Annotated in this window: 63 protein-coding genes (2 of these 63 cut by a window edge); 50 read left to right on the top strand and 13 right to left on the bottom strand. The window is 40.0% G+C overall.

Annotated features, from left to right (window positions below):
* The 13 genes from ECA01S_RS02010 to ECA01S_RS01950 all read left to right on the top strand — a co-directional run.
* Window positions 1-1,106, top strand: the 3' portion of a protein-coding gene (locus ECA01S_RS02010) for a PTS sugar transporter subunit IIC (protein ID WP_067390290.1). It extends 229 nt beyond the left edge of the window; 1,106 of the gene's 1,335 nt are visible here — the last part of the coding sequence; its start codon lies off the left edge, out of view; the stop codon is at window positions 1,104-1,106.
* 64 nt (window positions 1,107-1,170) lie between these two features.
* The gene (locus ECA01S_RS02005) at window positions 1,171-1,428 is read left to right on the top strand and encodes a hypothetical protein (RefSeq protein ID WP_067391094.1); all 258 of its coding nucleotides are present in this window, start codon (window positions 1,171-1,173) and stop codon (window positions 1,426-1,428) included.
* Window positions 1,429-2,517: a DUF871 domain-containing protein gene (locus ECA01S_RS02000; RefSeq protein ID WP_067390287.1), complete on the top strand. Its 1,089-nt coding sequence runs from the start codon at window positions 1,429-1,431 to the stop codon at window positions 2,515-2,517. It begins immediately after the preceding gene.
* Window positions 2,518-2,538: 21 nt separating this feature from the next.
* Window positions 2,539-3,666 carry an amidohydrolase/deacetylase family metallohydrolase gene (locus tag ECA01S_RS01995; protein WP_067390284.1) on the top strand — a complete coding sequence of 376 codons (1,128 nt, stop codon included), beginning with the start codon at window positions 2,539-2,541 and terminating at the stop codon, window positions 3,664-3,666.
* A 13-nt stretch (window positions 3,667-3,679) separates the two neighbouring features.
* Window positions 3,680-4,687, top strand: a complete 1,008-nt coding sequence (locus ECA01S_RS01990; RefSeq protein ID WP_067390281.1) for a sugar kinase — start codon at window positions 3,680-3,682, stop codon at window positions 4,685-4,687.
* A 168-nt stretch (window positions 4,688-4,855) separates the two neighbouring features.
* Window positions 4,856-5,716, top strand: a complete 861-nt coding sequence (locus tag ECA01S_RS01985) for a hypothetical protein (RefSeq protein ID WP_067390278.1) — start codon at window positions 4,856-4,858, stop codon at window positions 5,714-5,716.
* Between the two features lie 10 nt (window positions 5,717-5,726).
* Window positions 5,727-6,191 (top strand): GNAT family N-acetyltransferase, encoded by a 465-nt coding sequence (locus ECA01S_RS01980; protein ID WP_067390276.1) that lies wholly within the window; start codon window positions 5,727-5,729, stop codon window positions 6,189-6,191.
* A 62-nt stretch (window positions 6,192-6,253) separates the two neighbouring features.
* Window positions 6,254-6,775, top strand: coding sequence for a ribosome maturation factor RimM (rimM, locus tag ECA01S_RS01975; RefSeq protein WP_067390273.1), 522 nt, complete (start codon window positions 6,254-6,256; stop codon window positions 6,773-6,775).
* Entirely contained in the window at window positions 6,765-7,499 is a 735-nt protein-coding gene (gene trmD, locus ECA01S_RS01970; RefSeq protein ID WP_067390270.1) for a tRNA (guanosine(37)-N1)-methyltransferase TrmD, read from the top strand. The genes rimM and trmD overlap by 11 nt, the downstream gene beginning before the upstream one ends.
* A gap of 70 nt (window positions 7,500-7,569) precedes the next feature.
* Entirely contained in the window at window positions 7,570-8,502 is a 933-nt protein-coding gene (locus tag ECA01S_RS01965) for a cation diffusion facilitator family transporter (RefSeq protein WP_067390268.1), read from the top strand.
* Window positions 8,503-8,636: 134 nt separating this feature from the next.
* The gene (rplS, locus tag ECA01S_RS01960) at window positions 8,637-8,984 is read left to right on the top strand and encodes a 50S ribosomal protein L19 (protein ID WP_067390265.1); all 348 of its coding nucleotides are present in this window, start codon (window positions 8,637-8,639) and stop codon (window positions 8,982-8,984) included.
* A 326-nt stretch (window positions 8,985-9,310) separates the two neighbouring features.
* Window positions 9,311-10,249 (top strand): 2-dehydropantoate 2-reductase, encoded by a 939-nt coding sequence (locus tag ECA01S_RS01955; RefSeq protein ID WP_067390262.1) that lies wholly within the window; start codon window positions 9,311-9,313, stop codon window positions 10,247-10,249.
* 25 nt (window positions 10,250-10,274) lie between these two features.
* The gene (locus tag ECA01S_RS01950; RefSeq protein WP_067390259.1) at window positions 10,275-11,312 is read left to right on the top strand and encodes a PTS sugar transporter subunit IIC; all 1,038 of its coding nucleotides are present in this window, start codon (window positions 10,275-10,277) and stop codon (window positions 11,310-11,312) included.
* Window positions 11,313-11,652: 340 nt separating this feature from the next.
* On the opposite strand, the gene ECA01S_RS01945 is transcribed toward ECA01S_RS01950, so the two are convergent.
* Both ECA01S_RS01945 and ECA01S_RS01940 read right to left on the bottom strand, forming a co-directional pair.
* The gene (locus ECA01S_RS01945; RefSeq protein WP_067390256.1) at window positions 11,653-13,005 is read right to left on the bottom strand and encodes an MFS transporter; all 1,353 of its coding nucleotides are present in this window, start codon (window positions 13,003-13,005) and stop codon (window positions 11,653-11,655) included.
* 26 nt (window positions 13,006-13,031) lie between these two features.
* Window positions 13,032-13,454, bottom strand: a complete 423-nt coding sequence (locus ECA01S_RS01940; RefSeq protein ID WP_067390253.1) for a MarR family winged helix-turn-helix transcriptional regulator — start codon at window positions 13,452-13,454, stop codon at window positions 13,032-13,034.
* A gap of 190 nt (window positions 13,455-13,644) precedes the next feature.
* Between ECA01S_RS01940 and ECA01S_RS14290 the strand changes: the two genes are divergently transcribed.
* From ECA01S_RS14290 to ECA01S_RS01915, 5 genes are all read left to right on the top strand, one after another.
* Complete coding sequence (locus tag ECA01S_RS14290; RefSeq protein WP_169792743.1) at window positions 13,645-13,821, top strand: hypothetical protein; 177 nt, start codon at window positions 13,645-13,647, stop codon at window positions 13,819-13,821.
* Window positions 13,822-14,061: 240 nt separating this feature from the next.
* The gene (locus ECA01S_RS01935) at window positions 14,062-14,541 is read left to right on the top strand and encodes a hypothetical protein (protein ID WP_067390250.1); all 480 of its coding nucleotides are present in this window, start codon (window positions 14,062-14,064) and stop codon (window positions 14,539-14,541) included.
* Between the two features lie 367 nt (window positions 14,542-14,908).
* The gene (locus tag ECA01S_RS01925) at window positions 14,909-17,785 is read left to right on the top strand and encodes a sigma-70 family RNA polymerase sigma factor (protein ID WP_211271997.1); all 2,877 of its coding nucleotides are present in this window, start codon (window positions 14,909-14,911) and stop codon (window positions 17,783-17,785) included.
* Between the two features lie 162 nt (window positions 17,786-17,947).
* Window positions 17,948-18,304: a DUF7006 family protein gene (locus tag ECA01S_RS01920; RefSeq protein WP_067390247.1), complete on the top strand. Its 357-nt coding sequence runs from the start codon at window positions 17,948-17,950 to the stop codon at window positions 18,302-18,304.
* Window positions 18,305-18,659: 355 nt separating this feature from the next.
* Window positions 18,660-19,271, top strand: a complete 612-nt coding sequence (locus ECA01S_RS01915; RefSeq protein WP_143139564.1) for an AP2/ERF family transcription factor — start codon at window positions 18,660-18,662, stop codon at window positions 19,269-19,271.
* 76 nt (window positions 19,272-19,347) lie between these two features.
* Here ECA01S_RS01915 and ECA01S_RS01910 read toward each other — a convergent pair whose 3' ends face one another.
* Window positions 19,348-20,856: a helix-turn-helix domain-containing protein gene (locus tag ECA01S_RS01910; protein WP_067390241.1), complete on the bottom strand. Its 1,509-nt coding sequence runs from the start codon at window positions 20,854-20,856 to the stop codon at window positions 19,348-19,350.
* A 362-nt stretch (window positions 20,857-21,218) separates the two neighbouring features.
* Between ECA01S_RS01910 and ECA01S_RS01905 the strand changes: the two genes are divergently transcribed.
* On the top strand, window positions 21,219-21,914 hold the full coding sequence (locus ECA01S_RS01905) for a hypothetical protein (protein WP_067390238.1): 696 nt from the start codon (window positions 21,219-21,221) through the stop codon (window positions 21,912-21,914).
* A 133-nt stretch (window positions 21,915-22,047) separates the two neighbouring features.
* Here the strand turns inward: ECA01S_RS01905 and ECA01S_RS01900 are convergent, their stop codons facing one another.
* From ECA01S_RS01900 to ECA01S_RS01890, 3 genes are all read right to left on the bottom strand, one after another.
* On the bottom strand, window positions 22,048-22,533 hold the full coding sequence (locus tag ECA01S_RS01900; protein WP_067390235.1) for a GNAT family N-acetyltransferase: 486 nt from the start codon (window positions 22,531-22,533) through the stop codon (window positions 22,048-22,050).
* A 115-nt stretch (window positions 22,534-22,648) separates the two neighbouring features.
* Window positions 22,649-24,118 (bottom strand): amino acid permease, encoded by a 1,470-nt coding sequence (locus ECA01S_RS01895; RefSeq protein ID WP_067390232.1) that lies wholly within the window; start codon window positions 24,116-24,118, stop codon window positions 22,649-22,651.
* 29 nt (window positions 24,119-24,147) lie between these two features.
* Complete coding sequence (locus tag ECA01S_RS01890) at window positions 24,148-25,578, bottom strand: C69 family dipeptidase (RefSeq protein WP_067390229.1); 1,431 nt, start codon at window positions 25,576-25,578, stop codon at window positions 24,148-24,150.
* A gap of 208 nt (window positions 25,579-25,786) precedes the next feature.
* Between ECA01S_RS01890 and ECA01S_RS01885 the strand changes: the two genes are divergently transcribed.
* The 3 genes from ECA01S_RS01885 to ECA01S_RS01875 all read left to right on the top strand — a co-directional run bounded on the left by ECA01S_RS01885 (window position 25,787) and on the right by ECA01S_RS01875 (window position 27,965).
* Complete coding sequence (locus ECA01S_RS01885; RefSeq protein ID WP_067390226.1) at window positions 25,787-26,311, top strand: nitroreductase family protein; 525 nt, start codon at window positions 25,787-25,789, stop codon at window positions 26,309-26,311.
* A gap of 18 nt (window positions 26,312-26,329) precedes the next feature.
* On the top strand, window positions 26,330-26,713 hold the full coding sequence (locus tag ECA01S_RS01880; protein WP_067391091.1) for a GNAT family N-acetyltransferase: 384 nt from the start codon (window positions 26,330-26,332) through the stop codon (window positions 26,711-26,713).
* A 430-nt stretch (window positions 26,714-27,143) separates the two neighbouring features.
* On the top strand, window positions 27,144-27,965 hold the full coding sequence (locus tag ECA01S_RS01875; protein WP_067390224.1) for a class I SAM-dependent DNA methyltransferase: 822 nt from the start codon (window positions 27,144-27,146) through the stop codon (window positions 27,963-27,965).
* Between the two features lie 106 nt (window positions 27,966-28,071).
* Here ECA01S_RS01875 and ECA01S_RS01870 read toward each other — a convergent pair whose 3' ends face one another.
* A complete protein-coding gene (locus tag ECA01S_RS01870; RefSeq protein ID WP_067390222.1) occupies window positions 28,072-28,974 on the bottom strand; it encodes a LysR family transcriptional regulator in 903 nt (300 codons plus the stop codon).
* Window positions 28,975-29,171: 197 nt separating this feature from the next.
* Here ECA01S_RS01870 and ECA01S_RS01865 point away from each other — a divergent pair, with 197 nt between their 5' ends.
* The 5 genes from ECA01S_RS01865 to ECA01S_RS01845 all read left to right on the top strand — a co-directional run bounded on the left by ECA01S_RS01865 (window position 29,172) and on the right by ECA01S_RS01845 (window position 33,838).
* Window positions 29,172-30,371 carry an acetyl-CoA C-acetyltransferase gene (locus tag ECA01S_RS01865; RefSeq protein WP_067390218.1) on the top strand — a complete coding sequence of 400 codons (1,200 nt, stop codon included), beginning with the start codon at window positions 29,172-29,174 and terminating at the stop codon, window positions 30,369-30,371.
* Window positions 30,368-31,030: a CoA transferase subunit A gene (locus ECA01S_RS01860; RefSeq protein WP_071858927.1), complete on the top strand. Its 663-nt coding sequence runs from the start codon at window positions 30,368-30,370 to the stop codon at window positions 31,028-31,030. Before ECA01S_RS01865 ends, ECA01S_RS01860 begins: the two co-directional genes overlap by 4 nt.
* The gene (locus ECA01S_RS01855) at window positions 31,024-31,671 is read left to right on the top strand and encodes a 3-oxoacid CoA-transferase subunit B (RefSeq protein WP_067390215.1); all 648 of its coding nucleotides are present in this window, start codon (window positions 31,024-31,026) and stop codon (window positions 31,669-31,671) included. Before ECA01S_RS01860 ends, ECA01S_RS01855 begins: the two co-directional genes overlap by 7 nt.
* Window positions 31,668-32,441 (top strand): 3-hydroxybutyrate dehydrogenase, encoded by a 774-nt coding sequence (locus tag ECA01S_RS01850; protein WP_067390212.1) that lies wholly within the window; start codon window positions 31,668-31,670, stop codon window positions 32,439-32,441. The genes ECA01S_RS01855 and ECA01S_RS01850 overlap by 4 nt, the downstream gene beginning before the upstream one ends.
* A 62-nt stretch (window positions 32,442-32,503) precedes the next feature.
* The gene (locus ECA01S_RS01845; RefSeq protein WP_067390209.1) at window positions 32,504-33,838 is read left to right on the top strand and encodes a GntP family permease; all 1,335 of its coding nucleotides are present in this window, start codon (window positions 32,504-32,506) and stop codon (window positions 33,836-33,838) included.
* A gap of 287 nt (window positions 33,839-34,125) precedes the next feature.
* On the opposite strand, the gene ECA01S_RS01840 is transcribed toward ECA01S_RS01845, so the two are convergent.
* Window positions 34,126-34,908: an SDR family oxidoreductase gene (locus ECA01S_RS01840; protein WP_067390206.1), complete on the bottom strand. Its 783-nt coding sequence runs from the start codon at window positions 34,906-34,908 to the stop codon at window positions 34,126-34,128.
* Here ECA01S_RS01840 and ECA01S_RS01835 point away from each other — a divergent pair.
* From ECA01S_RS01835 to ECA01S_RS01825, 3 genes are all read left to right on the top strand, one after another.
* The gene (locus tag ECA01S_RS01835) at window positions 34,859-35,554 is read left to right on the top strand and encodes a TetR/AcrR family transcriptional regulator (RefSeq protein ID WP_067390203.1); all 696 of its coding nucleotides are present in this window, start codon (window positions 34,859-34,861) and stop codon (window positions 35,552-35,554) included. The genes ECA01S_RS01840 and ECA01S_RS01835 overlap by 50 nt on opposite strands.
* Window positions 35,555-35,764: 210 nt before the next feature.
* Window positions 35,765-36,190, top strand: coding sequence for a hypothetical protein (locus ECA01S_RS01830; protein WP_067390200.1), 426 nt, complete (start codon window positions 35,765-35,767; stop codon window positions 36,188-36,190).
* Window positions 36,191-36,334: 144 nt separating this feature from the next.
* A complete protein-coding gene (locus ECA01S_RS01825; protein WP_245631185.1) occupies window positions 36,335-37,177 on the top strand; it encodes a hypothetical protein in 843 nt (280 codons plus the stop codon).
* Window positions 37,178-37,367: 190 nt separating this feature from the next.
* Here the strand turns inward: ECA01S_RS01825 and ECA01S_RS01820 are convergent, their stop codons facing one another.
* The 5 genes from ECA01S_RS01820 to ECA01S_RS01800 are packed head-to-tail and all read right to left on the bottom strand — an operon-like array spanning window position 37,368 to window position 40,099.
* A complete protein-coding gene (locus tag ECA01S_RS01820; RefSeq protein WP_067390194.1) occupies window positions 37,368-37,700 on the bottom strand; it encodes a DUF1048 domain-containing protein in 333 nt (110 codons plus the stop codon).
* Window position 37,701: 1 nt separating this feature from the next.
* Complete coding sequence (locus tag ECA01S_RS01815) at window positions 37,702-38,055, bottom strand: DUF1048 domain-containing protein (RefSeq protein WP_067390190.1); 354 nt, start codon at window positions 38,053-38,055, stop codon at window positions 37,702-37,704.
* A 13-nt stretch (window positions 38,056-38,068) separates the two neighbouring features.
* Window positions 38,069-38,851: an ABC transporter permease gene (locus tag ECA01S_RS01810; RefSeq protein WP_067390187.1), complete on the bottom strand. Its 783-nt coding sequence runs from the start codon at window positions 38,849-38,851 to the stop codon at window positions 38,069-38,071.
* Window positions 38,851-39,756: an ABC transporter ATP-binding protein gene (locus ECA01S_RS01805; protein WP_067390183.1), complete on the bottom strand. Its 906-nt coding sequence runs from the start codon at window positions 39,754-39,756 to the stop codon at window positions 38,851-38,853. Before ECA01S_RS01805 ends, ECA01S_RS01810 begins: the two co-directional genes overlap by 1 nt.
* A gap of 19 nt (window positions 39,757-39,775) precedes the next feature.
* The gene (locus ECA01S_RS01800) at window positions 39,776-40,099 is read right to left on the bottom strand and encodes a PadR family transcriptional regulator (RefSeq protein ID WP_067391085.1); all 324 of its coding nucleotides are present in this window, start codon (window positions 40,097-40,099) and stop codon (window positions 39,776-39,778) included.
* A gap of 184 nt (window positions 40,100-40,283) precedes the next feature.
* On the opposite strand from ECA01S_RS01800, the gene ECA01S_RS14285 reads away from it, so the two are divergent.
* The 20 genes from ECA01S_RS14285 to ECA01S_RS01705 all read left to right on the top strand — a co-directional run.
* Window positions 40,284-40,448, top strand: coding sequence for a hypothetical protein (locus tag ECA01S_RS14285; RefSeq protein WP_169792741.1), 165 nt, complete (start codon window positions 40,284-40,286; stop codon window positions 40,446-40,448).
* A 109-nt stretch (window positions 40,449-40,557) separates the two neighbouring features.
* Window positions 40,558-40,878 (top strand): hypothetical protein, encoded by a 321-nt coding sequence (locus ECA01S_RS01795; protein ID WP_245631184.1) that lies wholly within the window; start codon window positions 40,558-40,560, stop codon window positions 40,876-40,878.
* 438 nt (window positions 40,879-41,316) lie between these two features.
* Window positions 41,317-42,168, top strand: coding sequence for a PRD domain-containing protein (locus ECA01S_RS01790; protein ID WP_067390180.1), 852 nt, complete (start codon window positions 41,317-41,319; stop codon window positions 42,166-42,168).
* Window positions 42,169-42,281: 113 nt separating this feature from the next.
* Window positions 42,282-44,144 carry a beta-glucoside-specific PTS transporter subunit IIABC gene (locus tag ECA01S_RS01785; protein WP_067390177.1) on the top strand — a complete coding sequence of 621 codons (1,863 nt, stop codon included), beginning with the start codon at window positions 42,282-42,284 and terminating at the stop codon, window positions 44,142-44,144.
* Between the two features lie 69 nt (window positions 44,145-44,213).
* The gene (locus ECA01S_RS01780; protein WP_067390175.1) at window positions 44,214-45,671 is read left to right on the top strand and encodes a glycoside hydrolase family 1 protein; all 1,458 of its coding nucleotides are present in this window, start codon (window positions 44,214-44,216) and stop codon (window positions 45,669-45,671) included.
* Window positions 45,672-45,853: 182 nt separating this feature from the next.
* Complete coding sequence (locus tag ECA01S_RS01775; protein WP_217994733.1) at window positions 45,854-46,522, top strand: C39 family peptidase; 669 nt, start codon at window positions 45,854-45,856, stop codon at window positions 46,520-46,522.
* Window positions 46,523-46,573: 51 nt separating this feature from the next.
* On the top strand, window positions 46,574-47,260 hold the full coding sequence (gene vanR / locus ECA01S_RS01770) for a VanR-ABDEGLN family response regulator transcription factor (protein ID WP_067390169.1): 687 nt from the start codon (window positions 46,574-46,576) through the stop codon (window positions 47,258-47,260).
* Window positions 47,250-48,344, top strand: a complete 1,095-nt coding sequence (locus tag ECA01S_RS01765; protein ID WP_067390166.1) for a sensor histidine kinase — start codon at window positions 47,250-47,252, stop codon at window positions 48,342-48,344. Before vanR ends, ECA01S_RS01765 begins: the two co-directional genes overlap by 11 nt.
* Entirely contained in the window at window positions 48,341-48,880 is a 540-nt protein-coding gene (locus tag ECA01S_RS01760) for a VanZ family protein (protein ID WP_067390163.1), read from the top strand. Before ECA01S_RS01765 ends, ECA01S_RS01760 begins: the two co-directional genes overlap by 4 nt.
* A gap of 90 nt (window positions 48,881-48,970) precedes the next feature.
* The gene (locus tag ECA01S_RS01755) at window positions 48,971-49,378 is read left to right on the top strand and encodes a MarR family winged helix-turn-helix transcriptional regulator (protein WP_067390160.1); all 408 of its coding nucleotides are present in this window, start codon (window positions 48,971-48,973) and stop codon (window positions 49,376-49,378) included.
* Between the two features lie 2 nt (window positions 49,379-49,380).
* The gene (locus ECA01S_RS01750) at window positions 49,381-50,244 is read left to right on the top strand and encodes an SDR family oxidoreductase (protein WP_067390157.1); all 864 of its coding nucleotides are present in this window, start codon (window positions 49,381-49,383) and stop codon (window positions 50,242-50,244) included.
* 236 nt (window positions 50,245-50,480) lie between these two features.
* The gene (locus ECA01S_RS01745) at window positions 50,481-51,956 is read left to right on the top strand and encodes a BglG family transcription antiterminator (protein ID WP_067390154.1); all 1,476 of its coding nucleotides are present in this window, start codon (window positions 50,481-50,483) and stop codon (window positions 51,954-51,956) included.
* Window positions 51,946-52,383, top strand: coding sequence for a PTS sugar transporter subunit IIA (locus tag ECA01S_RS01740; RefSeq protein WP_067390151.1), 438 nt, complete (start codon window positions 51,946-51,948; stop codon window positions 52,381-52,383). Before ECA01S_RS01745 ends, ECA01S_RS01740 begins: the two co-directional genes overlap by 11 nt.
* A 5-nt stretch (window positions 52,384-52,388) precedes the next feature.
* Window positions 52,389-52,841, top strand: a complete 453-nt coding sequence (locus ECA01S_RS14110; RefSeq protein ID WP_067390148.1) for a PTS sugar transporter subunit IIA — start codon at window positions 52,389-52,391, stop codon at window positions 52,839-52,841.
* 30 nt (window positions 52,842-52,871) lie between these two features.
* Window positions 52,872-53,189, top strand: coding sequence for a PTS fructose transporter subunit IIB (locus ECA01S_RS14105; protein ID WP_067390145.1), 318 nt, complete (start codon window positions 52,872-52,874; stop codon window positions 53,187-53,189).
* Window positions 53,190-53,214: 25 nt separating this feature from the next.
* Window positions 53,215-54,315, top strand: a complete 1,101-nt coding sequence (locus ECA01S_RS01725) for a PTS fructose transporter subunit IIC (RefSeq protein ID WP_067390142.1) — start codon at window positions 53,215-53,217, stop codon at window positions 54,313-54,315.
* 21 nt (window positions 54,316-54,336) lie between these two features.
* On the top strand, window positions 54,337-55,029 hold the full coding sequence (gene alsE / locus ECA01S_RS01720; protein ID WP_067390139.1) for a D-allulose 6-phosphate 3-epimerase: 693 nt from the start codon (window positions 54,337-54,339) through the stop codon (window positions 55,027-55,029).
* 193 nt (window positions 55,030-55,222) lie between these two features.
* On the top strand, window positions 55,223-55,810 hold the full coding sequence (locus ECA01S_RS01715) for a TMEM175 family protein (protein ID WP_067390136.1): 588 nt from the start codon (window positions 55,223-55,225) through the stop codon (window positions 55,808-55,810).
* A gap of 8 nt (window positions 55,811-55,818) precedes the next feature.
* Window positions 55,819-56,046, top strand: a complete 228-nt coding sequence (locus tag ECA01S_RS01710; RefSeq protein WP_067390134.1) for a (4Fe-4S)-binding protein — start codon at window positions 55,819-55,821, stop codon at window positions 56,044-56,046.
* A gap of 28 nt (window positions 56,047-56,074) precedes the next feature.
* Window positions 56,075-56,722, top strand: the 5' portion of a protein-coding gene (locus ECA01S_RS01705) for a DUF975 family protein (protein WP_082703217.1). 111 nt of this gene lie beyond the right edge of the window; only the first 648 of its 759 coding nucleotides appear in the window; it begins with the start codon at window positions 56,075-56,077; the stop codon falls past the right edge of the window.

The raw sequence follows: 56,722 nt of genomic DNA, 5'->3' as shown, positions 1-56,722 counted from the left end.
TTTTGGCTTTGTATGCTACTTTTGGGATCGCATCCTCTTTAGCACGCTCTTATAAATTAGATAGTTTAACAGCGGGGATTTTAGCGACCATGGCCTTTTTAGTGACAGCAGCACCTCCTTTACGTGTGATGGAGAGCGTAGAAGGTGTGATTGATGCTGGTCGTTATATGAATATTGCGAACCTTGGCTCTGGGTCTTTATTTGGTTCTATTGTGACTGCAATTGTTTCTGTTGAAATCTATCGTTTCTTTATCGTCAAAAATATCACCATTAAAATGCCAGACGGTGTGCCGCCAGAAGTTTCCAATTCTTTTATCGCCTTGATTCCAGGAGCGGCTATTTTGATTTTGTTCTGGGTCATCCGTCATATGCTTGGTTTTGATTTGAATGGCTTCTTAAGTAATTTATTAATGCCATTAAAAGGTATTTTAGCTGGGAATAGCTTGTTTGGTGGACTTTTAACAGTCTTCCTGATTTGTTTCTTCTGGGTCTTAGGGATTCACGGACCTGCTATCATGGGACCAGTAATTCGTCCTTTCTGGGATATGTCGATTGCTGAAAATATGGAAGCTTTCCAAGCAAGTGGTAATGCTCATAACTTGCCAAACATCTTCACTGAGCAATTTTTACAATGGTTCATCTGGATTGGTGGGGCAGGGACTACTTTAGCGCTGGTTGTCTTGTTCTTATTCTCTAAATCAAAATATCTGAAAAAATTAGGACAACTTTCTATTTTACCAGGTCTTTTCAATATTAATGAGCCCGTTATTTTTGGTGCACCAATCGTGATGAATCCTATTCTGGCGATTCCGTTTATCGGCGCACCATTGATCACTACTACCATTTCTTATTTTGCAACTGTCTCTGGCTTAGTGCCACGGATGGCGGCACGCCTAGGCTTTGCGATGCCTTCACCGATTGCAGCTTGGATGAGTACTGACTGGAGTATCATGGCTGCTATCTTAGTAATCTTCAACTTTGTGTTGACGTTGGCGATTTACTATCCATTCTTTAAAGTCTTTGAAAAACAACAATTACAAAAAGAAGCGGACGAACTTGCCCGTGAAGAAGCAGCTAAAACAGCTGTCGTAGCAGAAGCAAAATAATGAAAGGAAGGTTAGGACATGCTTGGTATTATTCAATGCTGTCCTAACCTTTTTGGTGATTAGCATGTCTATTATCTTATTGCCTTTATTAATAGGAACACAAATCTATTTGGAACGTTGCGGCTTACCTACCCAAATCGCAAACTTACGCCTGCTTTACTTTTTATTAGGCGGCGTTGCAGTAATTGCTTTGGCAATGATTTTAGGCACGTTGCTTCATGTAGCGGTACCATTGACTGCCGGCGTGACTGTCGTCATCAGCGTAGGTATCGCCTATAAATTTCGACATATCCATGATGATTTAGAAAAGGGGAAAATTTAAATGAAACGTAAATTAGGAATCTCACTTTACCCGGATCATAGTGATCCAAAAGCGGATCGTGACTATCTAAAACTGGCACAACAACACGGTTTTAGCCGTATTTTCATGAGCATGCTAGAGGTTACTGAAGGAAAAGAAGCCGTAGCTGAAAAATTTAAAGCCTTGATTTTTTACGCAAAAGAGTTGGGTTTTGAAACAATTCTTGATGTGGCACCGGCGATTTTTGACGAGCTAGGAATCAGCTATGACGACATGAGCTTTTTCCATGAATTAGGAGCCGATGCAATCCGTTTAGATGTTGGCTTTGATGGGAATAAAGAAGCAATGCTAACCTTTAATCCGTATGGGGTAGCAATCGAGTTGAACATGAGTAATGATGTAGCATATTTGGATAACATTCTGACTTATCAAGCGAATAAACCATTCTTATACGGCTGTCACAATTTTTATCCGCAAGAAGGCACCGCTCTTCCTTATGACTTTTTTGAAAAATGCAGTCAGCGGTTCAAAGCGCAAGGAATTCGTACCGCAGCCTTTGTAACATCCCAAACTGGCGAAATCGGTCCTTGGGATATCAATGATGGCTTACCAACTTTAGAAATGCATCGTCATTTAACCCCTGCAGTTGCAGCTAAGCATTTGTTCGCAACAGGCTTGATTGATGATGTCATTATCGGGAATGCCTATGCTTCTGAAGAAGAATTGGCTGAAATGGGACAGATTGACCGTTATCAAACTTGTTTTGAAGTGAATTTTGTAGCCAATGCCTCTGATGTGGAAAAAGAAATCGTCCTAAAAGAACAACACTTCCGCCGGGGAGATATTACTGAGATGATGATTCGCTCGACTGAAGTACGGAAAAAATATAAGCAAGCCGCCAATCCAGCTCATGACAATGAAATAGAGTTCCAACCAGGGGATATCGTAGTTGGCAATGACGGCTTTGGAAAATATAAAAATGAATTACAAGTGGTTTTATTGCCACATAAAGATAGCCGGAAAAATAAAGTGGCCGAAATCAGTGCTGCTGAAAAGATTTTATTACCATTTATCCAACCATGGTCTAAAATTCGCTTTACCGAGAAGTAAAGATTCAAAAGGAGCAGAAGTATGTTTGATTTAAAGATTCAAAATGCTAAAACCATCACAGGAGAACGACTTTCGCTGGCCGTCAAAGATGGTAAAATCGTAAAAATCAGTGAACAGATCGAGGAACCTGCCAAGGAAATCCTCACATTGGCAACGGATGAGTATCTATCTGCAGGTTGGATTGATGATCATGTTCATTGTTTTGAAGAAATGAATCTATACTATGATTATCCCGATGCAATCGGCGTAGAAAAGGGAGTCACCACGGTCATCGATGCGGGTACAACTGGCTCCGAGAATATTGGTCGTTTTTACGAGTTGGCTCAAGCCGCTAAAACGAATGTTTATGCGCTGGTCAATATTTCAAAATTTGGAATCGTAGAGCAGGACGAACTTGCTGATTTGACCAAGGTCCAATCTGATTTAGTGCGTCAAGCTTTAACCGAATTTCCGGAGTTTATTGTTGGGATCAAGGCGCGCATGAGTAAAACCGTTATTGGAGAAAATGGGATTCACCCGTTGTTGATGGCGAAAACCATCCAAAAGGAAAATGACAATCTGCCGCTGATGGTGCATATCGGTTCGAATCCACCAGAGCTTTCGGACATTCTAAAAACCATGACAGCTAAAGACGTCTTGACACATTGCTTTAACGGAAAACCCAACGGTATTTTGGATCAACAAACGGACAAAATCAAAGACTTCGTTTGGGAGGCTTACCACAAGGGCGTTATCTTTGATATTGGACATGGGACAGACAGCTTCAATTTCCACGTAGCAGAGACGGCGCGTCAAGAAGGGCTGATTTGTCATAGTATCAGTACAGACATCTACATTCGCAACCGCCAAAATGGCCCGGTTTACGATATGGCTACAACTTTGGAGAAACTGCATCTAGTGGGCTATTCATGGACTGAAATTTTGGATAAAATTACGCGAGTTCCAGCCGAAAACTTTGGCTTAAGTAATAAAGGACACCTGTCAGTAGGTTATGATACCGACTTGACTATTTTTAAGCTTAAACAAGGTGAAAAAACATTGACTGATTCTAACGGTAATCAACGAATCGCAACGGAACTTATTGAACCAACCCAGACGATTATTGGTGGAAAAGTCTATCAAGTACCCGCAACAGTTGGCACTCACTAGCAGGAGGGAAAACATGAAAATTGGTGCATTTGGTGAAGTCATGTTAAGACTAACACCACCAGAATATTTTTTATTAGAACAAACAGATCAGCTGCGCATGGCCTTTACCGGAACCGGAGTCAACTTACTAAGTAACCTTGACCGCTTTGGCCAAACAACCCAGTTGATGACGAAGCTTCCTGACAATCGACTGGGAGAGGCTGCTGCCGCCAACTTGCGAAAATTAGGAATCGCCCTGAACTATACAGGCTTTTCTGGCGACCACTTAGGCAGCTATTTTGCTGAGCTAGGCTATGGGGCCAGACCAACACAGGTTACGTACCAGAATCGACGCAACAGTGCTTTTAGCTTGAGCCAAGCAGCTGACTATTCATTGGAGGAGTTTGTTACGGAGATGGATTTGATTCATATCTGTGGTATTTCCTTGAGTCTGACGGAAACGACGGCTGAAACAGCCCAAAAATTAGCAGAAATTGCCCATACTGCGGGGAAAGCAGTTTGCTTCGATTTTAATTTTCGCCCTAGCTTGAATGACGCACCTGGTCAACGAGAAATAATGAAAGAGCGTTATTTGGCGATTCTGCCCTATGCAGATATCGTCTTTGGGACTGTTCGTGATTTGGTAGAACTCCTAGACTATGATACAAAGCCTACAGATAAGACAAGTGAAACATTGCTGATTCAACGCTTTATTAAGGAATATCAACTCACTTGGTTTGTCGGAACGGAACGTCAGTATGACGGACAGCAACACCATTTACGGGGAAAACTATATACAGCAGAGGTATTTATCACTTCTGAAAGCTACCCATTACAGATTTTGGATCGCATTGGGGCGGGGGATGCCTATGCGGCGGGTATTTTACTAGGCTTTGCCGAAGACTGGTCGCTTGAATACACTGTCAAATTTGCAACGGCGAATGCAGTATTGGCGCATACTATTGCAGGTGATGTCCCGCTTACTACGAAAAAAACAGTCGAACATTTCTTAACCGCACCACATGTTGATCTCTTACGTTAAGTGTAAATAGAACCGTCTGATAATCGAATCAGACGGTTCTTTTGTCAAAATGAGCTTTTCAGGCAATCTCTGTTGAAGTTTGCGTCTTGTTTAAGAAATCGCTAACACAGTTATGGGAAAGGTCTTTTTTTACTGATAATGGTACACTATCAATAGGAGGGGATTATCATGAAAAAAATCCTATTAAGTGCCGCTATCCCACTTGTTTTATTGGCAGGGTGTGGCGGAGGAACCGAGAGCAGTGAGTCTAGTGCAACCTCGACAACAGCGGTTTCTCAGAGTGAAAGCAGCAATTCCAGTACTTCAGAATCTAGTCGTCCGTCTAGTGAGACTACGACTGAAACTTCGTCGGTTACCCAGCAAACCCAACAGACACAGACCGAACAATCGTCAGCAACAGCCGCCACGACACCCCAGCAACAAGCAGATACAATGCTGGATGCATTAAAGTCAGCGTATCCAGATTCATTACCAACTCGTATTTTGACGGCTGATTCACCTGAATATGTGTCAGCTGCCACGACTGGTACGAAGGATATGGCTAACTATCGGATTCTTTATTACGCTGAAAAGGAAGCAATCGGCGTGAATGATCCACAGCTGGACGAGAAAAAACCAATAGCCGCCTTCGAAAAGAAAACATATGCCACCCATGGTGAAGCAGCGTTAGCAGTCAATCAAATCGTTGATGATGGTGGTAAGGAAGTAGATCTAGGTCATCAGATCACCGGACACCAACAAGGTGCTGCCGGCTCTTCTTACATCAGCTGGCGAGAAGGAAATTGGATGCTGGCAGTACAAGCCTCCAATGTAGAAGGAGAAAAGCCGTTACCACTAGCTAAGGATGTAGTGGCCTACTTAGAAGAAGCAAGCTTACCTGCGCCAGATCAAGACGGACAAATCAATCTAGTTGTAACGGGAAGTGACTATGAAAGTAATCGGGTCACTTGGCAAGAAGGGAGAGTCGTCTACACGATTCAACACCAAGAGGCAATGGCCGCTTTGAAAATGGCTGTCTCTGTGCAATAGAGGAGTATGAATGAGAGAAATAACGAATTCCAAAGAGAAACAGCGGCTTACGCGCCAAATATTGGGAGATTTACCAGAATGGTTCGGAATTCCAGCGTCAACAGAAGAGTATATTGAGAAAGCTGCTAATGCCGTTTTTTTCATAGAGGAGACGGAGCAAGGTAAGGGATTTGTTAGTTTACGGCGAACTGCGCCAACGGTTTGGGAGATTGATGTGATGGGTGTTGAAAAACTAGCTCATCATCAAGGTATTGGCAGAAAGCTTGTGCAGATGGCGATTCGCTATTGCCAAGAGAAAGGCGCTGACTTGCTGCAAGTGAAAACCCTCGCTGCTGAACACCCTGATCCTTATTACCGCAAGACGCGTCAGTTTTATCAAGCAGTGGGTTTTATCCCAGTAGAAGTTTTTAAAGACTTGTGGGGACCCGCTAACCCTTGTCTACAAATGATCCTCATAATTTCGCCAGAGCGCTAGCTTTCACTAAGGGTGCATGCTAAAATGGATGGGATCATGAAGAAAGAAATGAGGAAATAATAGTGACGGATTATTTAAACGTTGGAAAAATCGTCAATACCCAAGGAATCAAAGGTGAGGTCCGTGTGATCTCTACGACTGACTTTCCAGAGGAACGTTATAAAAAAGGTGCTGAACTTTGGCTCTTCCAAGAAAAGAAACCGGCAATCAAGTTGGTTATAAAAAGTCATCGCAAGCATAAAAATTTTGATATCGTCAGCTTTGAGGGCCACCCAAACATTAATGATGTTGAAAAATATCGCGATGGCATTTTGAAAGTGGCTAAAGATGAGCTGCAAGATTTGGCAGAGGATGAATACTATTACCATGAAATTATTGGCTTAAAAGTTACCGAAAATGGCCAAGAAATTGGTAAAGTGAAGGAGATTCTTTCACCAGGCGCTAATGATGTTTGGGTAGTACAACGTCCAAATCAAAAAGACTTGTTGCTACCTTATATTGAATCGGTTATAACAGAGATTGATTTGGCAAACGGAACAGTGGCGGTTGAGATTCCTGAAGGGCTGATTGACGATGAGAATTGATGTCTTGACGCTGTTTCCCCGGATGTTTGAAGGCCCTCTCGGTGAATCTATCATTGGAAAGGCAGTGGATAAAGGGCTTTTGGAAATCAATGTCTCTAACTTCCGTGAGTACTCAGATAATAAGCATCAAACTGTTGACGATTACCCTTATGGAGGCGGGGCGGGCATGTTGCTGAAGGTCCAACCCATTTCCGACAACCTAAAAGCGATTGAAGCCGAAAGTCCAGCTGAGAAAAAGCGTGTCATCTTACTAGATCCAGCGGGAAAACGTTTCGATCAACATATGGCAGAAGAATTTGCAGAGGAAGAACATTTGATCTTTATCTGTGGCCATTACGAAGGTTATGACGAACGCATTCGTTCACTGGTAACAGATGAAGTTTCTTTAGGCGATTACGTCTTGACCGGTGGTGAGCTTGGTGCAATGGTTATGATCGATGCGACAGTGCGATTATTGCCGGACGTTTTGGGCAACGCGACTTCGGCTGCTACCGATTCCCATTCAACTGGACTTTTAGAGCATCCACAATATACCCGCCCAGCGGAATTTGAAGGAATGGCTGTCCCTGAAGTCTTAATGAATGGCAATCATAAGCTGATTGAAGAATGGCGTTTAAAGGAATCACTACGCCGGACTTATGAACGTCGTCCAGACATGCTTGAAAAACTAACATTGACACCTGAAATGGAAAAAATGCTGCGAGAAATCAAGGAAAGCGAATAGCTTTCCTTTTTCTTGTGGCGAAACGAAGGAGTATAATGAAGAGGAAAAGAAAAAAAGGAGTGTGAAGAAAATGGAGAAGGCGAATAATGGCATGCTGGCAGTCTTAGCTGCGCTAGGTGCGAATGTTTTGGTTGCCATCAGTAAATTTATCGGTTACGCCTTTAGTGGCAGTGCCGCCATGCTGAATGAAAGTATCCATAGTATCGTGGATTGTAGCAATCAAATCCTGCTGATTGTAGGTGACAAACGTGCGAGTCGGGGCCAAAGCGAGCTCCATCAATTCGGAGAAGGCCGGGCCAAATACTTCTTTAGTACGATTGTGGCGATGATGCTGTTCTTTGGTGGGGGCGCTTTGGGGGTTATGGAGGCTTTTGAAAAGCTGACTCATCCCGCTCACGAAGTTGAAAATATCTGGCTAGTCATCGGGATTTTGCTCTTTGGGATCGTTGTAGAAGGCTCTTCTTTGCGAATTGCCTTTAAAGAAATCAAAGAATTAAACACCGAAAAACTATCATTATGGCGCTTTTTAAGAGAAAGCCGTCACAGTGAGATTTTGATCATCTTTACAGAAGACTTTTGTGCTGTTATTGGGTTATTCATTGCATTATTAGGAACAGTTTTAACCAAAGTTACCGGAATTGCTGCCTTTGACGCTATCAGCGGCTTGTTGATTGGCTTCTTACTGATGGGAGCAGCCATCTTTTTAGCCAAGGAGTTTTACAGTTTAATGATTGGTGAAAGTGTGACTGCCGGGGACTTGACGACTATCAAAGCTGCCTTTGCACGTCCTGATGTTGACCGTTTGATCGATGTAAAAACCGTTCATTTAGGTCCAGCAGAAATCTTGATTGCCGCTAAAATCGACGTATTAGATGCCAAAGAAGATGAGGCCTTTGATATTGTAAATAGCATTGAACGCACCATTCGCGGTAGTTTGCCAGATAAAAAAATCTACATCTATATCGAAACAGACCGCTATGATCCAAATTATGTCCGAAAATAGTAGATATCAAGAATTTTCCCTTTACAGAGCAATTTTCCTATGATAGACTATTTTGGTGAGTGAAAACACTCAACTATTACGATGTTCCGCTGTGGTATTGCCATATGAATGTTGGGAATAAGGAGAAGGATAAAATGAATCCATTAATTCAAGAGTTAACACAAGAACAATTACGTAGCGACATCCCTGCTTTCCGCCCTGGTGACACTGTGCGTGTACACGCTAAAGTTGTCGAAGGTACGCGTGAACGTATCCAGTTATTCGAAGGCGTTGTTATCAAACGTCGCGGTGCTGGAATCAGCGAAACTTACACAGTACGTAAGATTTCAAACGGTGTCGGTGTGGAACGTACATTCCCATTGCACACACCACGTGTTGCACAAATCGAAGTTGTTCGTTATGGTAAAGTTCGTCGTGCGAAACTTTATTACTTACGTGCTCTTCACGGAAAAGCAGCTCGTATCAAAGAAATCCGTCGTTAATCAATCATTATCGAATGGTACTAGAACCCTTGAGTTTCAAGGGTTCTTTTTTGTAAATAATTTTAAGTGCAGGCTAGCTCTTTTGAATCCAATTTACCTAAATCCATTTAAATTGTCCGATTTGGATTATTGTTGTCGTGCATAGGAATTTAAACGAGAACATGAAACTGCAGTAAGATATGCAATCCTCGTGAGTGCTTAAATAGAATAGCTAGTGAATTTCACTAGGTAGCTAAGATCCACTTGAAGTTTGCTAATGAAAACTTTATAATAAAAGTTGTGAAATTGTTCGCTTATTGAAAATTTTAGTTTGGAGGTTTTTATTTATGAAAATTGCAATTGCAGGGGCCGGTGCTATGGGTTCCCGATTCGGACTGATGTTGAAACAAGGTGGTAACGATGTTTTGCTGATTGATGGCTGGCAGGATCACATCAACGCCATCAAAGAAAATGGCTTGAAGGCTAATTATAATGGTAAAGAGATCACCGTTGAAATCCCGATTGTCAATCAAAATAACGTACCTACTGGTGAACAATTCGATTTGATCATCTTATTTACTAAAGCAATGCAGTTGGAAAAAATGCTGCAGGATGTCAAACCATTAATCGCGGATCACACAGAAGTTTTGTGTCTTTTAAATGGTATCGGTCATGAAGACGTAATCGAAAAATTCGTACCGATGGAAAAAATCTTTATCGGCAATACCATGTGGACTGCAGGCTTAGAAGGTCCCGGCAAAGCCAAATTATTTGGCAGCGGGTCCGTTGAATTGCAAAACTTGGGTGCTGGTCAAGAAGAAGCGGCTAAAAAATTAGCGGAAACTTTATCAGCTTCTGGCTTGAATGCTAAGTATTCCGACAATATTCACTATTCGATTTATCGTAAAGCTTGTGTTAACGGCACGATGAATGGTTTATGTACGATTTTAGACGTCAATATGGCGGGGCTTGGGGCAACTAAACCTGCCCATGACATGGTAGCTACAATTGTTAACGAATTTGCAGCTGTTGCTGCTAAAGAAAACGTCAACTTGGACATTCCCGAAGTGATTGAACACGTGGAAACTTGTTTTGACCCAACTACGATCGGCATGCATTTCCCATCGATGCACCAAGACTTAATTAAAAACAACCGTTTGACCGAGATCGACTACATCAACGGTGCTATTTCCCGTAAAGGTAAAAAATACGGCGTAGCAACTCCTTATTGTGATTTCTTAACTCAATTAGTTCACAGTAAAGAAGAAATTTTGGGAGCTAAATAATTATTAGCAGAAAGAGGACAGAAAAATGGCAGAAAAGTTGACTCCAAAAATATTTTTAAATAAAGTCTTAGCCGGTACAGCAACCGGAATCATCGTGGGTTTGATTCCAAATGCGGTATTAGCAGCAATTTTGAAATTATTTGGTGAAAATACCTTAGCAGTGACTATCACGCAAATGGCAGTCATTTTCCAATTGGCTACACCACTATTGATTGGTGCTTTGATTGCAGTTCAATTCGGGTTCAAACCCATGCAAATGCTGGTGGTTGCCGGTGCAGCATTTGTTGGTTCCGGTGTTGTGAAATTCAATCCTGATACAGCAGCTTATATTGGTGCTGGTACAGGGGACATCATCAATACTATGATTACTGCTTCAATCGCTGTTGGCATGATTCTATTAATCGGTGAAAAATTTGGTTCTGTGGCAATCGTTGCAACACCAATCGTTGTCGGGATCGGCGCTGGTTTGATTGGCTATTATTTATATCCTTATGTAACCATGATCACTGCCGCTATCGGTGACTTGATCAATACCTTTACTACTTTGCAACCAATCTTGATGTCAATCTTAATCGCATGTTCCTTTGCCTTCTTGATTATCTCGCCAATTTCTACCGTTGCCATCGGTATGGCGATTCAATTGAACGGCGTCTCTGCTGGTGCAGCCGCGATGGGTGTCGCCGCAACAACTGTTGTCTTGGTGGTTAACTCTTGGAAAATTAACAAACCAGGGGTTACGTTGGCCATCGCATTGGGTGCTATGAAAATGATGATGCCCAACTTGTTCAGAAAGCCAATTATCTTGGTACCATGTCTGTTCACCGCTATCATCTCAGCAATTCCAGTAGCTTTATTCTCAATCTCAGGAACTCCTGCTTCCGCCGGCTTCGGTTTGGTAGGTTTGGTGGGGCCGTTAGCTTCATTGGACGCCGGGTTGAGTATTGTTTTGCTATTGATTAGCTGGTTCGTTGTGCCAATCGCAGCTGCTTTAGTAGGCCAAATCTTGTTTGAAAAAATCTTGAAGTTGTACGACCGTAAAGACGTTTTCGAATTTTTAGGATAAACAATTAGTAAAAGCGTGAGCCTCGTGCTCACGCTTTTTTTCGTGCAATTCAAGTAAACATCTTTAAAGGTTCGATACTTTTGATGTTAATGTGATGACTGATGAAGAAATTCAATTGCTGTTGCTGGAAGACTTTAGTGGTCTAGGGGAAAGCTTGCCAATTCAGAAGCAACGTCCAATCGGCTTTTTTAATTAGAACTTTTACGAAATAAACGTTTAAGTAGCCAGATTCTATTAGTAAAACTTCAGCTTACTTGTAGCAAGAGGTTTAGATAGACATTAAAAACCAGTCTTTGAATGAAACTACTCATCCATTCAAAGGCTGGTTTTTCTATTTAACCTACTGCAGATTTCCCTTTTTAAAACGGCTTATCATAATCAAAATGGTCAGGGTGAGTACTAAACAGATTGCCATAACCCAAACAATGCCTGTATTCATCGAAGGAGATATGGTAAGGACGCTAATCATAATCGTAATGCCAACGGAGGCAAATAGTTGGCGAAGAGTATTATTTAATGCAGTTGCTTGACTGATTTGAGTGGGTTCAACCTCCTTAAAGGATTCTGTTAAGGATGGTGAAAATACCAGTCCAATACCTAAGAGGCAGACGGCATAGGTAACTGCTAGGAGTAAAGGAGTTATTTGCATCCCCGGAACAAGAAACGGTATGAAAGAAGCAACCATTAAGAGACAACCAGTGATAATTAAAGCTGAGGGTCCGCGTTTATCGTAAATGCGTCCGACAATAATAGAAGAAAAGGCATTTAGGATGGCTCCAGGTAATAAAATAAGACCGGTCGTTAAACTGTCGATAGCTAACTGCACCTGTGCGTAGATGGAGACAAGTTGCCCTAGCCCAACCAGAATGATGTAAACCAATGTACTAATCATTGTCATTTTAACAAAGGTCGTATTCTTAAAAAGGTGAACATTTATCAATGGTTTCTCCATGCGCAACTGACGTCGTAACAGGAGCCAGCCTATTAGTATGCCGAGACACAAAAGTCCCACACCTAATACAATTTGGTGTCTCATGATTGTGATACTCAACATGATAGCCGTGATTGATAAAAAGGACTCTAGTACGGAGATAAAATCTATTTTTACGGCTTTAGGTTCAGAGAAATTAGGGAACCAGACAATACTTATGATAAGGATGAGGATCATAATCGGCAAAACGCTAATAAATAAGTAGCGCCAATTTAAATAATTTAAGATAGTGCCTGCAACGGTTGGACCGACTGCTGGACCGAAGGCAATGACAAAGGTTGATAAGCCCATGATCATGCCACGTTGAGAGGGCGGATAAATGGACATCATAGTGGTCATTTGGAAAGCCATCAAAAAACCACCGGCGGCAGCTTGCAATAGTCGCCCTAATAGTAAAATCCAGAAATTAGGCGCGAGAGCTCCAGTCAGCGTTCCGACTGAAAATAGTAGTAATAAACTTAAAAAAATAGTGCGACTTGAGTATTTTTCATATACGTTGGAGGTGATGGGCGTAACGACGCCAACAATTAAGGTGTAACCAGTTGTTAACCATTGAGCGGTGGTTAATGGCACCTGCATCATCTCTTTGATTAAAGGTAAGGCAGTAACCATCATAGTTTGACTCATCATGCTGATAAAGGTTGCCAACAAGATGATAACAGTGATCAATCCTCTATTTTTAACGATTTTTGGTGCGTACATTTTCGTTCAAATCTCCTTAGTTTCAGCTATTTGTCAGCGTTAAATGCTTCATAAACTAGCTTTAATTGTTCAGTGAATTGTTCTTGATTAATTTCAGGGTGATCATGGAAAAAGGCGGACCACCAGACTTCCATTTCTTGGCCAATTTGTTCGGCGATTTTTTTCCCTTTTTCAGTTAAATCAATCGAATACGCCCGTGATTCACTAAGGAAGGAGCGGGTAATCAAGCCTTCTTTTTCTAAAAACTTCAAGTCTCTGGTAAGTAAACTTGGATCGATGGCCATACGACGCGCGATATCTTTTTGGATTTGGTGAGGATTCTTTAAGGCAAACATCATAATATCGGTCTGGGTAGCTTTTAATGAGCCCACACTGTTTTGGTGATTCCAAGCTTTCTTTGTTTGACGATAGATAGCTGCTAAATATTTATTTAAATGTATTTCGTTCATAAGATACACTCCATTTCTTTTTTTACGATGGACAAGTCCATTTGTGGATAAGTCTATTAAAGGGCGATGCACAGCATTTGTCAATTTTTTTGATTTTAGAAACGGAAGAAACAAAGTGATGTTCCTTTTATTTGTAAATAATTTCATTATGGTAATTTTTTCTTTATAATGAGCTTTGGAGGCGATAATGATGATGAAAAGACTGGTGAACTCGCTAATAGGGACATTGATTTATCTGTTAGTTTCGAATATGGGAAACTGGATTTTTGGTATTAGTCGGAATTTTAGTTGGACGACAACACTATGGGAAGCTCTATTTTTCTTCATATTTATTTTTCTGATTCAAGGGTTTCGTAAAAAGGAATAATGAGGAGATTTGTATAGCAAAGAGAATTATCGATTTGTGCCAACATCACGAAGTTATGCATTTTTTTATAGAGTAAGAGTGAAAATTGAAATTATCACGAATTTCCTATTGATTATGAATAACGATATATAACAGCTAACTGGACGCTTAACTCACAATAGATATGTTAATATGATATTAAAGATAACAATTTTTTTGACAGCATATGAAAGTGAGAAAATGCAGAAAGAAGGTAACGGAATGAAAAAGCTGTGTCAGGTTTTAAGTCTAGGGTTGCTTGTGCTTCTAGTAGGATGTCAGTCAAATAATGAACAAACAGCGGGAGAGAATGAGAGTAAAAACGTCAGTATTGTACAAGTATACGATGGCGGTACCGTTCAAAATCAAGGCAGCTACGTTCTGGTGGATGGAACCTTGGAAATCGATAAAAGCTTGATGAATTTGGCAAATCCTAACACGGATCCTAGCGAAGTAAACGACGAAGAGTATCAGAAACAAGCAGAAGAAATAATCAAGAGTGATTTTCCGGATGAAAAAATTGATACAGATAATCTATTTGCTCAGTACAAGCGAACAGTCAAAAATGCTAAGGCAGTGATGACTAAGGAGAAAGTCGAGCTAGTAGGGGATAACTTTAAAACAGAGTTCGAAAGATTGCCAGATAATGAGAATCGTTTAAAAGACCACTTCGGTGTGGAATATAGTCTTAACAATGAGTAAGAAACTAAGGCCTGTCTTAAAACTATTTAGGGAACGCAAAGGTTGCTGTGACTGAAAAATGAAATCAGCGGAGCTCACAGATACAGTGCATCGTTTTCTCGACATAACCAAACTCCCGCATGTTCTATGGACGTGCGGGAGTTTAATCATATGGGAAGATTCCATTGGCAGATTTTTTTCACCGCAATACATACCCTAATTGCGCAGCTTTAGTTACGTAAGCTGCGCTATAATTCTTGATTCCAGCAAGTCCACAAAATCCGGATTTTCCCGATGCTTTCAAACACACTTATTTCCTACATAAATTTACAAAAAATTGTAACGAATACCTGAAAAATCGGACTAATAAATGAAAGGCGGTGACCACTTGGAGATAGATCAGCTTTATCTGACTTACGAAAAAACCGTATTCCGCTTTCTTCTAAGCCTAACCGGAAACCCACAGCTTGCAGAAGAGCTTACCCAGGAAACCTTTTATCAGGCCATTCGTTCTATTTCCCGCTTTAAAGGTGATTCCAATGTATCTACCTGGCTCTGCCAAATCGCTAAAAACCTTTGGCTGCAATATCTGGAAAAAGAAAAGAAGCACGGCACCTTTCTTGAAATGGATCTGAACGAGCCTGATACCAAGCCCACTCCTGATCAGCAGATTTTACAAGCTGAAAATAAAATTTGGTTGTATCGTTTGATTCATCAGCTGAAAGAAGTTGAAAAAGAGCTTGTTCTGCTGCGAATTAATGGTGATTTCTCTTTCAAAGAAATCGGCGCTATTTTTGGAAAGTCTGAAAACTGGGCACGAGTCACCTTTTATCGTGTCAAACAAAAAATCATTGAGAGGATGAGTGAAGATGGCGCTAAGATGATTGTTGATAAAGATAGCCATTCCGGCAATGATGGTCTCATCAACTTCAACTATGGGGGCACGTTTAACCTGGAAGATGGCAGTAGCATTGAAATGAATGTTAAGGATGCCTCTGCTGGTGCGGTAGCGGTTTATCTTGGAAGTATCGGGACAAACTATCCTGTTTTCAATATGTCGGGAAAAAGTCATATGAGTGTTAATTTTACGTCAACGGGTACCGGTACTAATCCAGTCATTAATGCTGGTTCTTATGCAGCGTTTAATATTGATAGTGGTTCAATTTTGGACATTCAGACAACAGGATATAAGGGAAATATTATCAATTTAGGCACAGGGAATGCGACTACCAAGACTTCGTTTACCGTAGGGGAAGATGCCAAGCTGAACGTTAATGCACAAGGCAGAACCGGCACAACCACGGACGTAGTAAATGTCGGAAATTATGCGGCATTTCAAATTAAGCGTTTGGGAACCTTTAAGCTTTCCGCCAATACGGCAAGGTATTTGTTCAATGTCGGATCAAATTCCACGTTCCAGTTTTCCGATGCACTTTTAGTGGACTTTGGTTATACAGAACAGCCTGCGGCAAGCAGTGCACTGATAAATATGTCAGGCAGTGCCGGTAAGTTTTTAGTAGATATTCAGCGTGTAAAGGCTTGGAATCGTTCGGGGGCGGTATTGGACGATGATGCACCGACTTACGACTGGAACCCGATGTTTGGGATGGAAATTCCATATTCTGGAACGACCGTCAATAATGCAACAATTTTGGGTAGCTCCACTACCGCGGGAGTCTCTGAAAGCTTCAAGCAAAATTTTAATACGGGACCGACAACGGGCTTTCAACGGTTACTATTCGAGTTTATTCCAGATGTGAAGGTGAAAATTGATAATCAACCAGTGGATAATCCCAACAATGCTAATTCTAAAATCATTAGTGGGCAGACAAACGCGGGAGCCTTCGTCCGGCTATCTGATACGCCAGTTTCGGGAGGGTATAGTTCATTTCCCACTTCGAATAATACAATAGCTGACCCTACAGTTGGTGGTACTCAACCAAACTACACTGTTAAGGCAGACAGCACCGGACACTTTGAATTTGAAGTACCGACGAATGAAAATATTCCTTTTGTCGCAGGTACAACGATTCATGCGTATGCCTTTTTAAATGGGAAGTCTGACGACACGGATCCCATTGGTTCAGCGGATGTACCTGAGGAGGAATGGGACAAAATCGTCAGCGATACAACGGCTCCCTCTGCAACAGGGGTTGAAGGCTCTTTCGTGGTCAATACACCTTTGCCAGAGGCGAAAACCTTCTTAAAAGATATTACGGACACGAACCCGAATACGACTATTACGGCATCATATAAAGATTCTGAAGAAACGCTAAATGGCTATCTCAGTACAGCGGGAGATTATGATATTACAATCTTACTAGCAGATGAGGCCGGTAATACTGCAGAAATCAAAACCAAATTACATGTTTTCGATTCAAGCGGCAAAATTGAAGGGGAAGACATTGAACTAAAAACTTCTGAGATTGATTCAATGAGTCGTGAAGAATTTGAGAATCAAATGAAGGCTGATATAAAAGCTACAGCTTATATCCTCATTGATAATCAGTACAAAAACTTGGATGACAAAATTTCCTATGATTTTTCAAAAGTAAATCAAGCAGCTGGTGTCTATACGGTGGATCTGACTGTTCCTAAGGCGGAATCAGGGGGCACGGAACTGCCAACAAAAGTTGTGACGTTAACAATCAAAGCCAATGGTCCAACTGCGCCAGTAGATCCGGATAATCCTCAAGAGGGAACATCATCACCAGAAGGAACTGAAAACGAAGGTACTAACGCTATTGGCGATTTGCGTATGGATTATGCGCCTTCTGGTATCACTTTTGGAATCGTGCCTTTTTCTTATACAGATACTACGTACGCAGCCACGAAGCCCTTAAATACGAATGGGACGGCCATGTCCAAACAATGGATCCAAATTTCAGATGATCGCACTGCCCTCAATGGTTGGACTGTCAAGGTCAGTCAAACTGAGGCATTTACCGATTCAGAAGGAGACAAAATCCTAGGGACAACGCTGAAAATCCCTAAAGGCATCATCAACAACTCACTGGCGGGAACCATAGATACCGAGGCTACCGACGCCAAAATGACCGCTCAAGAAGTGCAATTAGGCGTAGGTGGTACGGCAACGATGTTTGGCGCCAAAGATGTGGGTGAGGATAGTAGTGGAAAGAAAATTAGTACCTACCAATGGGATCCGACAAATGTTACTTTGACAGTGCCAGGTGGGAAAGCGAAAACGAACTCTGCCTATGAGACAGAGCTTAATTGGACGTTAACCACTGAACCAGTTCAATAGGGTTGCAGAAAGTTGGAAGGCTGAATTTACTAAGTTTTTCAGCGCTTGATATTAATTGGTTTCGTTGGAAAATAAAGTTCGTAATAAAGGCTAGCTGTTACAAAGACCGTTGGAGGGTCTTGTGACAGCTAGCAAGTTGATAGATAGGAAGTGAAAAATTGCATGATTCAAAAGAATAGTTTTATTAGTAAGGAAGATTATCTGGGATATTACCGAGGGTTATCTAATGACAAATTTCCATTAGTAAAAGAACGCATTATGGCATTATGCGCTGAATTAGAAAGCCTGGTTCATATAGTAAACCCGCATAATTTTTTTGAAATACATGCAATGATTATGGGACTAGATGCTAAGTTGCAAATTTTATCGTATTTTATGCTTCGTTCCAACAACAGCATGGATTTACACGAAACAGAAATTTTAGAGTTGGAGCAAGATTATAGAGGATACTTTAAAGAAATTTGTGGCTGTACGCTCAAGGATGAAGTTCCCTTGTCGTTACACTTTTCTATTCTATGATGAACAAAAACGCCGCTCAAAAAAATTTAGTGAGGCATCGGCCATGAACTATGATTGCTGAGCTAGAAATAATTTGGCAGCTGTCCAATGACGGCTGCCTTTTTTAATCATAATGATTTGGCAGTTTCGTGCAAGCAAAACAGCCTATGAAGAGATTTAAAAGATAAAAAATGTTTATGGAGAGATTCGAATGAGTAGCGGAAGAATTGGGTCCGTTTATGGTGAACTAACGGTAATAGATGAGTATAAGACCGAAAAAGGCTATTGGAAATGTACGTGCCAATGCACATGTGGTGTAATCAAAGATATCAGTTACCCCAACTTGAAGTCCGGCAGAACAAGAAGCTGCGGGCATTTGGAAAAAGCCAATCGTGAAAAGTTTAAGGATCTTACAGGAAAAACATTTGGCGATTTGACTGTGATGGTGAAGGCTCCCCAGCGGTTGAAGGGAGAGATTCTTTGGAGATGCCGTTGTACTTGTGGCAGAATGTTGGAGGTCACGAGAACTCAGTTAGTTAGAGAATATGCAAAATCATGCGGCTTTCATCAAAATGATCAGCTAATTGGTAAACACTTCAATCAGTTACAAATCATCCGTATCAGTGAAGATAATCGGCATGTCTACTGTCAATGCAGCTGTGGCGCAACGCTTTGGACGTATAAGTACAATGTTCTAAGCGGCCATACCAAGAGCTGTGGTCATTTATTAAAAGCTGATCACTTTCAGCGGATAGATGGGGTGGTCGTCTCAGCCCTTGCGCGAAAAATTTCTTCAAGAAATACTAGTGGTTACACTGGTGTCAGTAAAACCGCGAATGGCAAATGGACCGCCTACATTACTTTGAAATACAAGCGGCATACATTAGGTGTGTTTGACCAGCTTGAAGAAGCTGTACGCGCAAGAAAGAATGCGGAAGAGCATTACTTCAAACCCATTTTAGAAAAAGCACATCCCTCAAAAAGCTGATAAGGTGGCACTCATCAGCTTTTTTGAGGGATGCTTTTTGTTAGTGGCTACTTTTGGCTGATTAGTTGAAAAAGATTTACATCGTATCTTCAAGGAGAACGATTTTATCAAAGTAGATACGCTGAATAATCATTAACAGCTTTTGCCACTCCTCTGCGTCAAAGACCGATCCGACATAAAAAATGGCTTTTTCCATGACATTTTCTTGCATCGTATCTGTAATAATAATGTCGGCTTCTTGGTAATTATAGGTAAAGATAATATTGTTGTTATTGAATATATTTAGCAATCTTCTGCGAATGAAATAGATCGCCGTAAAATCTTTGTTCATTTGCGTATAGACGTAGACCTTAGGCTTGATGGTCGCCTTTGAAAGTCCCAAAAGAAAGTTTACCAATAGTTTCTCTAGACTGGGGGTCTGCTTAATCCAAGTATCAGTAACAACTTCATCTACCAATCCTTCGATTTTTTTGATTAATGACTGATTTTTCTCCTTATGAATCTGTAAATGAAATTGAGGAACAGGGAAGAATAGCTCTAAATATTTTTCATAGTTATTCCCCAAAAAGAAGTAGAGTATTTGAAAGAGAGTCAGATAATAGTTGTAGATAGCAATCTCATCGGCATAAAGAGCAAGTGACAATATCTGATCAAAACGCTGAGTTAGCTGACGTGATATGGTGGACATGCGATTGTCCGTGTGAAAAAACGTCCAACCTAAATCAACTTTTTTCTGGCGATCAATAAAATCTGAAAAGTATAGGACGGTAAAGAAACTCAGGGCTTGTTTCTCACTCTCAATTATCTCGACATCTGCGGTTTCAAGATAGTTATACTCATCAAAAGAGCCAAGATCCAAAGTATCATTGACAAGTTTAAATAGCTCCATGACCTGTGGATCAAATTTTGTGATGAAGTGAGCATGGTTTTGCGACCTAATTTGAATAATCATCAATAAAATCGCAAAGGAATGTTTGATATGCAGCGTATGTTGCTGTGGATTTTGTAGTAAACGCTTAGGAATACTCTCAACAAAATGTTCCATGGAATATTCTTCAAATGGCCATTCAATCGTTTGATAGGCATCCATTAAGGTTGTAAACATGAACAGGCGAATCAAAAATTCCCTTCCAGAGAAGAAAAAGCCATCCTCGTCGCAAGTTATCAGGATTCCTTTATCTAATAGATATTCATTAAGCTCCTTTGTGATTCTGGAGAGATAAGATTCGCTGATATAAAGCTCCCGAAGTAGTGTTTCCTTGGAGACTTTAAACTGTTTGATGAGCAATAACACATAGTTAAATTTGATTGATTGCTTTAAATAGTGCAGTTTAAGCTGATAAAATAAAGAAAGAGCCTCACCTCTGTAGTCTTCAGCAATAGAGATCTCACCCTTGTAATTAGAAATAATTAACCCTTCTATCGAAAAAAGAGAATTCAATGAGGTATTTGTTTTTATAATTGCGTCTTTAATAGCACGTTTAGGCAGCTGTAAACTAGCTGCTATTTTTTCTATTGAAGTAGATTTTTCGTTAACGATATAAATAAATATAGCGAGTTCTTTCGATTTTGCTTTGGATAACATACGATCTCCTGACTTTTTTCGAATATGTGTACAACCATATACGAAAAGTCGAATTTGATATTTATTGTAGTTTGATGAGAAAAAATGCTACCATAAATTTGAACCTAGAAAACGTTATTAAAAATATAAAAAGAAGTCTAGGTTTGAAATGAACGATAACGATTCTTGAATGGAAAAAGGATAAATAGCCAATAGTTTTTTTTACCATGATAATCTGATTTTGTCAATGTTTGCTTAGTTAAAAGCTACGCGTATTAGTGTGCATAACAAACCACTGCCGAGCGTGTTGAAAAACAAAAAGTAGGTTTATATAAAATGAATCAAGCGTTATTTTAGACGTCAATCAGAAAGGAGGAAACGGAATGCAAGGAGGAATCCAAGAATTGTTTAGCCAAAGAATTCAAAGGCTGCAAAGTCAATTAGCCATTGAAGCGTGGTCTTCTCGGAATAAACAGTTACTTTTTGCCTATTTGAATATCCTTTTGTTGAAGCTGACAGATTTAGTAGGAAATGCGTCCGGATTACCTATTCGAAAAGTGATGAGAGAAACATTCTTACTTGATTCAGAACTGAGTATTATTGAGGGCTTGGTGGAAGAACTATACCATTGGAGTGCGGAACAAATAATCGACATAGCGCGAGAAGAAAGAATCCCTTATTTTGAAGAAAAACTCGTTATAGATCAACGTGTGAAACCTTATTCTATCATGCAAACGGATGATGATGATTCCTTTCCTTTGCTATGGGAAACCGATAAATTACCACCCAATTTTTGGCCACAAAATATGGAAGTTTCCAAAGATTGGCAAGAGACCTATCGCTTATTGCTTAATCAGGCGGAAAAGAATAAAAGACTGCAAGATATAACAGAAACATTTACCGCCGTTTTGAAGTTAGATAGTCAGTTTCGGATGCTATACGGGATGAAGCTGAATAGCTCCGTTTATTTCTCAGAAACTGTGTTGCTCCAAGAGATCTTAACGCAGTATGGTCGGTATTATCAAAATTGTTTACGGAACGTTGATAATCACTCTATTCTCTGCCTAGCCCTCGAATAGGCAGAATCGGACTAAGAGTTTTTAAGTAATGGAAGCCCCAAGCCATTTACCAAAAAATCCTCAAGGAAATGCCCGCAGTGGGGAAGTCTTGAGGATTTTTCGAATAACAAATAAATATTTCTTTATAAGATGTTTAGGTTGACTGTGGTGTGCAAGTTGGCGAGTATGTGTAAATCAGTTCATTATCTTCTTTGTAATCAAAGACAAAACCTAACTTCTCTAAAAGTCGAATTGACGCCGTATTTTCGGGCAATACGCCTGCTTTTACTTGTTGTACCCCTTGGTGGTTAAGCCATTCAAGCAGCGCTGACAGGACTTCATGGGTATAACCTTTACGGGCATAAGCAGGAGCAATGCTGTAGCCTAGCCAAAAAGTACGCGCTTCTTGCTGAAGGAATATATCGCCAATCAGTTGATCGTTTGTCAAAAGAGCGATAGCAAACTGTTTTCCTTCATAAATAGAGCCGGTTTTTAGTAAATCACTTTCATAAGTTTGACGCTCTTTTCCTTTATAACCTTGGTATTTCATCCAGTCTAGATTGTTACGGTAGGCCATAAATGGCTCTATGTCAGCCAAAGTAAAGTCGCGTATCCGACAACGGGCAGTAGTAATTATCATGGTTCTCCTTTATAAGTTGTTATTTTGGCAGAATAGTAGGCAAATAAAATGTGAATCAGCATCGGTCGGCTATCTGTTCAAAAAATCGATTACTTCTAAGTGATAGAGTCATTTCTCAGTGCTTTTCTAACGCCAAATCCTTCTTAGCAAATCTTGGTAAAATTAGACCCAGTAGTATGAAAATAATCGGAGTAGCGATATTCAAAATCAACTGGAACCACCAATCGCTGGAACTAATGGCGGACTTAGGAACCACTCCCAGAAGACAGGCAAAGGCCGTAAATAACAGACACCAGGTGCCGACTACTAACGCTAACTTATCGTTTTTGATAAATACATAATCTGAATGGAATTTTGTCGCTTGTCGAATCAATAAAATGTAGGCAACAAAGACCCAGATATAGCGCATAGGCATGACGATAGAATTGAGATTGATGAGCCAAACATACATATTATTCAGACCCTTGATGCCTAGTCCAGGGATAATAATCAGAATAGAGACCAACAGCGCCGTTAATTTGTAGCCATTGACTGGAATATCTCGTTTGTTCTTTTTCATCAATTTCTTTGGTACATAGGTTGGGTCAGCATCGTCCAGCAACACTCGCAAGGGAGCATCAATCGAAATTGTTAAAGCAGCCGCATTTGTGATAATATTGACCGCCGCATAAACGAACATCAAAGCTTTCCCTAAGCCATAGTATTCGCCAAGCGATAAGAAAGCGGAATAAGCACCATTAGACATCAAGTCAGCAGGGATATGATTTGAATCAAATAAGATGCCCATGGCAAAAGAGCCAAGCACAGCAGAAATGGCAACCATAATAGCAAGTACGATCATTCCTAAAGGAAATTCTTTGGTGGGATTCTTAGTCTTATTGATATAAGGTGAAATTTTCTCAGCGCCGCCCACAGCAAAGATCAACATTGAAAGAGTCGTTAAGTAGCTGAAACCAAACTTAGGCACATAAGTACTAAGCTGATCCATTCCTTGAGTAGCCACTTCGATTCCGCGCATAAAGGGTGCCGAGACACCTAGAATAATAAACAACAGTGACATGATAAACATACAAATACCAGCGATACTTCCCAGCGAACTGATAATATTGGTCCCGCGCATTGCGAGAAATAGAAAAGCTAGGAAAATCACTAACGTAATGATTTGAACGACAGTCGAAGAAGTGTCTGTAACAAAGTCCCCATTGCCATTAAACAGCCAACCAAATCCAATCATAATGATTTGCGGCTTTTGCGAAAGGTAGGGAATATGAACGATCCAATAGGTCCAAGCTGCAAAGTAAGCTAGTTTATTGGTGGAGAGTGCCTTGACCCAGGAGGAGACACCACCATCTGAATCTTTAAAGGTAGCACCAAGCTGACCGACAATAAGTGAGTAGGGGACAAAATACAGCACCATGATTAAAATCCACGAGAAAATGACTGTGATGCCTTCCGTTGCGTAATTATTGAAGACATTATTCAAGCTCCAAACGGTGGTGAAGGCTAGTAGCGCAATGTTATACCAACGTAGTTTTCGCGCTGTATCAGGCTGCGTTAATGCAGGGGGTGTGTTAGAAGTCGCCATGATTTTCCCTCCTTATTCATCTAGTCAGCTTATAGGTTCTTATCCATGTCAAAGGTCAGCTTAGATAAATTGATACCCTTAAGAATTAATTCTTGCATCAAAGCTGTTGTTTTTTCAGTAATATCCTTTGAGAGCAACGCATTGCGACTCGTCAAGAATGCCGCGAGATCTTCTGAATGATCCTGTGCTAATTTATCAGTTTGGGCAATCATCCCGTGGGTATATTGGCGACAGCTCGTAAGATAGTCAATATTTTCTTGTAAAAAATCAGAATAATGCGCTTCTACCAACATAGACATCGTCCGATAAAACCAATAAGAATAGTTTAAATCCAAGGTTTCCGGCACATCGCGATAGCTGGCAGGCGTTTCCGTCATATTGGTATAGAAGGGTAGATATGGTGAGAATGTTGGAAAACCAATACATAACCACATTAAGGCAGAATAAGCTTCAGGTACATCATTTCTCAGTTGTAAGACGTGTGAATTTTGGGTGCGATTTAAACCAATTGGCCGATAACGCAGCTTATCTTGCTGACTCCCAGAGCCAAGAGGGTCAAAATTTGTTTCATTATAATGGGAACCTAACAAATACTGAATATCTTCCAAGGTGATTTTATGGGAAGTTCGGCAAATGAACGGTAATTCATGGTCCTCAGGGTCTTGCACGATTTCTGGATTAAAGTAACGTTGTCCGTACCAAACACGAGGATTATTGTAATGACGATCTTTAAGATTGCTCGTTCCAAAAATATGGCGAAAATTGAAGCCGGTTTTATCCGGATTAAGATGATTTATTTCCACAAATTCTTGAATCCCTTCCGACCACATAAAATTCTCCGTATCAGTAAAATCAACCTGTTGGATGGAAACCCGATTGGAGCAGATAGCATAGGCATCGTCAGGAATTCGTTGTGCGACCCAATGATGTCCGGTAACTAGCTCCATATACCAGACATGGTTTTTGTCGCTAAATAGCACTGAATTTCCAGCGACAGAACCATATAATGCGATGATTTCGCCTAGTAGCTGCACACCGGCGCGAGCAGAATCAATAAAGGGAAGCACCATGCGTAACATACAGTCCTCGTCTAACCCGTCTGTGACTAAGGGATCATAAGCTAAAGCACGCTCGTTGCCATAGGTACTTTCTGTTGCACTCATGGCAACATTTTTTCCGTTAATACCGCTTTCGTCATAGTAGCCTTCGGTTTTGTAAGCGACATTCGGTACGGCGGTCCATGAATAGTTGTTCGCTGGCACCGTCGCCTCAAAGCCATTAAGATAGGATTTCACTCGATGTTCAGTTTCATGTTCAGCAGCAGGATGGTAAAGAAAATTATGAGGCGCGATGGTTAGAAACGTATCGTCATTGCGGGCAATCATCGTGGAGCCGTCAATACTGGCCTTCTTTCCAACTAAAATCGAGGTACAAGCACGTTCAATCGTTTTGCTTTCCATTATTCTTCCTCCTATAATTCTAAAAAATGATGCAACAGTTGTTGTATAAAATAAGTTTACTACCATCTGGGTAAAATGCACACTAGGACGAATTCTACTAAGGAAGCAACTGTCACGTCAGTAGTCCGCTATGCCATAAGTTGACAAGCAAGTCGTCATTCTCTAGCATTAAGAGAAAAGAACGCGATAGACAGAGGGGAAGATAAGAATGGAATACCAAGATCTACTAGAAACTCGTTTTTCAGTTAAAGCATTTTCAGATAAACTTGTTAGCCGTGAACAAATCCAACAAATCGCCGAGGCGGGTCGCTTAGCACCGTCAGCTGGCAATTACCAACCGACCCTCGTTTACTTATTGAGTGAAGCAAAAATCAAACAAATTGCCGACACGGCCGCAGCTCGCGTGCATCCTGTTTTTGCTAAAGCAAAACAAGCTTTTGTAATTTGCTACGATAAAGAACGGGAAATGCGGCGTCCACATGATGGTGAGACTTTCGGCCCAACTGACAGTAGTATTGCTGCAACCAGTATGCTTTATAAGCTGACAGACTTAGGACTTGGCGGCGTTTGGATTGGTTGGTTCGACCCACAACAAGTGAAGGCTGTCCTAAAACTGCCTGATAATTTAGTAGTGACGGCATTATTGCCCTTTGGCTATCCAGAATCAACCGAGCCGCCTGCAGAAAGCACGCGAGAACGAAAGCCATTGACAGATTTTTTAAGAGAACGATAAACAAGAGGGAGGTGTATGATGGAAATCAGACGTTATATTGAAGCGGATCAGCCTGCTCTCTTTCAATTACTAGCAGGAGATGGCGCCGATTGGGCAGAATACTCCCAGCTGAAAAAGCCCCAATATATGGAGGCATTACGTCATTCAATCACTTATGTGGTAATTGATGAGGGGTTACGCGGCTATTGCCGCTGTCGCGATGATGATGGATTTGGTATCTATATCTATGATTTATTAGTAGAGAAGAATTATCGAGGCAATCAGGCTGGTCATGCACTTATGAGTCAAATCAAGCAAGATTTTCCCGAAGTAGCCGTCTACGTTATGAGCGATGTAGATCCATACTATGAAAAAATTGGCTATACACGAATTGGTTCGGTTTTTGAAGTAACAGGCGCGTAATTTGGAAGTTGATTGGCTAGCTTGGAACACTTGGGAGATGGTATCAAGTAGTGCGGATAGGAGGCGTCTTATGAAACGCTGGCGACTTTTAAGTACAGGATTCTTAGTTTTCACCACTATGATTGCATGTGCTAGGTAGGCTTCTACTGGAAAAAACGGTGAGTGGGAGTCTACAAAGACTATCCAAAGAGTGATTGACAAAGTGCTAGCGTAATTTTAAACTGGTTTTAGGTAACGAACGCATCGATTGAAGGGAGCCGATCTAATCCGGCGCACTACTTTTACGAATTTATAAGTAATATAGTGAAACGTGGAAAGCAGACTCTGTTAAATAAACAGGATTTTTGTGGTAGACAATCCGTTTATTTAGCATGCCGTCTTTTTCACGTTTTTTTGTTGTCCTGAAACGTTCGTTACCTAAGGAGAGAATATGTTTAACTATTTAAAAGAACCTATTTTATATCAGCAAAGCAAAGATGCTATTTGGCTAGATCCCCATATTTCTAAACAGCTTTTGGCGGCTCATTTGGACGGAAATAATGAAGGAGCCTCCCGCAACCCACAGTTTATCCAGCAATCGGTGGATTGGATTTGTCAGCTATTTCCAGCAGCAAAATACCCAAAAATCATTGATTTAGGCTGTGGTCCAGGATTATATGCAGAACCCTTAACAAGGCTAGGCTATCAGATTACCGGAATTGATTTTTCTGCAGAAAGTATTCAATATGCTCGTCAGCAGGCTCTTAATAAGCAACTAGCAATCACTTATATCAAAGAAGACTATTTGAATCAAGAATTGCCTGATGGTAGCTATGACATAGCGCTGCTTATTTACTGCGATCTAGGCGTATTTTCCTCAAAAGACCGGCAAAGAGTATTCCAAAAAGTATTTGCCAGCTTAAGGGCAAATGGTGTCTTTATTTTTGATGTATTCACTGCCCAACATTATCGAGACCATCAAGACTCCAAAACTTGGCAGATAGAACAAAACAGTTTTTGGAGTCAGACAAAGTGTTTGCGCCTGCAACAAAACAAGCATTTTCCTGAAGCTTCAACTTTTTTAGAGCGTCATTATTTGATTTACCCAGATTATGTAAAGGAGTTTTTCATTTGGGATACAATCTTTGAACCCCAGCAGCTAATAGCCGAGTTGCATAGCTGCGGGTTTAGTGAAGTTGCTTATTACGGGGATGTGACTGGAACAAAGTATCAGGAAATAAGTGAAACAATTTGCTTAGTTGCAAAAAAATAGCTTTTTATTCAAGCCAGTTGATGACTAACCAATAATATTTTTGGCAAAACAATGGAAAATTAAAGCAATAAGAAAAAGAAAGCCAGCTGATAACCGGCTTTCTTTTTTATGAATAAGCTGTTACTAAATTTAACATAGTATCGAAAATATATTTTTCAATATTGGTATAGTTGTTCTTTTTTAAGCGGGACAACATAACTCGCCAAGGAATGGGTTCCGCCATCTGTCTGCAGATAAACTCAGAGGAGGCATACTGTTGTGAAATAGGTAACGGTAAGATAGTTAGTAATTCTTCGTTTATTTTAGTTGAATTTAGCATAAAGTCCCATGAACTTGATTTTAGAATAATTTTGGGATGGACATTGTGTCTTGTGAAGGAGTCATTCAAAAGATGATGAATCATAAAGGTTTCATCAAAAATTGCTAACTTTTCGTTTTGTAGATCTTGCCATTGGATTAAATCTTTATTTGCTAGACGATGATTTGGAGACATAAAAACCGCGAGTTCAGATCGCTGAATCTCTACGGACTCTACAATGTTTTTGGAGATGCCTTCAGGATATAAAAGGACTGCTAAATCGACGTTTTCCATCATCAACTCGCTTTTAAGACGGTGCGCACCATGTTCTCTAATCACGAAATTAATGCTAGGATTGTCTAGAATTAGTTTCGGCATTATAGTCGAGAATACTACTGATAAAACTAGCGGAGGAATACCAATTTGTATATTGCCAGTGATTTTTTCGTTGGGACGATGTAGGTTCTCTTGCATTTCATTATATTTTTTTATGACGTCCAGTGCGTCTTGATAGTATTGTTCTCCAATTTGAGATAACCCTAATATCTTACCCTGGTCTCGCTTAAAAAGCTGCCGACCTTCACGATTTTCAAAATCATTGATCATAATACTTAAAGTTGGTTGGGATATATACAGTAATTCAGCGGTTCTGCTAAGATTGAAATCATTTTCTACAATTGCAATGAAATAGCGTAAATGTTTGATATCCATTTGCTAACACAACTCCCCTCGAGGAAAGCATAAGCATAACCAAAGAATAAGTCAATCGAATAACTGCTATAAGTTTTTTTAATACCCTAGTTAAAAATCAATATTTCTCTTTTCGCTTTTTTCTTTCTATAATCAAGATGAAATTGATTGAAAGCGCTTTTAATTATTTTTCCTATCACGTTTAAAGGAGAAAAAAGATGAACGAAGTTGTTATTACAACCGCACTAAGAACTCCGATCGGTTCTTTTGGTGGAACATTAAAAGATGTGTCAGCAGTGGATATGGGGATTCAGGTATTAAAGGGACTCTTAAAAGAAAGCCAACTTGATCCTAATGAAGTCGATGAAGTTATTCTAGGAAATGTCCTTCATGGCGGGATGGGGCAAAACGTCGCACGACAAGTTGCAGTTCATGCTGGAATACCAGTTGAAAAGACAGCCTTAACAATTGATATGGTTTGTGGATCAGGTCTGCGGGCAATTGAGTTGGCAATTCAAGCTATTATGTGCGGAGATGCAAAGTTAATTATCGCTGGTGGAACGGAAAGCATGAGCCAAGCACCGTATGTGATGAAAAAGCATCGCTGGGGTAGCCGACTGGGACATGATCAAATCATTGATACTTTGCTGAATGATGGTTTAACGGATGCTTTCCAAAACTATCATATGGGCATTACGGCAGAAAATGTAGCTAAAAAATATAATATTAGCAGAGAAAAACAAGATCGCTTTGCTTTTGATAGCCAGATGAAAGCAAAAACGGCTCTCGAAAACGAAGTGTTTAAGGAAGAAATTGTCCCAGTAACAATCCCGCAACGGAAAGGGGATCCATTAGTTATGACTGTAGATGAATACCCAAAAGCAGATACTTCTACAGAAAAACTCGCAAAACTTCGCCCGGCATTTTTAAATGATGGGACTGGGACGGTTACGGCAGGAAATGCCTCTGGAATCAATGATGGTGCAGCTGCAGTGATTGTAACAACCAAAGAAAATGCAGAACAGCTTGGTTTACCAATCTTAGCTACCATCGTAAGTTTTGCCAATGCGGGAGTAGAGCCAGAATTAATGGGAACGGGCCCAATACCAGCGACTAAGAAAGCTTTGGAAAAAGCGAACTTATCAGTGGACAACTTGGATCTAATTGAAGCCAATGAAGCCTTTGCCGCCCAAGCTATTAGTGTGATGCAGGAATTATCCTTACCTGAAGATAAAGTAAACGTCCATGGCGGAGCTATCGCGCTGGGACACCCAATTGGGGCAAGCGGAGCAAGGATATTGGTCACATTATTACATGAGCTAAAAAGACGAAATGGGAAATACGGTCTTGCAACTTTATGTATTGGCGGAGGCCAAGGGACAGCATTGATTGTTAAAAGGGCAGGTGAAGAAAAGTGAAAACAAAGCGAATCGCTTTATCTGATGCTATTGAATTAGTACATGAGGGTGATACTGTCATGGTGGGAGGTTTTATGGCAAACGGAACTCCAGAAAACTTAATTGATGCATTAGTTGAAAAAGGTGTTCGGCATTTACAATTAATTTGTAACGATGCCGGATTTCCAGACAAAGGCGTGGGCAAAATGGTCACCCAAAAACAATTCGACAAAATTACCGCGTCACATATTGGTTTAAATAAGGAAGCCGGTCGCCAGATGAACGAAGGCGAAACAATAATTGACCTGATTCCTCAAGGAACTTTGATCGAGCAAATTCGTGCGGGAGCTTTTGGTTTAGGCGGCTTTTTAACTCCCACGGGCTTAGGAACTTTAGTTGCTGAGGGCAAAATGGTCATTGAAGTAGATGATCGCACGTATTTATTGGAAAAACCTTTAAAAGCTGATGTGGCTCTAATCTTGGCTGATGTGGCTGATGAAACGGGAAATTTACAATATACAGGCTCTGAAAATAATTTTAATCATCTAATGGCTGCTAATGCTAAGACAACAATTGTCGAAGCTCGAAATATTGTTCCAACAGGCTCGCTCTCGCCATCATTTGTTCATACACCAGGTATTTTTGTTGATTATATTGTGGAAGGAAGATCCTTATGTTAAGTAAAGCGGAAATACAAGAGCGAATTGCAAAACGAGTGGCGCAAGAATTACCAGATGAGTCGTTGGTCAATCTAGGTATTGGTTTACCAACAAAAGTAGCGAACTATTTACCCGAAGGAGTTGCAGTCACTTTACAGTCTGAAAATGGCTTTGTTGGCCTTGGTCCAGCTCCAGATGTAGTAGATGCAACTATTGTAAATGCTGGTGGTCAACCAGTATCAATTCAACCAGGTGGAGCGTTCTTTGATAGTAGTACTTCTTTTGGCATCATCCGAGGAGGACATGTTGATGTGACAGTTCTCGGCGCACTCCAAGTAGATGAAAAAGGGAATATAGCGAACTATTTGATTCCAGGGAAAATGGTACCTGGGATGGGTGGTGCGATGGACTTGTTAGTAGGTGCAAAAAAAGTGATCGTTGCGATGGAACACACGAATAAAGGAATTCCTAAAATCTTGAAAGAATGCACACTCCCTCTGACAGCGGCAGGCGTCGTTGATCAGATTATTACAGAACTTGGTGTATTCGAGATTACACCTAGAGGACTAGTAGTGACTGAGGTATTTCCAGATGTAACAATTGAAGAGATTCAAGCGGCAACAGAAGCTTCCATTATATTTGAAAAGGAGATAGTAAAATGACAAAACAAGTAGTATTTGTAACAGGTGCAGCAAGTGGAATCGGTAAACAAATCGGAGAAACATTTTTAAAAGAAGGAAAAGCAGTTGTTTTTTCCGATATTAATCAAGAAAAGTTAGCCGCCCAAGTGAAAGAATATAACGACAATGGCTTTGAGGCACACGGCATTGTTTGCGATGTGACGAAAGAAGATCAAATCAATCAAGCAATTGATCAAACCGTCGAAAAATACGGCCGGTTAGATGTTTTAGTAAATAATGCGGGACTACAACATGTAGCTATGATTGAAGACTTTCCAACTGAGAAATACGAATTTATGTTAAAAATCATGTTAGTTGCCCCTTTTATTGCCACAAAACGTGCATTCCCTATCATGAAAAAACAAAAATTTGGTCGGATCATTAATATGGCTTCTATCAATGGGGTTATTGGTTTTGCAGGAAAATCCGCATACAACTCAGCCAAACATGGTGTCATTGGATTGACGAAAGTAGCAGCTCTAGAGGCCGCAGATTCTGGAATCACCGTTAATGCTATCTGTCCAGGATATGTAGATACACCGTTAGTACGAGGACAATTTGAGGATTTGTCAAAAACACGGAATATTCCTTTAGAAAATGTTTTAGAAGAGGTACTGTACCCACTAGTTCCTCAAAAACGCCTAATTGATGTACAAGAAATTGCTGATTATGTATCATTTTTGGCTAGTGAAAAAGCTAAAGGCGTTACTGGACAAGCTGTAATTCTTGATGGTGGTTACACGGCTCAATAGACGAATAATCGCCCGATGTTTTCTTGTAAAACAAAACATTGGGCGTTTTTAAGGAGGTAACTATGTCGATTATTGGATCAATTGGAGTCTTGCTGGGTGTTATCGCAATCATCTATTTTTCGTTAAAAGAAATCAATATTATTATTGCGGCACCTTTGGCAACAATCATTGTTGTCCTGCTAAACCGAATGGATATTGTTACATCATTACTAGGGAAAGATCCTAATAATTATATGGGTGCATTATCCAATTATATATTGAACTATTTTGCTATTTTTCTACTTGGCTCGATCTTAGCAAAATTGATGGAAACAAGTGGTGCAACAACTTCGATTGCCGATTTCATTTTAAAAAAAGTAGGCTATGAAAATCCATACCGCGTATTAGTGGCAATTTTTATTATCAGCTTGATTTTGACTTATGGTGGTATTAGTCTTTTTGTCGTAATGTTTGCAGTCTTACCATTGGCGCGTTCTCTGTTCAAGAAAATGGACTTGGCTTGGAATTTGATCCAAGTACCTCTATGGTTGGGGATCGCAACAGTTACCATGACTGTCCTACCAGGAACGCCAGCTATTCAAAATGTTATTCCAATTCAATATTTGAATACATCACTGACGGCAGCAGCAGTTCCAAGTATTCTCGGTAGTATCGGTTGTATTCTTTTCGGGCTTTTTTATATGAAGTATACGTTGAAAAAAAGTCAGGCAAAGGGTGAAACCTTTGCAACTTATACAAAGTCGCAAGATGTTGAGGTGACAGAGCGTGAATTGCCAGGTTTCTTTACTAGTATTTCACCGTTGCTAGTTCTAGTTTTATTAGCAATTAGCGGAAGTGCTTTAGGTAATGAGTTTATTAAAAAAAATATCATCTACGCGGCTTTAATTGCCGGAATCGTATTGGCGCTGATTCTATTTTATCGTTTTATTCCTGAAAAAATAAACTCAATCAGTGTCGGCGCTGCTGGATCAATTGGACCAATCTTTGCAACTGCCTCCGCTGTTGCATTTGGTGCTGTTGTAATGATTGCGCCAGGATTTGGTTTGTTTTCGAACCTGATTCTTAATATACCTGGTAGTCCATTAATCAGCCTGACTGTCTTAACCTCAGCAATGTCAGCCATTACGGGTTCGTCATCTGGTGCACTAGGAATTGTCATGCCTAACTTTGCGGAGTATTACTTGTCAACTGGCTTAAATCCAGAAATGATTCACCGGGTAGCTGCCGTGGCCTCTAATATTTTAACGATTGTACCCCAGAGTGGGGTGCTATTGACTTTCCTCAGTTTGACAGGGCTAAATCATAAAAACGGCTTTAAACAAACGTTTATCACCGTTTCAGTAGGCACCTTGATTGCTGAGATAATAATCATTATTGTTGGCTCAATCATGTACTAAATGAAAAAAGGAGGTTCAGACAGAATTGTCTAACTCCGAGACCAAGTAGGTATTTTTCATCATCAACTCTGCCTAAGGCAATCGTTGTGATTCAAAGCAAATAAGAAAGACTACACGGAAATTGTGCTTCAATTTTTTGTGTAGTCCAGCTTATTTCCTAAGGATGCTAGTTCTGCTTAGCAGTAACTGTATGCGTATAGCTGTTGCTTCTGCTGCCACCGTTTATTCGGAATATGAAGAGTCTTGGACATAACATTTTGAGTTATGTCCAAGACTCATTTTTTAACTTATTTCCCCGGAAACTCAGTTTTCAACGTGTTATTTGTCAACTTGGTTTTTATTGCTGCGGGTAATAATTTACTCAAGGTGTATAAAATTTTACTAGGACCGGGATTGATGATGGACTTATTTTTGGCTATACCTTTCATGACGGCATCTGTAAATTTATCCAAAGACATATTCATTGGATTACTTGTACCATCCGCGTGCATGGTGGGGTTTAGATTCGTTTCTGAAATCAGAGGCGGGGCCACTTGAATCACATGCAGATTTTTGTAGTTCCAGTAGCGAGCCTGTCCGCGAATCGCTTCAGTCAGCGCATTGACGCCAGCCTTACTGGCAGAATAAACAGGATGGGCATTACTAGCAACGTAAGAAAGTCCTGAGCTGATGTTGACCAGTGCAGCATTCGGTTTCGTTGCAAGCCAAGGAAGAAACAGTTTGTCTATATAAATCGTTCCCAGAAGGTTCGTTTCAATTTCATTTGTTAATGGTGAATTGACATCAAAAAAATTTATGGCACGCATCATTCCGGCAGAATGGATGACCATATTCAGATTTGGATAGTCCGCTGTAACAGATTCAAATAGTTGATTTACACTATCTAACTGGGTGACATCGACATCGTAGCCGACCATGCCCGGGCTTTCTGCAACAACTTGTTCAATTACAACTTTCCGTCGTGAAGTCACGATTACAGTATTACCTAAGGCAAGAAATTTCTTAGCCAGGGCCAGGCCAATGCCTGAAGTTCCGCCTGTAATCAAAATTGTATTTCCTGTTAAATCCATTCTGGACACCTCTCGTTTACAATTTATTCTTTTTGTAACTAAGCGTACTTTACGGTATTTAGTTTCATTTGTCAATTTTTGTAACTCGCGCTATAATCATGTTATGAAAAATCTATCGAAAGAACTCATATTAGAAACAGCAGCACAGTTGGTTCAGGAAAAAAAGAAGATCAATCTATCTTTGAGTGAGGTGGGTGAGACACTTGGAGTCAGCCACGCGGCTCTTTACAAATACTTTCCCAATAAAAAGGCCTTGTGGTCGGAATTATCTTTAAGGTGGTTAAATCAGCAACTTACGGAATTGTTTCCCTTTAGACCAAAATCTGAACAATCTGTAAAGGAAATCGCGCATGACTGGTTATGGCTGTTGGCAAGTAAAAAATATGCGGCTAGCAAGGCAGATCCACAAATGTTTGCTCTCTATACAACCTATGTGGGTGGCGATGTCCAACTATATCAAGAACATAGTTATGCTTTAGGGGAAAGTTTTATGGCGGCAACAGGTAAGGATGAAGACTTTACGGAAGGAATCTTGTTGGCGTTTATGTATTTTTCCGCACCCGCCTACGCTCAGCGCTGGGATGAACGATTTCAAGAGGAATTTGAAATGGTTTGGCGAGTGGTGGAACGGTCATTTGAGGGATAAAATTTCAGAAAGATTTTTATTAGTGATAGTTGTACAAATACACAAATAAGCTAGTAGTCGGATGGAAACATCCGGCTTTTTAGTCTAGTAAGAGTAGAATATCTTAGCCGATGTCTAGATAGGATAGTGTATCTAAGATATACTTGAGAGAGAAATAAATGACTTCACTTTTTGAATAATAGTAGTGCTTAATTGATGGGAGGAATAAATTTGGCTTATATCGAAATTAAAAGTATAGATAGATATTATTCAATTCTAAGTAAATTGGAGAATGTGACAAAATATGTAGAATTGCTAAAGCTAGTTGATGATACCGAGCCAAATTTCTTATTAAATAAGTATAATGATATTTTAATTGCAAAAAAAGAGATAACGGATTGGCATAATACCGGTGCTAAAGGGACTATGTTCAAATTTGATATGAAACTTAAAAATCGTAAGGAGTTTTTTTCAGATTTAAGAAAATTTGATTCCTTTTTTTATAATATTTTTGACGCTCAAAATGGTGAAACAGTAGAAATTACAAATTTTGGGTATATGAATATTGCTTTCTTTTCTATGCACGGAAAATTCCTTTTTTATACAAATACTCATGAAGGTATAGCATGGTTAATTAACGAATTAAGCAGTATTTAGGCAAAACTGAATTTTATGGCGACTTCTATCAGTCGTTACAAAGAATTTTTTTAGATAGCTTACATATAAAGTAATAAGTGGAATTATTGAATTTAGATTAAATAGGAAAAGGTGTACATAATGGACAAAGCGTTAGAATTGCGAATGGCTGCAGATCAAAATCTATGTATTAATGATCCATTAGCCTATTTAAATGAATCAGAATTAGTGACAAAATACGAAGGACTAACGAATCTAACCAAGCTGGGAGAGATTTTTGCATTAATTGGCATAGCAGAGATTCCATATAGCTACGAATTATCCTTTGTTAAGGAATTAGTTGGTTCGATAAATAAGAATGTAGCAACAAGCGAAGGTTTTTCGTACACAGGAAAAGTAGAAGATGTAGTGCCTTGCTATAATGCAATGCTTTTAGAAGCGTATGTGCGTCTAGGATTAGGAAAATCAAAACAAGCACAAAATGCTATAAATTGGATTAAATCATATCAGGTTTTTGAAAGAAATCGAGAAACCTCGTGGTTATATAAAGGTATATGCAAACACGGAGGATGTATGAAAGCGACCCCGTGCTATATTGGCATAGGAAAAACAGTAAGAGCATTGCTGACTTATCGCGAAGTAGTAAAGGATGAAGACACGACTGTTGATCAACTGATAGAAGCGGGTCTGAAATACATGCTTAAACATCAATTTTTTAAACGTTTAAGTATGGATAAGCCAATCAGTCCCCATATTACGGAAAGTACATTTCCCCAATCCTATGTCTTATCAATAACTGATTTGTTGTATATTGCAAGTAAAGGTAAAATTTTAGGTGAAGCTAATTCTTCAGCATTAATAGAAAAAATCCAACAGAAAAGGACCAAAAATGGAGGTTGGAAAATAGAGTATCTGTACAAATACAATGGATACATACCTTTTGACAACAGAAGGCAGGACTCTCAATGGTTGACCTATTATTATGATTCACTATTGAATTCTGAATAGGGCTATTTTTGGAAAGCTTGTGTCTATCGTCTGAAAAAAACCGGTGCTAAATCAGCGTTGATCTAGCACCGGTTTTTTTCAAGAATGATTTATTTGCTTTTATGCTGATGGAACAGTGATTGTAAAATTAACCAGCAAAAGTTTTTAAAAATTACTTGTGTAGAGTTAAAACAGCTCCATCTAGGGAATGTTACTTCTTATCCAGCCATTTCCTCATGGATTCAGCCACTTTTTCGTCGACGATTTTTTGTGTTTGATCCGCGGTTTCTTCATCAATCATGCCATCCACAAATGCCGCAACGTCCGGCCCCGTGATTTCTAATACACTTTTATGATTATTGGCTCCTTCTTCAAAGAGTTGTTGCAGCTCAATCAAAATATCGATCGTATTTGTCGGAACGACTTTAAACAAATATTTTTGGATTTCATGGTAAACGATTTGATAATCTTCAGGTAAAGCTTTAACACGCGCCATGTGAGCCCGCCAAGCTTGTTTTTCTGCCACTATTTTTTTGATATCCATATTATAGGACTCCTTTCAACTTACGCGTAACCGTTTGGTTTAATTGCTTACGTAGTCGGTCACGATAATCACTGGCATCTTCAGCCGACGCAATGTCTGCTGTAAAGGCATCGATATTTTCACCAATGACTGCCTCAATTGGGAGTTCTTCAGCCGCGCTTTCTTCCAATAAACCTAGAATTCCAGCTAAGATTGGCATCAGATTTCGTCCAGTAAAGTCCGAGTATTTCCAGATTCTGGCTTGAATCGTTTTCCAAGCTGTTTGGTAGTCTTCGGGTAATTGTTCGACCCTTTTATCATACTCTTTTAGCGCAAGTGTCATGTCATTTCCGGTTATTTTGTCATAGAAATTCATCATTTTTCCTCCTTTAAATATTTACAAATAGTTGTTTATAACGTTTTAAAGATAAAAGTGAAAAGACGATAATCAGTAGTAACAACCAACCTACTGTTAGCAAAGTGGTTTGGGATAGCCAATCAAAATGACCGCTAAGCAACGATTTTGCTGTTTCGACAATTGGCGTCATAGGCTGATTTTCGGCAAACAAGCGAATTGGTGTTGCCATTCCCGCGACTGGAATAAAGGCGGGACTAATGAATAGTAGAAAAATCAACAGGTAAGAAAAAGCTCCCGCGCTGGCATAGTCTTTTGCAGTTAAGGAAAAGGGAATAGCAACTAGGGTAATCATGGTTGCAAAGGTGACTAATAGAATTAAAAATAGTAAAAAATTGAGAAGCTTTGTTTGTGGCCGATACCCCAACAGTAAGGAGGTCACAAAAATCGCTAAAACAGAAAGCAGCATAAAGATAACTGAGGCCAAAACGTGTGAACCTAAAATTACCCAACGCTTCATGGGCATTGTCAGTAGTCGCGTCATAAACCCTTTCAATTTGTCAGTGTTAATTCTAAGTGCAGTGTACGCAGAGCCCATGGTCATGGCCATCAGCAAAAATCCTGGCAAAGAATACGCTAAATAGTCAGCACTTGTACTGGCTTGACCATTGACCAGAATATTTCCTCCTAGCACATAGACGAAAAACAGCAGCATAAAAATCGGCGTGATAATTGAGGTAATCAGTGTATCGACACTTGTAAGATTTTGTTTGATGATTCTATTTGTGAGAATAAAAAGTTGTCTCAATGTTTTCATCACTTAGCGTCCTTTCGTGTTGCGTCTAAGAAGATTTCTTCCAGTGAACGTTGAACTGGCAAAATTTCAAGAACTGCGACATCTACTTCTACAAACAATTTCAACACTCGTTGCAAATCATTTTTTTCAACTTCAAATAGCTGCTGGTCCTGTTTAAAGAGAATGGACTGATTTTCTAAAATCATGCGGGCTTTTTCAGCAGAATCAGGAGTCACACTGATTTGATGACTTTCGTGAGCTTGCTGCTTCAACTGAGTTGGTGTACCTTGTAGTGAGATTTTGCCATTTTTTAGGAAGGCGATTGTGTCTGATAAATGATCTGCTTCTTCAAGGTATTGAGTAGTGAGAAAAATAGTTTTGCCTTCTTCCCGTAATTCCTCAATGACACGCCAGATCTCAATTCGATTTTTAGGGTCGACCCCAGTAGTCGGCTCATCGAGAAAAAGTAACGGGGTGTCTGTCAGCAAAGAGGCAGCAATATCTAGCCGACGCTTCATACCGCCAGAATAGGTGCCAACTTTTTGGTGGAGAAATTCACCTAGATTTAGGCGTTCACTCACGCTTTCAATACGTTGGGTATAATTGTCCACTTCAGCCAGTTGAGCCAACAAACGCAGGTTTTGATAACCAGTAAATTCTTCATCTAAAGTGACCGCCTGATTGGTTACACTAATTAGCTGGCGAATCTCATCAGCGTCTGCTGATAGGCGTTTACCAAAAATCCAAGCTTCTCCAGTACTAGGCCGTGCCAAAGTCGTTAATATCTGAATCAAGGTAGATTTTCCGGCGCCGTTTTCACCTAAAAGTGTAAAGATCTGACCTTGCTGAATCGTAAGGTTGATGCCAGCTAATACTTGATGGGTTCCATATACTTTGGTAAGTGCTTCCGTTTTAATTGCTTCCATGTTGTATCCTCATTTCTTATTACAAGTGTTTAATTTTGGCTAATTGTTTCACCAAGAACGCCCACTTTTCCCAAAACTCTGCAAGATATTCTTCACCATTTTCATTTAATCGATAAAACTTTCGTGCAGGCCCAAGCGAAGATTTCCGCTTTTCTATTATGACTAAGTCCTTCTTCTCTAAACGAATCAGTACAGTGTAGATAGTCCCTTCCACGATATCTTGAAAACCAGCTTCAATAATGTCATTGGTGATTTCATAGCCGTAGGTTTCGCCTTTATTTTTGATTATTTGGAGAACAACGCCTTCTAACACGCCTTTAAGTAATTCCGTCATACCTTTCAAAATCATCATCCTTTCACGTAGTTCAAGTACTTTGTAATGATGAGTACTGCTACATAATAATACCGAGTAGATGGATTGTCAACTACTTTGCATTATTAAGTAGTGTGACAGAAGTTCATGAGAAAATCCGAAAACGTTTTCTGATATACTGAGAGGAAAGGAGGCGGTTAGCCGTGGCAAAGAAATGGTATCGCAAGAAAAGGTAATAATTCCGTTAGCATTACTTTTACAGGTGCTAGGTGCTGGCGCGATGTTAGTCTCTTTAATGGGTGTCAAAAGTGATGATGAGTTGAATCCCGATTACTATCGTGGTCCCAATGAGCCTTTATTTCGGTCTAAGGGGAAATAGCCGGTAAACAATTAGGACGGTATTGTACTCACACGATTAATATTGGTGTCAACCAATACTTTTATGGTAATCAAATTGCTTTGTATGATCTTGAAGAAGATAATTATTTATGATAGTAAAACAGAATTGTTATCTACTTTGGTATCTTCCAAACGATATATTTGAATCAAGTATTCTAATTTTTAATGGATTTATCGAATTAGAGAACTTTTTGAAAGAAAGGAACTATCAAAAACATGATAGTGACAATTACCGATTATTTTTAAATAAAGATAAAATACCAGAAAATTATATAAGTGCCAGAGTTAAAAGTGAAGAACTGGTATCAGCAATAGCCACAATTGAAAATGAAGAATTTACAGATAACGTACCCGTGATATTAATAGCTAATGAAAAAATTATTTCCGTGGCAAACAAAGAATTGGGTTGATAGAATCCTAAGAGCGATTAGCGTCACACTATAATAGCAATCATAGTATCTTACAAGTAAGTCTCCCAAACAATAATTTGTGAGATTTTAAAGATAAGCAAACAAAACCTTCAGTTCTCGATGGAGGTTTTGTTTGTACGGAATAATAAAAAAACTTTATACGTATCAACTTTAAAGACAGTGTCCAGAGTAATGAGATGGTAGCTCAAAGGAAGTTCAATAAGTCGATAAAAGCTTTTGTAAAGTATCTTGCATTTTCCTCATAAAAAAAACAGAAAAAGTTAATAGAAATGTTGACATCGTTTTCATTCTTTGTTATATTTTTGGTAACGAAATATGGACTGTTACTGATTCGATCAGGCATAACCTACGTTAGAAAAGTCATTGGCGTGTGCCATGATTCTTTCAGCGTATTTTTTTTGAGAAAGGAGGGGCAATGTGAAGTTTCAAAAAAAGATTAACAACAGTGTGGCATGGGTCGTTAATGATCAACAGCAAAGTGTTATTGCTATCGGAAAAGGGATTGCATTTGGGAAACAAAAGGGTGATGTGATCACTTTAGATGAGATTGAACGAGTTTTCACGCCTGCAGAAGACAGCAATGAAAATTCTGTACTTAAGCGAGCAATGTCTGAAATACCAGCAGAAGTATTAGAACTAACAGAACTAGTAAGTGATCAAGCCGCGCGAGGATTAGGGATTCCTATGTTCGATAATAGTCATTTTCTAGCGTTAGCGGACCACTTAAATTACGCTTTGAAACGCAGCTCTGAAGGATCATTTGATTATCCTGAAAATTTGCGCTGGGAAGTGCGAGAGTTATATCCAAAGGAACATGATGCTGCCATTGATGCACTTTATCTGATTGAGAAAAAGACAGGTGTTCGCTTGCCAAAAAGTGAGCAGACATTTCTAACCTATCATTTTGTAAATGCTCAGTATGATACGGGTGTCAATCTGCAATCCACGAAATTAACGGAGATGATTAGTCGTTCCTTAGAAGTCATCCAATACCATTATCAAATGATACTGGATCAAAACTCTGTGAACTACATTCGTTTTGTGACACACTTACGTTATTTTATTTTGAGACAGAACAATCAAGATAACAAACAAGTCGGAAATGTAGATCCACAGCTAGTAGAAATTGTTCGCAAAAATTATCGCAAAGCTTATCAAGCGGCTGAAAAAGTTGCTATGATTGTCAGCCAAAAGACAGAGAGCGAAATATCTGGCGATGAAGTTTTTTATCTGACGCTCCACATTGACAGAGTGACACAAAGACAATAGAAAAGAACTTATTGGACTGTTACTGATTCGATCAGGCATAACCAAACAGAACACAAATTTTTATTTGTGCTGTTTGGTTATTTTTTTACACCAAAAATAAAGGAGAGAAAATAATGAGTAAAAAATATGAAGAGTTAGCCTCAAAAGTAATTGAATTAACGGGTGAAAAACAAAATATTACAGCGGCTTGGCACTGTGTAACGCGATTACGCTTTAACGTGCAAGACGCAAATAAAGTGAAAATTGATGACATTAAAAGAATCAAGGGTGTTATGGGCGCACAATTCTCTGGTGATCAGTTTCAAGTCATTATTGGCAGCGACGTGTCCAATGCATTTGATGAAGTAGAAGCGCAGTTAGGAACGTTGCCGACATCTTCTAGCAATACTGGCGGTAAGAAAAATATTATCAATACTTTTACTGATACGATTTCTAGCATTTTTACGCCTGCAATGCCAGCTTTGATTGGCGGCGGTTTATTGAAAGGTTTCTTAGCCCTAATGACGGCAATGAATTGGCTAGCGATTGACAGTAGTGCATATGCCATTTTGAACATTATTGGTGACTGTGCATTTTACTTTATGCCGTTCATTATCGCAGTATCTTCAGCGCGCCGCTTTAAAACCAATGAATATTTGGCTTTATCTGTTGCAGGTGCATTGCTTTATCCGACAATGGTGAACGGATTCAACATGCAGGCGGCGGGAGAAACTGTTCAAGCGCTAAACTTGTTTGGCGTTATTCCGATTCCTTACATGAATTACAGCTCTTCCGTTATTCCCATTATTTTAGCAACTTATGTTTTAAGCTTTGTTTACAAATTTGTTAAAGCTAAAATGCCAGCAACAATGACTACTATGTTCACACCAATGGTATCCCTATTAATTGTCATTCCAATTACATTAAGTGTTTTGGGACCTTTGGGGACTTATGTAGGTGGCTTTTTAAGTATAGGTATTGCTTGGTTATTCCAGCATGCTGGCTTCGTAGCCGGTGCTGTGATTGGTGGAGTCTATCCACTATTAGTAATGACAGGTATGCACTGGGCTTTGTCACCAATCATGATCAATGCATTTGCCCAACAAGGATTCGATAACACTATGATGCCAGCTATGCTAGCAGCCACATTCGCAATGGCAGGTGCAACTTTTGGTGTCTTCCTTAAAACTAAAAATAGTGAAATGAAACAGTTGTCTCTTTCTTCTGGAATTTCAGCGGTGATTGGGATTACAGAGCCAGCTATGTACGGCGTAACACTGAAACTAAAACGTCCTTTCTATGCAGCGATGATTGCTGGAGGAATTGCTGGTGCTATTTTCAACCTCTTTAACGTGAAAAGCTTTGGCATGTCTATGCCTGGGTTAGTTGCTTTGGCGGGCTATGCCGATCCGCAAAATGGGCAAAATATGATTGTGACACTATTAGGCTCTCTAGCTGCATTTTTAGTGGCTGGTGGTTTGACTTGGATCCTTGGATTCAAAGAAGAGGAAGAAAAAACAATCGAAAAACAAACGGGTAAACAGTTCCATTTGACAGCTCCAACAGCAGGACGTTTAGTACCAATTGAAACAATTTCTGATAGTATTTTTGCTGAACAAGTAATGGGACATACAGTAGCCGTAGAACCAAAAACCAATAAAATTGTTTCGCCTTTGAACGGTGAAGTAGTGATGATTGCGGATACGTTGCATGCCATTGGCTTGAAGGGCGATGATGGCGTGGAAGTATTGGTCCATTTAGGCATTGATACAGTGGAATTAAAAGGGGAAGGTTTTACGCCTAAAGTCAAAGTGGGCGACAAAGTAAAAATTGGCGACGCTTTGGTAGATATGGATATCAAAGCAATCCGTAAAGCCGGCTATGAAACAGTAGTCCTTATGATTGTTACAAATACACAAGATTACTTGAAAGTATTGCCAATTAATGAAAAAGAAGAGGTTGATGCGAAAACACAAGTTTCTGTTGCAATCAACTAATCCATAAAGGACAATTGACCCGCTGACAAATTATTGGCGGGTCTTTCTAATGAAAGGTGGATATAGAATATGAAAACAAGGTTTCCAGAAAATTTTTTATGGGGTGGTGCGACTGCGGCCAATCAGTGCGAAGGTGCGACACAAGCAGACGGCAAGGGGTGGACGACGGCAGATACCTCTTTATTCGTAGAAGATCCTAGCCAACGCATGGCACAGCTATTAGCACCAATGACGACCGAAAAAGTTCAACAAGCATTGAAAGATACGAAGGGTTATTATCCCAAACGATTTGGAATTGATTTCTATCATCGTTATCCTGAAGACATTGCTTTATTAGCGGAAATGGGTTTGAAGACGTTTCGTTTCTCCATCTCATGGGCACGAATTTTTCCAAATGGTGATGACGCAACCCCTAATGAGGCCGGTCTGCTATTTTATGAAAAACTAATCGATGAATTGTTGAAATACAAGATTGAGCCATTGGTAACAATCAGCCATTATGAATTTCCGTTAGCATTATCACTGAAGCAAAACGGTTGGGCTAGTCGGGATACCATTGGAGCTTTTGCACGGTATAGTGAAACGCTATTTCAACGTTTTAAAGGTAAGGTTAAATACTGGATCACCTTCAATGAAATGAATGTGATTGGCATGACAGGCTATCTTTCAGGAGGCTTATTGGCAGACAAATTAGTGCATAAGGAAAATCCTTTAGCAGATTACTATCAAGCTGGACATCATCAACTCGTTGCGAGTGCATTGGCAACAAAACGATTACATGAAATCGATCCTGATGCGCAGATAGGTTGTATGGTTGTCCGCATGGAAAATTATCCGCATACGATGGACCCAGCTGATGTATTAGCTAGTGTGAAGTCGGATCAGGAAAATCTGTTCTTTATGGATGTTCTTGCACGCGGAACCTATCCACGCTATATGGACCGCTTTTTTGAAGAAAGAGATATCCATCTTGAGATTTCTGATGAAGATACGCAGACCCTTAAAGAAAACCCATGCGATTTCGTTTCCTTCAGCTACTACATGAGTGGTGTCGCAACCGCGTCTCAAGAAGAGGCGGAGACGGCCGGAAATATCTTAGGTTCTTTAAGTAATCCTTACCTAGAAAAAAGTGAGTGGGGTTGGCAGATTGATCCTGTCGGTTTACGTACGACCTTGAATAAATTATATGATCGTTATCAAAAACCAATCTTTATTGTAGAAAATGGTTTGGGTGCAAAAGATGAAGTAGTGGCTGGGCAAGTACATGACAGCTATCGGATTGATTACTTGCGAGCGCATATCCAGCAAATTTCCGAGGCAATCCATGATGGCGTTGAGATTATAGGCTATACTCCGTGGGGATGCATTGATTTAGTAAGCGCCAGTGGGAATGAAATGTCTAAGCGTTATGGATTTATATATGTTGATCGTGATGATCAAGGCCAAGGTACAATGGAGCGCTTAAAGAAAAACTCCTTTTATTGGTATCAGCAAGTGATTAAAAGTAACGGGGAAGAACTAGAATAAGAATGATACAGCTTTTTTCGATTCGTCAGCGAGCGATGCGCAGATGAACGAAAAGAGCTGTTTTTGTAATCGTCATAAATTCGTAAGATTTCTGTAGGAAATATTTGAAAACTGGAGACGAAACTTTTTCTATACTATTCTTAGCAAAGGAGCTGAGAAAATTGAAAAAAGTTTTTACACTGATGAAGATTGGTTTATTGGGTGCCGTTTTGTTTGGCGGCTATCATTTTATAACGACGGGTTCATTGCCGAATCCATTGGCGGTTGTTGCGCAAGGAAATGCACAAACGGCATCGTCATCTGGCAAGTTGATTTCTCGCGACTTCGCGGAAACAGCTAATAAGGTATTACCGCAAGCTGGTCCACCGTTACTTTTACAGACGGACGAACGCTGGGGTGACATTAGCTATGGGACGGAGTCCGAAAATAACGATTTGGCGCACAATGGCTGTGCGATTGCCTCGCTGGCGATGATTGCTTCATATTGGCAAGGTCAAACAGTGACACCGCCAGAGATTTTGGACTGGGCGCAAAATAATTATTATGTGACAGGTCAAGGAACTTCTTGGCAAATTTTTTCTGACTTTGCCCCACAATATGGTTTACAGGTCCAAAGTCTAGCTTCTATTGAACAGGCAGAGGAATGGATGCAAACGGGTCATCCAGTAATTGTTTCAGTTAATCCAGGAACCTTTACTAAAACGGGGCACATTATGGTGTTGGCGATGAATGAGGGCAAACTAACCGTTTACGATCCGAATGATGACTCCCACAAGCAACATTACCAAACAGATTTTTCAGAAGATATCTTCCGCAACGAAGCGGTCAGCTATTGGGTCTTCTATAAGTAATGACAAGCTGCGTGGGCAGCTTTATACTGAAATAAAAGGGAGGTCAAGTGGATGGCGCAAACAATTTTGATTGTGGATGATGAAAAAGATATCGCCGACTTATTAGCGGCGTTTTTGAAAAATGAAGGTTTTACGATTTTAACAGCATATAATGGGGAAGATGCTTTACGACTAGTGACAGACGAAGCGGTTGACTTGGCGGTACTGGATATTATGCTGCCGGATATTGATGGTTTCTCTTTGCTGCAAAAAATTCGGATACGCCACTTTTTCCCTGTTTTGATGTTGACGGCAAAAGGTGAAGCGACGGATAAAATAACGGGATTGTCATTAGGCGCGGACGATTATATCACCAAACCTTTCAATCCTTTGGAGGTAGTTGCGAGAGTCAAAACGCAACTGCGTCGATACCAGACGTATAATCAGCCGCCTTCTTTGACAGAATATGATGTTCAGGGGCTACAAGTCTCGAAACAAAAGCACAAGGTTTATCTATATGGGGAAGAAATCAAGCTGACACCCTTAGAATTCGATATTTTGTGGTATCTTTGCGAACGGGCTGGTACGGTGGTTTCTTCAGAAGAATTATTTGAAGGTGTCTGGCAGGAAAAATATCTAGATAACAACAATACTGTCATGGCACATATTGCCAGGTTACGAGAAAAATTGCATGAGCCGCCACGCAAGCCTAAATTCGTCAAAACGGTTTGGGGAGTGGGGTATACCATTGAAAAATAGAAGCCGCTTAACACAGAAATTATTACGACAGTATTTTCTTTCGGCCTTTCTGTTGTTTGCGCTTATGGTTGGCCTCCCAATCTTAGCGCGCGTCATGCTGAGTTTAAGGGTCTGGTATGCTGAAGACCCGTTATTTCAATTTTTTCAGTTTATTGAAATCCATTTAGGCTTCTTTTATGTGGTAGGAGGCCTCTTGATTTGGCTGTTTTTGACGTACTTTTTCATCGCTCGCACCACTAACTATTTGGATGAAATGCTTAAGGGAACGAAAAAATTGTTGCAGGAACCAAGTGAACATATCGAACTGTCTGAAAATCTGGCACAGTTTGAAGAAGAATTAAATCAAATTCGAAAAGAAAGTCTATTTCATCAACGAGCAGCTAGTGAGGCGGAGCAGCGGAAGAATGATTTGATTGTCTATTTGGCTCATGACTTGCGGACCCCTTTGACGAGTATTATTGGGTATTTGACGTTATTACAGGAAGCGCCAGACCTAACGCCTGAACAACGAGCGCATTATCTAGGAATTGCCGTAGACAAAGCCTATCGTTTGGAAAGTTTGATCAATGAATTTTTTGAAATTACCAAGTTTAATTTATCTGGAATCGATTTGGAAAAGCAGCCCACCAATCTTAGTGTGATGGTGGCGCAAATTGCTAGCGAATTTGAACCTTTATTACAGGAAAAGGGTTTGGCTTGGGAGCAGCAGATTACGCCAGATATTTGGCTTGAAATCGATACTGAAAAGTTTGAACGAGTGTTGGATAACTTTATTCGTAATGGCATCGCCTATGCGGCGGCTGACACGGTTTTACGGTTGAGCGTTTACCGTGACACGGATACCGCGGTGCTGACTTTCCAAAATAAAGGAACTCGGATTTCGCCAGAAAAATTAAATCATATTTTTGATCCGTTTTTCCGTGGTGACGCAGCCCGTAGTTCAGATACAGGTGGAGCAGGGCTAGGTCTGTCTATTTCTAAAGAAATTATTGAAGGACATGGCGGCACTCTCGCTGCTCATTACGAAGGGGAATGGTTTACTTTGATTGCACACCTACCTTTATCCGAGGAGGGGAACCAATGAAAAATTCTCAAATCCAACGTTTAGCTAAAATACTATTTTGTGCTTATTTGGTCGCCTTGGTTTGGATTTTGTTGTTCAAATTCTCATTATCAATCAGTGCTATTTTAGACAGTATGAATCCAATACGGCGTAGCATCAACCTAGTGCCTTTTCAAGAGTCTTCCATTATTAATGGTACAATCGATATCAAAGAGATCTTGTTCAACGCGTTAATCTTTCTACCTTTTGGTGGCTTGATGGGGATAGTGGTCAAGACCAGTTTTTGGAAACAATTAGCTTGGATTTTTATGTTTAGCTTGATTATTGAGAGTCTGCAATTTATTTTGGCAATCGGTGCAACGGACATCACAGACTTATTGATGAATACTGTAGGTGGTTTGCTAGGGCTTCTGATTTATTATGGCTTAGCACGTTTAATACCGGTCGAAAAATTAGATCGAAATTTGACGATTGTTGGTGGTTTCCTTTTCACGGGAGTATTACTACTGATTATTGGCTTACTTGTCAATCAAACTGTTACGTATCGGATTGGGTAGGCAAAAGAAAGAGAAAATGTTTTTAGCATTTTCTCTTTACTTTTTGCAATATAGTTAGTAAACTAACTATATTCGAAGGAGGTCATTCTAATGAATACCGGCTATTTGTTAATGAATGTTTCAAAGAAGCTGAGATATCGCTTGAATCAGCAATTAGTACAGCTTGATTTGACAGCACAGCAATGGGCGGTTATCCAACAGCTACATCAGATGGCGCATCAGGCGGTATCTGCACAAATTTTGACAGAGCGCTTAGATATGGATAAACCGACTATTTCGGCGATTATTAAGCGATTAGAGTTAAAAGACATTCTTTATAGAAAGAAAAACACTGTGGATAGTCGTGTGTATGATCTATTTTTGACCGCTAAAGGCCAAACTATTTTTGAGTCAGCGAGAGAGTTGAGCGATGTAACACTCACTGAATTTTTAGCTCGCTTGTCTGAAACGCAGCAACAAGAATTAAATCAACTATTACAGAAACTGGAAGAGGAATAACGATGGAACGAATTTTAGTAATCGGCGGAACTGGCAATATTGGGTTCCCTCTAATTGAAAGATTGATATCAAAAAATATTGAAGTTGTCGCAGGCGTTCTACATCCAGAAAAAGCTAAGGCTAAGTTTTCTGAGTTACCACAGGTCAAAACAGTTCAGTTTGATTTTTTAAATCCAGAAACTTTCAACGGAGCTTTGGATCAAGTGGACCGTGTGTTTTTTGTCCGCCCGCCACAATTGGCAGATCCCGAGCGCGATATGTTTCCTTTTTTACAAGCAATCAAAGCACAAAATGTGAAGCAAGTCGTCTTTGTGTCGTTGATTGGGGTCGAGAAAAATCCAATGACGCCACATCACAAAATCGAAAAAGAAATCAAGCGTTTAGAATTGCCCTATACGTTTATCCGCCCAAGCTTTTTCATGCAGAATCTCAATACAACCCATTTGGAAGATATCCAAAAGCAGCATGTTCTTTTTGTACCAGCTGGCCGGGCCAAAACCAGCTTTATTGACACCCGCGATATCGGTGCGGTGGCCGCAGCTTGTATGACAACAGACAAGTATCTAGGAACAGAACTGGAAATAACCGGTGGTGAGGCCTTAACCTACGCAGAGGCCGCTACGATCATGAGCCAAATCCTAGATGAAAAAATTACCTATTCTAAACCTAGTTTATTAAAATTTCGCCGTACCATGATCAAGCGAGGTACCCCTAAGGAGTTTGTAAATGTGATGGTCATGTTGTATCTGATTACACAGCTGGGCAATGCGAAAAAAGTAACTTCAACATTAACAGAAGTCTTAGGTCGGCCCGCCACTACTTTTGAGCAGTACGTACAAGATTACCGAGAAGTATTTTTAAGCTAAATATCTGCTTTGTTGCTAGTGGACATTCCTGCTAGCAACTTTTTTTATGTGAAGAGGTAGAATTAAAAAACAACCATAATAACAAATAATTTAATGAAAATCTTTATAATATCTATATAAAATAATAGACCAATTATAAAAGGATTACATAAAAATGTCCACTTCAACGGACATTTTTATGTAAAACGCTTTCTAGATTGGGTGATATAGTAAGTGTGTAGAGAGGAGAGAGGCAAATGAGTGTCATTGAAAAAAGAAAACAAGCCATCATTTTTTCACTTTCTAATCAACGAGATTATGTCACAGCCAATGAGCTGTCACGTATCTTAGATATTTCTACAAAAACAGTTTATCGATTAATCAAACAAATCAATGAAGAAGCACGGAATGGTATGAGCATCACTTCAGAAAAAGGTCGTGGCTTCAAGTTGACCTATGACAGTCAACAAGAACAACCAGTAATCAAAAGCCTGGTCATGACTCCCATCGAACGACGTAATAAAATTATGGAGGACTTGCTACTCACCTCGCCAAGAGCTAAAAATGTCACTGAAGTTTATGAGTCATTTTATATTAGCGAGACAGTAGCAGCTGCTGACGAAAAAATTATTGCTACGATTTTGGCAAAATATCAAATTCGTTTGATTAGACAAAATCGCACATTACGAGTCGAAGGAACAGAGTCAAATATTCGCAAAGCAGTTAAGGATTTGATCCAATCAACTCAGATAATTGATTTAGATCAATTTGATATGCAAGGCGAGCGTTTCAACCGGTATGATGCAGAATTTATAATGGAACAAATTCGGTTTATTGAGGATCGGCTGTCTATAATCTTACCCCATCCTTATAATATCAACATTTTTTCACATCTGTATATTCTTGTCAGCCGATTTCGTAAAGCCGGGATTCGTTCCTTTGACTACGGAACTGACTTGACGGAAACCGAAACTGCTGAAATGTATCGTGAGCCTTTGTTGCAAGATGCAGCAACGCAAGTCATTAAAAAACTGGAAAACTATCTTCATACTGACTTGCCCAAGCATGAGATTTATTTCTTGTATCAGTATTTAATCTCATCAAGAATGCAAAGCGCCCATGAGCCAGAGCAATTTTCTCAGCAGGTTCAAGAAGTGACCACAAGATATATTCGCAGAGTGGGAGAAAAATTAGAGACTGTGTTGAGCGACCGCGGATTGTTTGTCAATTTGGCTAAACATATTAAACCCTTGATCAACCGTTTAGAGCATAACATCCAAATCAAAAATCACTTGTTGGAACAAATTAAGCTAGAATATACCAAGATTTTTCTTAGCGTAGAAGAAGTGTCCGAGGAAGTATCAGAAGTGTTTGATTTGCCACCTGTCAGTGAAGATGAAAATGGTTTTTTAACTCTTTATTTTGCGCAGATGGTAGAGGAACACCCTAGTAAGGTTAAGACCTTGGTGATGTGTACGACAGGTATCGGCACATCAGAACTTTTAAAGGTGAAAATCAGTAAAAAGTTTCCAGAGATTGAAATCGTAGCAGTCATTTCTAGCCGCGACGTCAAGCGCGCATTAATGGATCACCCAGAAGTGGATTTAATCGTTTCAACGGTGGCAGTGCCTCAAGAAACAACTGTCGCGTCAATTTTAATTAGCGCTATGTTAACACTTGATGATCAAGAACGCCTACAAGAAAAGCTGGAGGAACTGCCTTATGCCAACTAATTTGTATGAATCGTGGCAAGGTGTAGCCAGTACTTCTAAAGAGCAGTTATTTGAACTGGTTGTTGAGCTGTTGAACAAAAAGGGGATTGTAACAGATGAACAGATGTTACTAAGAGAATTGTACCTAAGGGAGACAGCTGGCAGTACTCTTATTGAAACAGGCTTCGCCGTTCCACATATTGAGAGTAACTTTTTGACACAACCATTGCTTTTAAGGATCCGGTTGGTCAATGATATCTCTTGGGAACAGGGGCAAATGGTACAAACTGTGCTATTTCTTTTTATACGAAAATCAGAAACAAAGACAAATCTTTTAAAAATTAAACGCCTGATGCAAGCATTAGCGAACGAAGACTTCGTAGATCGAATCATGAGAGCAGACGGGTTAACTGTCGACCAGGAAATCAAGCAACTATTGAAAGGATGATAAAAATGGAAGTTACAACAATCATTGATCCCAAAATCGTTAAAACAAATATGAACGCCACTAATAAAGAGGACGTATTGCAACAATTAGCAACCTTATTATTGGAAGCGGATTATATTACGGAAACGAAAGGTTTTATCCAAGATATCTATGCACGCGAAGCGGAAGGAATGACAGGTATCGGAAACTATATTGCGATACCACATGGTAAAAGTGCCTATGTAAAAGAAGTCGGAGTGGCTATCGGGGTTCTAAATGAGGAGATTTCTTGGGAAACATTAGATGGCAACGGTGTTAAAGGAATCATTTTATTCGCTGTTGGAAATGACACTGCTGGTGCGCAACAACATTTGAAATTATTATCGTTGTTTGCTCGCAAGCTGGGGAATGATGAAGTAACAGCTAATTTACTACAGGCTAAAGATGCTGATCAAGTGATTGAGGCATTTGGTTTATAAAACTATCAAACTTATCAGGAGGAATTATTTATGAAAATCGTTGCAGTTTGTGCTTGTACAGTCGGGATTGCCCACACGTATATCGCGCAAGAAAAATTGGAGAATGCCGCTAAGAAGATGGGGTATGACATTCATGTGGAAACCCAAGGAACAATTGGACGTGAAAATGAGTTGACTGCAGAAGCAATCAGCGAAGCCGACGTTGTAATTTTGGCAGTGGATGTAAAAGTTGGTGGAAGAGAACGATTTGAGGGTAAACGTGTTATCCAAGTGCCGACTGAGGTTGCCATTAAGTCACCAACAAAATTATTGGAAAAAGCAAAAGAAGTTATTAGCGTAACTGCATAACTGAAGGGGTAGGAGGAACGAAAGAATGGAAAAGATCAAAGCATTGAATTTAAAGGGGCATTTATTAACCGCAATTTCTTATTTAATTCCAATTGTCTGTGGCGCTGGTTTTTTGATCGCTATCGGGATGGCAATGGGCGGAAGTGCACAAGGAACATTGGTACAAGGTGAGTTTTCTATCTGGGATGAGCTAGCAACGATGGGTGGTGCTGGACTTGGACTTTTACCAGTAGTAATTTCGACGGGAATTGCATACTCTATTGCTGAAAAACCAGGTGTGGCACCAGGTTTTATTATCGGTTTGACTGCTAATGCAATCGGAGCAGGTTTTATTGGTGGAATTTTAGGCGGTTACGTTGCAGGTTTTCTAGCAGTTGCTATTTTGAAACATGTAAAAGTTCCGAATTGGGCAAAGGGTTTGATGCCAACCTTAATCATTCCTTTCTTAACCTCAATCATTGGCGGCTTTGCGATGATTTATATCATTGGTTCACCGATTGCAGCTTTAACAGGATTACTGACAGGTGCGCTTAACAGCTTAGGTTCTTCTTCGTTATTAGTGTTCGGTGGCGTCGTTGGTTTACTAAGCGGAATCGATTATGGTGGTCCTATCAACAAAACAGTTTTCGCTTTTGTGTTAACAATGCAGGCAGAAGGAATCAATGGACCAATTACAGCCTTGCAGTTAGTCAATACTGCGACACCAATTGGTTTTGGTTTGGCCTATTTCATTGGGAAATTGTTCAAAAAGAATATCTACACACCGGTTGAAGTGGAAACATTGAAGTCAGCAGTTCCGATGGGTGTGATCAATATTGTCGAAGGCGTCATCCCAATTGTTATGAATGATATTATGCGTGGCTTGATTGCGACAGCAGTTGGGGGAGCAGCCGGTGGTGCGGTATCTATGCTGTTAGGTGCAGACGCGACAGTTCCATTTGGTGGTGTTTTAATGTTACCGACAATGTCACGGCCATGGGCTGGTGTGGCAGCATTAGTGGTGAATATCTTGGTGACAGGTGTAACGTTAGCCTTGATCAAGAAAAATGTGACACAGGAAGATATTGATGTCCAAGCACAAATCGAAGAAGACGATATCAGCTTAGATGATATTCAAATTTTCTAATAAGAACAGAGGAGCATGAGTATGCCAAAAAAAGTAGAATTTTCCCCATCACTAATGACGATGGATTTAGATAAATTCAAGGAACAGATTTTGTTTTTAAATGAACACGCGGACTCCTACCATGTGGATATTATGGATGGCCATTATGTGCCGAACATTAGCTTATCGCCTTGGTTCATCCAAGAAATCCGTAAAATCAGTACATTGCCCATCTCAGCTCACTTGATGGTAACAGAACCAGCCTTTTGGGTCCAACAGCTGATTGATATTAATTGTGAATGGATTTGTATGCACGCTGAGGTATTAGATGGTTTAGCGTTTCGCTTGATTGATCAGATTCATGATGCGGGCTTAAAAGCAGGTATTGTTTTAAATCCTGAAACGCCTGTTCAAATGATCTTGCCTTATATCGACTTGCTGGATAAAGTCACTATTATGACAGTTGACCCTGGTTTTGCTGGGCAGCGCTTCATTGAAGGCGCCTTAGATAAAATTGTTGAGCTAAGAGAATTACGTGAGCAGCATGGTTATCAATATGTTATTGAAATGGATGGCTCATCCAATCGCCGTTCCTTCAAACGCATCGATGAAGCAGGTCCCGATATTTATATCGTCGGTCGTAGTGGCTTATTCGGCTTAGACGATTCAATCGAAACATCGTGGGAAATCATGATGACGGATTATCAAGAAATGACCGGAAAAGTGCTGGTATAAAGCCAACTCCTAAATTAAACGATTACCGACTAGACTTCTAGTCGGTTTTTTTGTTGTGTAGAAAAAAATTGCCAAGTACTTAATGATGGGCAAACTTTCTGTTTATTTTTTTACAATATTTGCAAAATTTAAAAGAGAAAAAAATGTGATTTTCCCCTAATATAAGGATATTCCAAAAAGAGGAGGAAAAGATATGCCGAAAAATCGAATTGAAGCTTTTACGGATGCTATTATCGCCATCGTGATGACGATTTTAGTGTTGGAACTACATACGCCAGAAAATGACAGTTTTCTAGCTTTTAGTGGCATTGAGCATGAGCTTGTAATCTACTTAGTCAGCTTCGTCATGTTGGCAATTTACTGGAATAACCACCACCACCTGTTTCAGTTAGTCCGCAAAGTGGATGGCGGGACTTTATGGGCCAACAATTGCCTTATTTTTGCGTTGACCTCATTTCCATTCGCCACTGCTTGGGTCAGTGAATTTCCAATGTCCTTGGCGCCACAAGTGCTCTATGGGATTTTAATATTAGTCGCTGATGTCAGCTATTACGCCTTAGTCCGTTCTTTAGTACGGGTCAATGGGGCTAACTCAAAGGTTCACCAATTAGCCGCCTCTTATCCTAAACTGATTGTGACGATCAGTTTAAATATTATCGCAATTCTTATTGGCTATTTGGTTGCACCGGTCTGGATCTTGATTATCAATGGCTGTGGGCTGTTATTGTGGTTTATTCCAGAAAAATTAGCAGAACGATTACATATTGAAAATGAAAGGTAGTGTTAGTTATGGAAGAATGGTTACAAGCTGGGTACCGCAAGTATAGCGGAGAAAAAATGGATGTTTATTACCATCAAGGAATGTGTCAGCATGCGGCTAAATGTGTAAAAGGAAACCCAGCCGTGTTTGAAGTGGGACGTCGACCTTGGATTATGCCAGACAATGGTGAGGTTGGGCAACTAACCGACGTGATTGATACTTGCCCCAGTGGAGCACTGAAATATCGCGTGAAATAGTAACGTAAAAAGAAAATTTGTTAAGGGAATGAGCAGGTTGTATAAGCGTAAAGAAGAAAAAACGAGAATCAAAGCATTACTAAAAAAGCATTACAATAGTTTAGCCGGACTAACAGTCTTTTGGGGTCTGTTTGCTTTATTGCAAATATTTTCTCATTATAAGTTGGTAGGCTTAACGAAAGAATCAGAATCGTCCATGATTTCCGCGGTTGCCATGATTGGCATGCTGTTATTATTACCCTTTTTAGCAGATAGCTTATACAAGTCTTTGCAGATTTGTCGTGAGGGAGGCATTGATAGTACTTGGCGGCCAGTCTGGGTCAAGGGACTACCAGAATACTGCGCACTTTTAGGGCTGACTTTAGCTCACGTGATTTTTACTTTTTTGTGGTCCTGTTTGTTGATTATTCCGGGAATCATCAAAAGCTATGGCTATTCGCAAGCCTTTTATATTTTTATGGAGGGACGTGCGCAAGGGACCAAGGTAACCTTTCGCCAAGCTCTCAAGCAGAGTAATCAACTAATGAAAGGTCATAAATGGACGTATTTTAAAATCCAATTTTCTTTTGTTGGTTATACTTTTCTATTAAGCAGTTTCGCCAGTCTTCCGATTTTTATCAGCAGTTTCTTTACAGAAGCGGCTAGTGGGTTTAGGTTATTAATTTGCTTAATTTTC

The sequence above is a fragment of the Enterococcus canis NBRC 100695 genome, assembly GCF_001544375.1.
Taxonomy (GTDB): Bacteria; Bacillota; Bacilli; order Lactobacillales; family Enterococcaceae; genus Enterococcus_H; species Enterococcus_H canis.
The sequence above is the reverse complement of the archived record's forward strand: the minus strand, read 5'-3'. Positions and strand labels throughout refer to the sequence as shown.

Bases quoted from the DNA above. Each gene is read 5' to 3' on its own strand.
- ECA01S_RS02005 (WP_067391094.1), top strand. From the start codon at position 1,171: ATGTCTATTATCTTATTGCCTTTATTAATAGGAACACAAATCTATTTG.
- ECA01S_RS02000 (WP_067390287.1), top strand. From the start codon at position 1,429: ATGAAACGTAAATTAGGAATCTCACTTTACCCGGATCATAGTGATCCA.
- ECA01S_RS01995 (WP_067390284.1), top strand. From the start codon at position 2,539: ATGTTTGATTTAAAGATTCAAAATGCTAAAACCATCACAGGAGAACGA.
- ECA01S_RS01990 (WP_067390281.1), top strand. From the start codon at position 3,680: ATGAAAATTGGTGCATTTGGTGAAGTCATGTTAAGACTAACACCACCA.
- ECA01S_RS01985 (WP_067390278.1), top strand. From the start codon at position 4,856: ATGAAAAAAATCCTATTAAGTGCCGCTATCCCACTTGTTTTATTGGCA.
- ECA01S_RS01980 (WP_067390276.1), top strand. From the start codon at position 5,727: ATGAGAGAAATAACGAATTCCAAAGAGAAACAGCGGCTTACGCGCCAA.
- trmD (WP_067390270.1), top strand. From the start codon at position 6,765: ATGAGAATTGATGTCTTGACGCTGTTTCCCCGGATGTTTGAAGGCCCT.
- ECA01S_RS01965 (WP_067390268.1), top strand. From the start codon at position 7,570: ATGGAGAAGGCGAATAATGGCATGCTGGCAGTCTTAGCTGCGCTAGGT.
- rplS (WP_067390265.1), top strand. From the start codon at position 8,637: ATGAATCCATTAATTCAAGAGTTAACACAAGAACAATTACGTAGCGAC.
- ECA01S_RS01955 (WP_067390262.1), top strand. From the start codon at position 9,311: ATGAAAATTGCAATTGCAGGGGCCGGTGCTATGGGTTCCCGATTCGGA.
- ECA01S_RS01950 (WP_067390259.1), top strand. From the start codon at position 10,275: ATGGCAGAAAAGTTGACTCCAAAAATATTTTTAAATAAAGTCTTAGCC.
- ECA01S_RS01945 (WP_067390256.1), bottom strand. From the start codon at position 13,005: ATGTACGCACCAAAAATCGTTAAAAATAGAGGATTGATCACTGTTATC.
- ECA01S_RS01940 (WP_067390253.1), bottom strand. From the start codon at position 13,454: ATGAACGAAATACATTTAAATAAATATTTAGCAGCTATCTATCGTCAA.
- ECA01S_RS14290 (WP_169792743.1), top strand. From the start codon at position 13,645: ATGATGAAAAGACTGGTGAACTCGCTAATAGGGACATTGATTTATCTG.
- ECA01S_RS01935 (WP_067390250.1), top strand. From the start codon at position 14,062: ATGAAAAAGCTGTGTCAGGTTTTAAGTCTAGGGTTGCTTGTGCTTCTA.
- ECA01S_RS01920 (WP_067390247.1), top strand. From the start codon at position 17,948: ATGATTCAAAAGAATAGTTTTATTAGTAAGGAAGATTATCTGGGATAT.
- ECA01S_RS01910 (WP_067390241.1), bottom strand. From the start codon at position 20,856: ATGTTATCCAAAGCAAAATCGAAAGAACTCGCTATATTTATTTATATC.
- ECA01S_RS01905 (WP_067390238.1), top strand. From the start codon at position 21,219: ATGCAAGGAGGAATCCAAGAATTGTTTAGCCAAAGAATTCAAAGGCTG.
- ECA01S_RS01900 (WP_067390235.1), bottom strand. From the start codon at position 22,533: ATGATAATTACTACTGCCCGTTGTCGGATACGCGACTTTACTTTGGCT.
- ECA01S_RS01895 (WP_067390232.1), bottom strand. From the start codon at position 24,118: ATGGCGACTTCTAACACACCCCCTGCATTAACGCAGCCTGATACAGCG.
- ECA01S_RS01890 (WP_067390229.1), bottom strand. From the start codon at position 25,578: ATGGAAAGCAAAACGATTGAACGTGCTTGTACCTCGATTTTAGTTGGA.
- ECA01S_RS01885 (WP_067390226.1), top strand. From the start codon at position 25,787: ATGGAATACCAAGATCTACTAGAAACTCGTTTTTCAGTTAAAGCATTT.
- ECA01S_RS01880 (WP_067391091.1), top strand. From the start codon at position 26,330: ATGGAAATCAGACGTTATATTGAAGCGGATCAGCCTGCTCTCTTTCAA.
- ECA01S_RS01875 (WP_067390224.1), top strand. From the start codon at position 27,144: ATGTTTAACTATTTAAAAGAACCTATTTTATATCAGCAAAGCAAAGAT.
- ECA01S_RS01870 (WP_067390222.1), bottom strand. From the start codon at position 28,974: ATGGATATCAAACATTTACGCTATTTCATTGCAATTGTAGAAAATGAT.
- ECA01S_RS01865 (WP_067390218.1), top strand. From the start codon at position 29,172: ATGAACGAAGTTGTTATTACAACCGCACTAAGAACTCCGATCGGTTCT.
- ECA01S_RS01855 (WP_067390215.1), top strand. From the start codon at position 31,024: ATGTTAAGTAAAGCGGAAATACAAGAGCGAATTGCAAAACGAGTGGCG.
- ECA01S_RS01850 (WP_067390212.1), top strand. From the start codon at position 31,668: ATGACAAAACAAGTAGTATTTGTAACAGGTGCAGCAAGTGGAATCGGT.
- ECA01S_RS01845 (WP_067390209.1), top strand. From the start codon at position 32,504: ATGTCGATTATTGGATCAATTGGAGTCTTGCTGGGTGTTATCGCAATC.
- ECA01S_RS01835 (WP_067390203.1), top strand. From the start codon at position 34,859: ATGCCTGAAGTTCCGCCTGTAATCAAAATTGTATTTCCTGTTAAATCC.
- ECA01S_RS01840 (WP_067390206.1), bottom strand. From the start codon at position 34,908: ATGGATTTAACAGGAAATACAATTTTGATTACAGGCGGAACTTCAGGC.
- ECA01S_RS01825 (WP_245631185.1), top strand. From the start codon at position 36,335: ATGGCTGCAGATCAAAATCTATGTATTAATGATCCATTAGCCTATTTA.
- ECA01S_RS01820 (WP_067390194.1), bottom strand. From the start codon at position 37,700: ATGGATATCAAAAAAATAGTGGCAGAAAAACAAGCTTGGCGGGCTCAC.
- ECA01S_RS01815 (WP_067390190.1), bottom strand. From the start codon at position 38,055: ATGAATTTCTATGACAAAATAACCGGAAATGACATGACACTTGCGCTA.
- ECA01S_RS01810 (WP_067390187.1), bottom strand. From the start codon at position 38,851: ATGAAAACATTGAGACAACTTTTTATTCTCACAAATAGAATCATCAAA.
- ECA01S_RS01805 (WP_067390183.1), bottom strand. From the start codon at position 39,756: ATGGAAGCAATTAAAACGGAAGCACTTACCAAAGTATATGGAACCCAT.
- ECA01S_RS14285 (WP_169792741.1), top strand. From the start codon at position 40,284: ATGGTATCGCAAGAAAAGGTAATAATTCCGTTAGCATTACTTTTACAG.
- ECA01S_RS01795 (WP_245631184.1), top strand. From the start codon at position 40,558: ATGATAGTAAAACAGAATTGTTATCTACTTTGGTATCTTCCAAACGAT.
- ECA01S_RS01785 (WP_067390177.1), top strand. From the start codon at position 42,282: ATGAGTAAAAAATATGAAGAGTTAGCCTCAAAAGTAATTGAATTAACG.
- ECA01S_RS01780 (WP_067390175.1), top strand. From the start codon at position 44,214: ATGAAAACAAGGTTTCCAGAAAATTTTTTATGGGGTGGTGCGACTGCG.
- ECA01S_RS01775 (WP_217994733.1), top strand. From the start codon at position 45,854: ATGAAGATTGGTTTATTGGGTGCCGTTTTGTTTGGCGGCTATCATTTT.
- vanR (WP_067390169.1), top strand. From the start codon at position 46,574: ATGGCGCAAACAATTTTGATTGTGGATGATGAAAAAGATATCGCCGAC.
- ECA01S_RS01760 (WP_067390163.1), top strand. From the start codon at position 48,341: ATGAAAAATTCTCAAATCCAACGTTTAGCTAAAATACTATTTTGTGCT.
- ECA01S_RS01755 (WP_067390160.1), top strand. From the start codon at position 48,971: ATGAATACCGGCTATTTGTTAATGAATGTTTCAAAGAAGCTGAGATAT.
- ECA01S_RS01750 (WP_067390157.1), top strand. From the start codon at position 49,381: ATGGAACGAATTTTAGTAATCGGCGGAACTGGCAATATTGGGTTCCCT.
- ECA01S_RS01745 (WP_067390154.1), top strand. From the start codon at position 50,481: ATGAGTGTCATTGAAAAAAGAAAACAAGCCATCATTTTTTCACTTTCT.
- ECA01S_RS01740 (WP_067390151.1), top strand. From the start codon at position 51,946: ATGCCAACTAATTTGTATGAATCGTGGCAAGGTGTAGCCAGTACTTCT.
- ECA01S_RS14110 (WP_067390148.1), top strand. From the start codon at position 52,389: ATGGAAGTTACAACAATCATTGATCCCAAAATCGTTAAAACAAATATG.
- ECA01S_RS14105 (WP_067390145.1), top strand. From the start codon at position 52,872: ATGAAAATCGTTGCAGTTTGTGCTTGTACAGTCGGGATTGCCCACACG.
- ECA01S_RS01725 (WP_067390142.1), top strand. From the start codon at position 53,215: ATGGAAAAGATCAAAGCATTGAATTTAAAGGGGCATTTATTAACCGCA.
- alsE (WP_067390139.1), top strand. From the start codon at position 54,337: ATGCCAAAAAAAGTAGAATTTTCCCCATCACTAATGACGATGGATTTA.
- ECA01S_RS01715 (WP_067390136.1), top strand. From the start codon at position 55,223: ATGCCGAAAAATCGAATTGAAGCTTTTACGGATGCTATTATCGCCATC.
- ECA01S_RS01710 (WP_067390134.1), top strand. From the start codon at position 55,819: ATGGAAGAATGGTTACAAGCTGGGTACCGCAAGTATAGCGGAGAAAAA.